Source organism: Micromonospora sp. NPDC048868 (assembly GCF_043198195.1).
Lineage (GTDB): Bacteria > Actinomycetota > Actinomycetes > Mycobacteriales > Micromonosporaceae > Micromonospora > Micromonospora reichwaldensis.
Genome location: NZ_JBICUN010000001.1, coordinates 478,618 through 536,288, shown reverse-complemented (window position 1 = coordinate 536,288; position 57,671 = coordinate 478,618). Strand labels below are relative to the sequence as shown.

Below are 57,671 nucleotides of genomic sequence, written 5' to 3'. Positions count from 1 at the left end.
GGTCAGCCCGACCCGCTCGCCGCGCTCGCGCAGCATCGCGTGCAGCTCCTGCGCGCTGTGGAAGCCCTCCAGCTCGCCGAGCAGCGCGCTCACCGCCGAGCGCTGCCGGGTGTTGCGGACAGTGGAACCCGCCATGATCATGATCCCTCCCCGGCGTGGCTCACCGCGTCGGCCACGATGTGTGCGACGTGCTCGTCGACCAGCGCGTACGCGATCTCGCGACCCCGCCGGGAGCCGCGCACCACGCCGGCGCCCCGCAGCACCCGCAGGTGCTGGGAGACCAGCGGCTGGGCGGCGCCGAGCTTGTCGACCAGCTCGTGCACGCAGCGCTCGCCCTCGGCGAGCTCGCTGACGATGGCCAGCCGGATCGGTGCCGAGAGGGCACGCAACAGCTCGCTCGCGCCCTCGAAGGCGTCGTAGCCTGATCCGTCGGTCACCCTGTAACGGTAACCAATCCCACCGACACGGCGCTGACCAGGATCAGTGGAGCACGACCTCGTGCGGCTCCGGCGCGGGCGCGGCGGCGGGGGTGCGCCGCCGGCGCAGCATCCGCCACGCCGCGCCGAGGACCGCGACCACCCCGAACGAGGCGATCGCCATCAGCACCACCGAGGCGCCGGGGGCGGTGTCGGCGTTTGCGGCCACCCAGACGCCGGAGCCGGCGGCGAAGAGCCCGAGCGCCATCGCCGCCGCCATCGTGCTGCGGAACCCCCTGGTCACCTGCTGCGCGGTGGCCACCGGCACCACCATCAGCGCGCTGATCAGCAGCACCCCGACGGCCCGCATGGCGATCGTCACCGTGACGGCGGTGGCCACGGCGAGCAGCAGGTTGAGCGTGCGCACCGGCAGGCCTGAGACGCGGGCGTACTCCTCGTCGTGGCAGACCGCGAAGAGGGCCGGGCGCAGCGCCAGCATGGTCACTCCGATCGCGACGCCGAGCACCGCGATGGTGGTCAGGTCCTGCGGGGAGATCGTGGTCAGCGACCCGAACAGGTAGGCGTTGAGGTTGGCGCTGGTGCTGTCGGAGAGCCCGACCAGCGTCACGCCGCCGGCGATGCCGCCGTAGAAGAGCAGGGCCAGAGCCAGGTCGCCGGAGGTGCGCCCGCGGGCGCGGACCAGCTCGATGGTGATCGCGCCGGCGGTCGCCACGGCCACCGCGACCAGCACGGGGGAGCGGTTGAGCAGCAGGCCCGCGCCGACGCCGGTGAGCGCCACGTGCCCGACCCCGTCGCCGATCAGGGCGAGCTTCCGCTGCACCAGGTAGATGCCGAGCGCCGGGGCGGCCAGGCCGATGATCAGCGCGCCGATCAGGGCCCGCTGCATGTAGGGGTACTGGAAGAGTTCCATCTCAGCTGCTCCACAGCCCGGCGGGCTCGTCGGGACCGTGCGGGTGCACGTGGTCGTGGTCGGGCTCCGCGTGGTGGCCGGCGGGCTCGGGCACCGCGCCGTCGTGGCAGATCCCACCCTGGTGTACGACGACCGCCCGGCTGATCAGCGGCCGCAGCGGCCCGAGCTCGTGGGCCACCAGCAGCACCGTGCCGCCACCGGCGACGAAGGCGTGCAGCGCGCCGGCGAACGCCTCCTGGCTGGCGGCGTCGACCCCGGCGGTCGGCTCGTCGAGGACGAGCAGCTCCGGCTGGCCGGCCAGCGCCCGGGCGATCAGGGTGCGCTGCTGCTGCCCGCCGGAGAGGGTGGCCACGGGATCGCGGGCCCGGTCGGCCAGCCCGACCGCCTCCAGCGCGGCGGTCACCGCCGCCCGGTCCGCCGCGCCAGCCGGGCGCAGCACCCCGCGTCGGGCGAGCCGGCCGGAGGCCACCACCTCGCGGACGGTGGCCGGTACGCCGCTGCCGGCGCCGAGGCGCTGCGGGACGTACCCGATGCGGTGCCACTGCCGGAAGCGGCGCAACGGGCGGTCGAAGAGGGTGACCGACCCGGAGCTGAGCGGCACCAGGCCGAGCGCGGCGCGGATCAGGGTGGACTTGCCGGAGCCGTTGGCGCCGAGCACCGCGACCACCTCGCCGGCGGTCACGGTCAGCGAGACGTCGCGTAGCACGGGGCGGCCGTCGTAGCCGACCACCCCGTGCGCGACGGTGATGACTGGGGTTGTCACTGGCAGCTCAACGCCGTCCTCAGGGTCGCAAGGTTGGTACGCATCACCGAAAGGTAGTCGCCGCCGCCGGACGACAGCCCCTCCAGGGGGTCCAGCACCGCGGTCTTCGCGCCGACCTCGGCGGCGATGGTCTCGGCCACCTTCGGGCTGACCAGCGTCTCGAAGAAGATCGTGGTGGCCTTGTGCTCCCGGGCCTCCTGGGCGACCTGGGCCAGGCGCTGCGGGGACGGCTCGTTGTCGGGGCTCAGCCCGGTGATGCCGATCTGCTCCAGCTGGTAGCGCCCGGTCAGGTAGCCGAAGGCGGTGTGGCTCACCACGATCTCCCGCCGCTGGCAGGTCTTCAGCCCGGCCGTGAACTCGGCGTCCAGCTTCTCCAGCTCGACGCGCAGCGCCTTGGCGCGGGCCGTGTAGTCGGCGGCGCGGTCCGGGTCGGCCCGGCCGAGCCGCTCGGCGAGCTTGTCGCCGACCGTGGCGAGGCGGGTCGGGTCCAGCCAGAGGTGCGGGTCCTTGGCACCGCCCTCCTCGTGGCCGGGCTCCTCGGCCTTGCCCGACTCCTCGGGGTGGGCGTGCTCGCCGCCCTCGTGGTCGTGGTCGTGGCCGCCCGCGGCGGCGTCCAGCAGCGGCTGCACGGTCGACACGTCGAACGCGCGCTCCTTGGCGTTCTGCTCGACGGCCTCGTCCAGCGCCGGCTGGAAGCCCTTGAGGAGCACGACCAGCTCCGCCTCGGCAACCTGGCCGACCTGGCCCGGGTTCAGCTCCAGGTCGTGCGGCTCCGCCCCGGGCTTGACCAGGTTGCTCACCTTGACCGCGTCGCCGCCGATGCGCTCGGCGAGGAACTGCAGCGGGTAGAAGGCGGCCACCACGTCGACCCGCTGCGGGTCGGCGCCGGTCGTGCCGTCGTCGGAACAGGCCGTGACACCACCCAGGGCGAGCAGGGCGGTGGTGGCGACGGCCAGGGTGCGCGGGGCGGAGCGGAGGTTCATGTCATGAACTCTCCGCGACAACGATAATGATTGTCAAAAACGCATGCTTGCATGTCAGAGCAGCTTCACCAGGCCCGCGGTGACCAGCAGGGTGAGCGCCACCAGCCGGATCACCCGGGTCGGCGCCGTCTGCACCGACCAGGTGGTGACCAGCAGCGCGGCCACGGCCGCGGCGAGCAGCAGGGTCAACAGCCCGCCGACCACGCCGGGGGTGAAGAACGCGACAAGCACCAGCACGAGGGTGACCAGGAACACCGTCGTCGGGTTCGCCCGGGCCAACCGGGCCGGCATCCGGCTCTGCGTACGCTGCATCCCACAGACTCTACGAGGAGGAACCCCGTGCTGGTGACGAACCGGTTCGTGGTGGACGTCGATGTCGCCGACGAGTTCACCGAGCGGGCGCACGCCGCCCTCGCCGCCCTCGCGGCCCGCCCCGGTTACCTGCGCGGCCAACTGGTCCGGGCGCTGGACGACCCCCGGCACTGGTGCCTGGTCACCGAGTGGGAGTCGGTCGGCACCTACCGGCGGGCCCTGGGCGGCTTCGACGTCAAGATCACCGCTGTGCCGCTGCTCGCCGAGTCGCTCGACGAACCGTCGGCGTACGAGGCGCTCGCCACCGCCGCCCCGGGCGGGGACGTCGTCGCGGCCGCCAGCGATCGGGCCGCTGGTCCTTACCGCTGAGCCCGTGGGCACTACATTGCTTGCATGACCGCTCCCGGACCGGCGACCCCGCCGGCGTACCCTCCGTCGCCCGGCCAGCAGGGGGCGCAGCCGCCCGCCGTGCCCGGCCCGCCGGCGGACCCGGGCGTGCCCGCCCCGCCGGCCGGGCCGGGGGTCACCCCGCCGTTCGCGGCGCCTCCCACCGAGGGGCGCAACACCCGGCTCTGGCTCGGGCTGGGCGCCGGGGCGCTCGCCGTGCTGCTCTGCTGCGGCGGTGGCGGCGCGGCCGTGGTGGGTCTGGCCGTGACCGGCGTGCAGGCCGTGCGCGAGCAGGGCCGCACCGTCTCCACCGACTACTACCGCGCGCTCGTCGAGCGGAAGTACGGCGCGGCGTACGACCAGCTCTGCGACGACGCGCAGCGGCGCGAGTCACGCCGCGAGTTCGAGCGCCGGGTGGCCGCCGAGCCGCAGATCGCGACCTTCCGGGTGGGCGACGTGGACGCCGTCTCCCTCACCGTGCCCGTCGACGTCACCTACACGGGCGGCCGACAGGACCGGCAGGAGGTCACCCTCGGGCAGGACCAGCAGACCGGCGGCATGGAGGTGTGCGGGGTGAGCTGACCCGCCCCCGGTATTCTGCTGGGCCCGGGACGGCACGGGTCGTACCGTTGTCCCGAACTGTTCCTTCCGTCCTTACCGCGTCCCCGCCGACCGCCAGTCGGCGTAGGAGGAAACATGCCAGCCGACCGTATCGACGCCGTCGTCAGCCTCGCCAAGCGCCGAGGCTTCGTCTTCCCCTCCAGCGAGATCTACGGAGGCACCCGGTCGGCGTGGGACTACGGTCCGCTCGGCGTGGAGCTGAAGGAGAACGTCCGCCGGCAGTGGTGGAAGACGATGGTCCAGCAGCGAGACGACGTGGTCGGCCTCGACTCCGCCGTGATCCTGGCCCGCGACGTCTGGGCCGCCTCCGGCCACCTGGACGCCTTCGTCGACCCGCTGACCGAGTGCCAGTCGTGCCACAAGCGGTTCCGGGCCGACCACCTCGAGGAGGCGTACGAGGCCAAGCACGGCAAGCCGCCGGCCTCGCTGACCGAGCTGAACTGCCCGAACTGCGGCAACAAGGGCACCTTCACCGAGCCGAAGATGTTCAACGGCCTGATGAAGACCTTCCTCGGCCCGGTCGAGAGCGAGGAGGGCATGCACTACCTGCGGCCCGAGACCGCCCAGGGCATCTTCGTCAACTACAAGAACGTCGAGACGGTCGCCCGCAAGAAGCCGCCGTTCGGCATCGCCCAGACCGGCAAGTCGTTCCGCAACGAGATCACCCCGGGCAACTTCATCTTCCGTACCCGCGAGTTCGAGCAGATGGAGATGGAGTTCTTCGTCGAGCCGGGCTCGGACGAGCAGTGGCACGAGTACTGGCTCTCCGAGCGCTGGAACTGGTACCTCGACCTGGGCCTGTCGGAGAGCAACCTGCGCTTCTACGAGCACCCGAAGGAGAAGCTCTCCCACTACTCGAAGCGCACCGTCGACATCGAGTACCGCTTCCAGTTCGGCGGGACCGAGTTCGCGGAGCTGGAGGGCATCGCCAACCGCACCGACTTCGACCTCACCACGCACAGCAAGCACTCCGGCGTCGACCTGTCCTACTTCGACCAGGCCAGGGGCGAGCGCTGGATGCCGTACGTCATCGAGCCGGCCGCCGGCCTCACCCGCGCGGTGCTCGCGTTCCTGCTGGAGGCGTACGACGAGGACGAGGCGCCGAACACCAAGGGCGGCGTGGACAAGCGCACGGTGATGCGCTTCGACCCGCGGCTGGCCCCGGTCAAGGTGGCCGTGCTGCCGCTGTCGCGCAACGAGGCGCTCTCGCCGAAGGCGAAGGGCCTCGCCGCCGACCTGCGCAAGCGCTGGGTGGTGGAGTTCGACGACTCGCAGGCGATCGGCCGCCGCTACCGCCGCCAGGACGAGATCGGCACCCCGTTCTGCGTGACTGTCGACTTCGACACCCTGGACGACAACGCGGTGACCGTCCGGAACCGGGACACCATGGCCCAGGAGCGCATCGCGCTGGACCAGGTCGAGCGCTACCTGATCGAGCGCCTCCCCGGCTGCTGAGCTGTCCAAGGGGCCCGGGCCAGCGCGGAAACGCGCCGGCCGGGGCCCCTTACACTTGTCCGGTGACTGCTGTGACTGCGCCCGCGCTGCGCCCGTTGTCCATCGGGCGGCACGAGGTGTGGCCGCCGGTGGTGCTCGCGCCGATGGCCGGCATCACCAACGTCGGCTTCCGGCAGCTCTGCCGGGAACAGGGCGGCGGCATCTACGTCTGCGAGATGATCACCACCGTCGCGCTTGTCGAGCGGAACCCGAAGACGCTGCGCATGATCGCGTTCGGCGACGACGAGCGACCCCGCAGCCTCCAGCTCTACGGCACCGACCCCGAGATCACCGCCGCCGCCGTGCGGATCGTGGTGGAGAAGGACCTCGCCGACCACATCGACCTCAACTTCGGCTGCCCGGTCCCCAAGGTCACCCGCAAGGGCGGCGGCTCGGCGCTGCCGTGGCGCCGCCGGCTCTTCGCGCGGCTGGTCAGGGCCGCGGTGGACGCCGCGTCACCCGCCGGGGTGCCGGTCACGGTCAAGATGCGCAAGGGCATCGACGACGACCACCTGACGTACGTCGAAGCGGGCCTCGCCGCCCAGGACGCGGGCGTGGCGTCGGTCGCCCTGCACGGGCGTACGGCCGCGCAGCGCTACTCCGGCACGGCGGACTGGGACGCCATCGCGACGCTCAAGCAGGCCCTCGACGTGCCGGTGCTCGGCAACGGCGACATCTGGGAGGCCGACGACGCGCTGCGGATGGTGGCGCACACGGGCGTCGACGGGGTGGTGATCGGCCGGGGCTGCCTGGGCCGTCCGTGGCTCTTCGCCGACCTGGAGGCCGCGTTCGACGGCCGCCCGGAACGCCGCCTGCCCACCCTCGGCGAGGTGGCGCTGACGATGCGCCGCCACGCCGAACTGCTGGTCGACCAGTTCACCGCCGGCTCCCGTACCCCCGCCCGGGGCGAGCGGGACGGCTGCACCGACTTCCGCAAGCACGTCGCCTGGTACCTCAAGGGCTTCCCGGTCGGCAGCGAGCTGCGCCGCGAGCTGGCCATGATCGAGAGCCTGGCCCAGCTCGACGACCTGCTCGCCAAGCTGGACCCGACCGAGCCCTTCCCCGTGTCCACCTTGGGCCAGCCGCGCGGCCGCACCAACTCGCCCGGGAAGGTCTTCCTGCCGGACGGCTGGCTGGCCAGCCGCGACGACGACACCGTCCCGGAGGGCGCCGAACTGGCAGACTCGGGCGGCTGAGCCCCCGGCCGTCACCCTGGGCCTCGGCTCCCGGCTCGGCTCCCGGCTCCCGGCTCGGCTCCCGGCTCGGCTCCCGGCTCCCGGCTCGGCTCCCGGCTCGGCTCCCGGCTCCCGGCTCGGCTCCCGGCTCCCGCCTCGGCTCCCGGCTCCCGCCCCGGGCCTCGGCTGCGACGCGGTCCGGCCTGCTCTGCTGCGGACGCCGGATGAAGGTGAAGACTCAGCTGCCCCGGGCTCTGGCTGCGGCTCGGCCCCGGCTGCCGCCCTGGGCCTCGGCTTCGGCTCGGCCCCGGCCTACCCGGCTACGGACGCTGGGGTGAAGGTGAGAGACGACGAAAGGGCCGGCCCCTTGTGGGGCCGGCCCTTTCGTTGGGTATCGCTGGGTGGTGCGTGTCGCGGGTGTGTGTCAGGCGGTGTAGCCGCGGGTGGCGATCCAGTCGGCGAGGTTGTCGACGCTCATCCGGTAGGAGGCCTGGTTGGGGTCCGCGGAGTCGGCGATGGTGACGGTGTTGCCGTTGTCGCGGTAGCCGACGACGCTGATGTAGTGCCCGCCTTCGAAGGAGTGGGTGGTGCCGTCGGTGTCGGTGGCGGTGCCGGCGATGTTGGCGACGATGGCGTGGCCTTCGTCGATGGCGGTGACGATGTCGCCGCGTAGCTTGTCGGTCTGCTTGTCGTCGGCCTTGGCGCCGGGGATCTCGACGGACTGGTAGGCGTCCTTGCCGGTTTCCTTGTTGAGGACGGGGGTGATGTCGTTGATGGAGTTGGTGCCGGCTTCGGTGGTGCCCATGCGCTGGGCCATGCCGTCGACGTCGATGTTCTTGCCCTGGACGCTGAGGGCGTTGCGGGCGGCGGCGGGGCCGCAGTAGTAGAAGTTGGGCTGTGCTTCGTAGCGCACGCCGAGTTCGCGCTCGCCGCCCTTGCGGTCCTGGGTGACCGTGGCGGACGCGGGGGTGGTGGGGGCGGCGAGGGCGGTGGTGACGGGGCCGGCGATGGCGCCGCCGGTGAAGGCGAGCCCGGCAGCGGTCAGAGCGGTCTTACGCAGGATGTCGGTACGCATGATGGCAGCACCTTTCGATCGGGGGTACGCGGACGCGCGGGGGAGCGGCGTGCCGCGAGGGGGGAAGTCAGAACGGATCACTCCGGCGGTGGGGGGCCTGCTCGGGCGTCCGGGATGTCTCAACGACCCGGGTCGGCCAGTCATTCCGCCGGCCGCTCGGGCCATCGTGGCGCGGGGGAGCGCCGTGGGTATGCCATGTTCAACGACCCGCACCGGCCCACGATTCCGCCGCCGAGGTGGCGTCGGCCACGGGACGCACCGGACAGCGGCGACATCCAGGCACGGACTCGGACACCGCGAAGCGGACAAAGCTCCCACGGCTCCGCACCCCGCCGCAGCCCGCCGCAGTCCGCCGCCGTCGGTCGTCGGGTGCAGCATGGGGCGGCGGGCGCGCTGTCGAGCTGATGTCGTAGACGACTCACGCTGCCCTGACGGCACGAACCGCGACTTCTTTCCGCGCCAATCCCACGCCTCTCCGGCCTGGGACGGACGGGCACCGCTGAATCGTCTACGACATCAGCTCGACAGCGCCCGAGGAGCGCATCCGTGCCGCCTGTCCGCGTGCCCGCCAGCAATGGGCACCACGGCAACTGGCGGTACGTGCCCTGCGTGACGCGTCAGGTGGAACCGCCCTGTCCCGAGATCGAGAGGCATCCGCGACGGCGATGGCGACGACCCGTGACCGTCCACGGCACCTGTGACCGTCACGGCACCCGTGACCGCCACAGTGACCGCGACCGCGACGGCAGCGGCGACCGCCACCGCCCCGTCCCTGCGCCGAGCACGGTGGGCCACACCCCGGCGGTGCCCACTCTCGCGTCCGTCCGCTGGGCTCCTACCGGAGATCTTGGTGAGAAACCGCCCCTCCAGGGGCCATCTCCTACCAAGATCTCCACCGGTGATCCGGTGATCCGGTGATCCGGTGATCCGGTGATCCGGTGATCCGGTGGACCCGTGAGCCGGGTGACCCAGTAACCGGGTGAGCCAGGTGACCCGGTGACGACCGCGATGGCGGCGGCGACCGCCACCGCGGCGGGGATGGGGGCGTTGGGCGTGGGGCGTCAGGCGGACGGGCCTGGCGCGGGGGCTTCCTCGGGGCCGGTCTGGGTGGGGATGGCCGTTTGCGGCGCGCTGTGAGTCGGGTGGCCGGTTTGAGTGGCGATGGCCGTTTGCGGCGCGCTGGGAGTCGGGTGGCCGGCCTGGGTGGGGATCGTCGCCTGCCGCCTTGTGGGAGCTGGCCGCTCAGCGGGCCAGGGGATCTCCGGCGAGCGGTGGAAGGCCATGCCGGCCGCGGTCCAGCGCGGGCCGTGGCCGGCCAGCCGGTCGCGGAACCCGGCCCAGTCGTGCGTCGCGCGGGGCGACCAGCCCAACTCGGCGATCGCGGGCAGGCGCGGGAAGAGCATGAACTCGACCTCGGCCCGCGAGGTGACCGACTCGGTCCACAGCGGCGCCTCCACGCCCAGCACCGCGTCGGCCGGCACGCCGGCGACGTGGGTGCCGGGATCCCAGTCGTACGCCCGCCGCACGTCGATCAGGCCGGCCCAGTCGTGCCCGATGGGGGTGTCCGGGGCGTACTTCATGTCGAGGTAGGCGTGGTTACCAGGGGAGAGGAGGAGTCGGGCGCCCCGGTGGACGGCGTCCGCCGTGACCGGGTCCTCGCCCTTGGTGCCCCACCACTGGAGCACCCGCCCCTCGGCGTGCGCGACGGGCGCGATCTGGTGCCAGCCCACAACCGTCCTGCCGGTTGCGGCGACGATGCGCTGGGTCCGCTCGACGAAGGCCGCGTACGCGTCGGGACGTACCTTGAACGCCTCGTCGCCCCCGATGTGCAGCCACGGCCCGGGGGTAAGGGCCGCGATCTCGCCCAGCACGTCGGCGACGAACTCGTACGTCCGCTCGTTTGTGGGGTCGACGTAGCTGAAGCCGACCTCGGTGCCGGTGTACGGCGGCGGCGCGGTGCCGTCCGGAGCCAGCTCGCCGTACGCGGTCAGCGCGGCGTTGGTGTGCCCCGGCAGGTCGATTTCCGGCACCACGGTGACGTGCCGCTCGGCGGCGTAGGCGACGATCCGCCGGTAGTCGTCGCGCGTGTAGTGCCCGCCCGGGCCGCCGCCCACCTCGACCGCCCCGCCGACCTCCGCGAGCCGGGGCCAGGAGTCGATCGCGATCCGCCAGCCCTGGTCGTCGGTGAGGTGCAGGTGCAGGTGGTTGAGCTTGTAGCGGGCCAGGTGGTCGATCACCCGCAGCACGTCCGGTACGCCGAAGAAGTGCCGGGCCACGTCGAGCATCGCCCCCCGGTAGGGGAAGCGGGGCCGGTCGGTGATCGAGCCGCCGGGCAGCGCCCAGTGCTCGGCTACCGGCACCGGGCTCTCGATGGCGGCGGGCAGGAGCTGCCGCAGCGTCTGCACGCCGTGGAAGAGCCCAGCCGGGGTGGCGGCCTCGATCCGTACGCCGTCGGGCGTCACGTCGAGCCGGTAGCCCTCCGGGCCGAGGTCGGCGGAGGCGGCCAGCGTCAGGGTGATGCCGCCGGCCGGCTCCGGTCGGGTGGCGTCGGTCACCGGCAGCGGGTAGCCGGTGGCCGGCCGGAGCAGGGCGGCCAGCTGTCCGGCGACGGCGCGGGCGTCGTCGCCGTTCACCCGGATCGCCGCGTCGGGAGTGAGGACGAAGTCCGCGCCCGGGACCGGCGTGACCCGCTCCGGCGCGGGCACGACGTCGCCCAGCCGGACCCGGGCCGGCGTGACGGGCAGGTCGTCGGCGGCCCCCGGTGGCGGGGCGAGCAGGTCGTCGGCGGCCCGGGTCGCCGCCCGGGCCAGCTCGGCGGCGGCCGGTTCGTGGACCGGCAGGGTGTGGTGGCCGGGCTCCCGCTCGTCCACCCCGGCGGCGCGGGACGGGTCGAGCGGCTCCGGGGCGGCGGTGGGGACGGCTGGCACGGCGTCGGCTCCGAGGGGTGTATTTGCGGCGGTTATGGCAAAGGTGAGGTTCACCGAAAAGCGTGCGGCCAAGGATACGAGGCGGAGCCGTAAATGCGTGATCGTGCGCGTGGAAGCGTTCCCAAAAACCGGTACGAACGCGGATAGTCGGGATGGCTGTGCCTATTGTCACCGAACGGTCCCGAGCCCCTCGATGTTCGCTTAGCCTTCGCCCACCGGCCGGCTTGGCACCGGGATTGCCGGTGGCCCGTCCCGGGGTATGAGAGCGACTGAACCTTCGTTAAGTGTCGGACCGGCGCGCGTGGGAGGGCTCTGGTGGCAAAGCAGGAGACGGTGGAACACAAGTACGTGTACGCCTTCGCCGAGGGCAACAAGGATCTCAAGGAACTGCTCGGTGGCAAGGGGGCCAACCTGGCCGAGATGACCAATCTCGGCCTGCCGGTCCCACCGGGCTTCACGATCACCACGGAGGCCTGCAAGGCGTACCTCGTCACCGGGGAGGAGCCGGACGGCCTGGCCGATCAGATCGCCGCGCACCTCGCGTCGCTGGAGCAGGCGATGGGCAAGCGCCTCGGTGACCCGGAGGACCCGCTGCTGGTGTCCGTCCGCTCCGGTGCCAAGTTCTCCATGCCCGGCATGATGGAGACCGTCCTCAACGTCGGCCTCAACGACCGCAGCGTCCAGGGGCTCGCGCGACAGGCCAGCGGCGCGGACGCGCAGACCTCCGGCGGCGCGGACCGGTTCGCCTGGGACTCCTACCGCCGCCTGATCCAGATGTTCGGCAAGACGGTGTGCGAGGTGCCGGGCGAGGAGTTCGAGCACGCGCTCGACGACGCCAAGCGGGCCAAGGGCACCCACGACGACCTCGACCTCGACGCCGACGACCTGCGGGGGCTGGTCGACGCGTACAAGAAGATCTTCTTCAAGCACACCGGCCGGGAGTTTCCGCAGGAGCCGCGCGAGCAGCTCGACCTGGCCATCCGCGCGGTCTTCGAGTCGTGGAACGCCGAGCGCGCGGTGCTCTACCGCCGCCAGGAGCGGATCCCGGCCGACCTGGGCACGGCGGTCAACGTGGTGGCGATGGTCTTCGGCAACCTCGGCCCGGACTCCGGCACCGGCGTCGCGTTCACCCGCGACCCCGCCAGCGGCGCCCAGGGCATCTACGGCGACTACCTGGCCAACGCCCAGGGCGAGGACGTGGTCGCGGGCATCCGCAACACCGTGCCGTTGCAGGAGCTGGAGCGCCTGGACAAGAAGTCCTACGACGAGCTGCTCGGCATCATGGCCCGGCTGGAGGGCCACTACAGGGACCTCTGCGACATCGAGTTCACCATCGAGCGCGGCAAGCTCTGGATGCTCCAGACCCGCGTCGGCAAGCGCACCGCCGCCGCGGCGTTCGTCATCGCCGGGCAGCTCGTCGACGAGGGCCTGATCGACCTCGACGAGGCGCTGCACCGGGTCAACGGCGCGCAGCTCGCCCAGCTGATGTTCCCCCGGTTCCGGCTCGACCACGAGTTCCAGCCGGTGGCGAAGGGCATCGGGGCGTCGCCGGGCGCGGCGTCGGGCAAGGTGGTCTTCACCTCCGCCCGCGCGGTCGAACTGGCCGCCGAGGGGGAGTCGGTGATCCTGGTCCGGCGCGAGACCAACCCCGACGACCTCAACGGCATGATCGCGGCCCAGGGCATCCTCACGTCGCGCGGCGGCAAGACCAGCCACGCCGCGGTGGTGGCGCGGGGCATGGGCAAGACCTGCGTCTCCGGCGCCGACGAGATCGAGGTCAACGTCCCGCAGCGCCGGTTCGTCGTCGGCGGGCAGACCGTCGTCGAGGGCGACGTCGTCTCCATCGACGGCACCACCGGCAAGGTCTACCTCGGCGAGGTGCCGGTCATGCCGTCGGAGGTGGTGCAGTACTTCGAGGGCAGCCTCGACCCCGAGCACGTCGACAATCCGCTGGTCCGGGCCGTACACCGGATCATGTCGCACGCCGACGGCAGGCGGCGGCTGGCCGTCCGCACGAACGCCGACACCGGCGCGGACGCCGCCCGGGCCCGGCGCTTCGGCGCGGAGGGCATCGGTCTCTGCCGCACCGAGCACATGTTCCTCGGCGACCGGCGCGAGCTGGTCGAGCGGCTGATCCTGGCCCGCGACAACACCGAGCGGGAGGCCGCGCTGGCCGCGCTGCTCCCGTTGCAGCGCGCCGACTTCGAGGAGATCTTCCGGGAGATGGACGGAATGCCCGTCACCGTCCGGCTGATCGACCCGCCGCTGCACGAGTTCCTGCCCCCGCTGGAGCAGCTCGCGGTCAACGTGGCGGTCGCCCAGGAGCGCGGCGAGGACGTGGCGCAGGAGGAGGCGCTGCTCGCCGCCGTGCGGCGGATGCACGAGGAGAACCCGATGCTGGGCCTGCGCGGCGTCCGCCTCGGCCTGGTCATCCCCGGTCTGTTCGCCATGCAGGTCCGGGCGATCGCGGAGGCCGCGGTCACCGTAACCCGCAGCGGCGCGGTGGCCCGGCCGGAGATCATGGTCCCCCTGGTCGGCGCGGTGCAGGAGCTGGAGACGGTCCGCGCCGAGGCCGAGAAGATCATCGCCGAGGTGGTCGGGGACAGCGGCGTCGAGGTGCTGATCGGCACGATGATCGAGGTGCCCCGGGCGGCGCTGACCGCCGGCCAGATCGCCGAGGCGGCGCAGTTCTTCTCCTTCGGCACCAACGACCTGACCCAGATGGGCTGGGGGTTCTCCCGCGACGACGTCGAGGGCGCGTTCTTCTGGCGCTACCTGGAGCTGGGCATCTTCGGCATCTCGCCGTTCGAGTCGATCGACCGCGACGGCGTGGGCCGGCTGGTGCGCATCGCCGCGGAGGAGGGCCGGGCGGCCCGGCCGGAGCTGAAGCTCGGCGTCTGCGGCGAGCACGGCGGCGACCCGGAGTCGGTGCACTTCTTCCACGAGGTCGGCCTGGACTACGTGTCCTGCTCGCCCTTCCGGGTGCCCGTCGCCCGGTTGGAGGCCGGCCGCGCGGCGGTGGAGACGGACGGCTCCGACAGCCGCTGACGCGCGAGGACGACAGGCCGGCGGCGGACCCGGGGGAGCGGAATCCGCCGCCGCTGCCGTGCGGGCGGCCCGTGCCGGCGCGACCGCACCGTGGGTCGGGAGCCGGTCGCGCACCGGCTCCCGGGGGTTGCTCAGACCGGCGGGCGGCGCCAGGTGTGGGGGGTGACGCGCCGGGGCAGCCTGCCGCCCGAGGTGCGGGCCGAGAGCCGGGCGTGCGCCTCGGGCACCGTCGCCGCCCCGATCAGGCGGCTGGTGTCCAGCACCGAGCCGGTGCGCCGGGCCACCGCCCGCGCGTCGGCGTGCAGCTCGTCCAGGTCGACGCTGGCGTCGGCGACCAGCGTCAACAGGGCGTTGCGCCCGGCAGGATAGGTGACGACGGCGCCGGTCGAGGTGCGGACCACCGATTCCCGGAACTCGCCGTGCCGCACGGTGTCGGCCACCCGGTGGCCGAGGCCGAAGCTGGCCGCCGCGAGCGCGGCCAGGTGGGTGGCGTCCGTCGTCGGCAGGTCGCTGGAGATCAGCAGGCCGTCGGTGCCGGCCAGCACCGTGCCCGCCACCTCCGGGCGGCGCCGGCGCAACTCCGACAGTTCCGTTCCCATCATCGTGTCCGCGTTCACGGGCGTCTCCCCACCGTCGGGCCCTCAGTCTGGTCACGTTCCGCGCTGGGAACGCTACCGGCGGCCATGCCGGACCGCGATCCCGTAACCGTCGGCGATCGGTCGACAACTCTCGACTGTTCGGAGGTTGCGTAGCCGTCGGGCGCGCGCCGGCGGCGCGCCGTTCGCGGCGCGCGGGCGTAACCTGATCGGCATGAGCAGCGCCTGGGAGAGCCTGACCGTCGACGCCCGGGACCCCGCCCGGCTCGCCCGCTGGTGGGCCGAGGCGCTGGGCTACCAGGTGGTCACCGAGCAGCCGGACGAGGTGGAGATCCGCCGGTCCGCCGACCGGCTGCCGGGCATCGTCTTCGTGCCGGTGACCGACGACAAGACGACCAAGAACCGGCTGCACATCGACCTTCGTCCCGACGACCGGGAGGCCGAGGTCGAGCGGCTGGTCGACATGGGCGCCCGGCACGTCGACGTGGGGCAGGGCGACAGCGGGTGGACCGTGCTGGCCGATCCGGAGGGCAACGAGTTCTGCGTGCTGCGGCAGCGTGAGGACTGAGCCTCCCGGGCCGGACGACCCGGACGTCGCCCGCTGGGTCGACGAGCCGCCGAAGGACACCGGTCACGGGCGGTCGGCGTACGAGCGGGACCGCGCCCGGGTGCTGCACTCGGCGGCGTTCCGGCGGCTGGCCGCGAAGACCCAGGTGCACACGGCCGGCACCGACGACTTCCTGCGTACCCGGCTGACCCACTCGCTGGAGGTCGCGCAGATCGCCCGCGAGATGGGGGCCCGGCTGGGCTGCGACCCGGACGTGGTCGACACCGCGGGGCTCGCCCACGATCTCGGTCACCCGCCGTTCGGCCACAACGGCGAGGATGCGCTGGACGACCTCGCGGCCGGCTGCGGCGGCTTCGAGGGCAACGCGCAGACGCTGCGGGTGTTGACCCGCCTGGAGGCCAAGGTGGTGGCCCCGGACGGGAGGTCCGCCGGCCTCAACCTGACCCGGGCCTCGCTCGACGCGGTCAGCAAGTACCCGTGGCCCCGCCGCCGGGAGCAGCGCAAGTTCGGGGTGTACGACGACGACCTCCCCCTCTTCGCCTGGCTGCGTACGGGCGGCCCGGGTGACGACCGGCGCTGCCTGGAGGCGCAGGTGATGGACTGGGCCGACGACGTCGCGTACTCGGTGCACGACGTCGAGGACGGCATCCACGGCGGGTACGTGACGCTGCGTGCGCTGCTGCGCGACCCCGACGAGCGGGCCGCGCTCTGCGCCGACGTCGCCGCCACCTACTCCGGCGAGTCCCCGGCCGACCTCGGCGACGTGCTGCTGGAACTGCTCGACGACCCGGTGCTCGCCCCGCTGGCCGGTTACGACGGCAGTCACCGCGCGCAGGCGGTGCTGAAGGCCACCACCAGCGTGCTTACCGGCCGCTTCGTCTCGACGGTGGTGGCGGCCACGCAGGAGCGGTACGGCCCGGGCCCGCACCGCCGCTACGCCGCCGACCTGGTGGTGCCCCGGCGGATCGGGGCGCAGTGCGCGCTGCTCAAGGGCATCGCCCTGCGGTACGTGATGCGTCGCCCCGGCGCGGGGGACCGCTACCGGCGGCAGCGGGAGGTGCTGGCGGAGTTGGTGCACGCCCTGGCCGACCGGGCGCCGGACGGGCTGGATCCCGTCTTCGCCCCGCTCTGGTCGGCCGCGCCGGACGACGCGGCCCGGCTCCGGGTGGTGATCGACCAGGTGGCCTCGCTGACCGACCCGGCGGCTGTCGCCTGGCACGCGCGGGTGGTGCGCGGTGGGCGTGGGCATCCGCCGACGGCGGATCGGGGATGGGCAGGCGAGCGGACTTAGGCTAGCCTAACCGGCATGACGGAGCGCCCCATCAAGGTCACCACCGCCCGGGTACTGCGCACCGAGCGGCCCACCCCCCACGTCGTCCGGCTGGTGCTCGGGGGTGAGGAGCTGGCCGGCCTGCCGGTGGGCGAGTTCACCGACCACTACATCAAGATCGTCTTCCCGGCGCCGGGGACGCGGTACCCGATCCCGGCGGATCTCAACGCGCTCCGCCGTGACCTGCCCCGGGAGCAGTGGCCCCGGCTGCGCGCGTACACGGTGCGGGCCTGGGACGCGTCGGCCGGCGAGCTGACCGTCGACATCGTGCACCACGGTGACGTGGGGCTGGGCGGGCCGTGGGCGGCCGCGCTGCGCCCCGGCGACCCGGTGCCCTTCGTAGGCCCCGGCGGGGAGTACGCCCCCAGCCCCGACGCCGACTGGCACCTCCTGGTGGGCGACGAGAGCGCGCTGCCGGCCATCGCCGCCGCCCTGGAGCGGCTGCCCGCCGGCGCCCCGGCCACCGTCTTCGTCGAGGTCGCCGACCCGACCGAGGAGCAGCCGCTGGCCAGCCCGGGCGCGGTGCGCCTGACCTGGCTGCACCGGGGCGACCGCCCGGTCGGGGAGGCCCTGGTCACGGCCGTCCGCGCCCTGGAGTTCCCGCCCGGCGACGTGCAGGCCTTCGTGCACGGCGAGGCCACCTTCGTCAAGGATCTGCGCCGCCTGCTCCGCGTCGAACGCGCCGTTCCCCGCGAGCGGCTCTCCATCTCCGGCTACTGGCGCCGGGGCATGGACGACGAGGGCTGGCGGGCCAGCAAGCCCGACTGGAAGCGGCAGGTGGAGGCCGAGGAGGCCGCCGCCGTCCCTGCCTGACCGACCCCGGCCGGGCAGGTTCGCCCGATATCGCCGTGTGCCGCCCTCCTGCCCAGCAGGATGGGCAGGGGGTGGCGCATGAGCGGGCAGGTACGGGACCAGGCCGTGGGCCGGATCGACCGCACGGTGCTGGCGCTCAGCGTCGGCGGCGTACTGGCCGTGGTGGCGTGGGGTGTGCTGGCCCGAGGCTCCCTGGCGGGCTTCGGCGAGTCCGGGCTGGCCTGGGTCATCGACACCTTCGGCTGGTTCTTCGTGGTGGCCGCCGACGCCTTCCTGGTGCTCTCGGTGATCATCGCGGCGACGAAGTTCGGCCGGATCCGGCTCGGCGCCGACGACGACGAACCGGAGTTCAGCACGCTGGCCTGGGTCGCCATGATGTTCAGCGCCGGCATGGGGATCGGCCTGGTCTTCTTCGCCGTGGCCGAGCCCATCCAGCACTACGCCGCACCTCCGCCGGCCACCGGCGTCGCACCGCAGACCGGCGCGGCCGGCGCGACGGCGATGCAGTACACCCTCTTCCACTGGACGCTGCACCCCTGGGGGATCTACGCGGTCGTGGCGCTCGCGCTGGCGTACTCGACCTTCCGCAGGGGCCGGGAGAACCGGATCTCGGCGGCCTTCCGGCCCGTGCTCGGGGATCGTGCCGACGGCGCGGCCGGACGCGCGATCGACCTGCTGGCCGTCTTCGCCACCGTGTTCGGCTCGGCGACCAGCCTCGGCCTCGGCGCGCTCCAGGTCGCCGCCGGCCTCGACCTGGTGGCGGGGATTCCGGACACGACCGCGGTGGAGCTGGTGGTGATCGGCGCGCTCACCCTGGCCTTCGTCATCTCCGCCTTCTCCGGGCTGCACCGGGGCATCAAGTGGCTCTCCACCACCAACGTGCTGTTGGCGGTGCTGCTGATGCTCTTCGTCTTCGCGGTCGGGCCGACCATCTACACGCTGGAGGTCCTGCCGGCCTCGGTCGGCGACTACCTGAGCAACCTGGTCTTCATGTCCACCCGCACCGGGGCCTTCTCCGATCCGTCCTGGCTCGGCTCCTGGACGATCTTCTACTGGGCGTGGTGGATCTCCTGGGCGCCCTTCGTGGGCACCTTCATCGCCCGCATCTCCCGGGGCCGCACGGTCCGGCAGTTCGTCGTCGGGGTGCTGCTGGTGCCGAGCGGGGCCAGCGCGGTCTGGTTCGCCGTGATGGGCGGGAGCGGGCTGCGGGCGCAGGCCACCGGAGCCCGGGACCTGGTCGCCGACGTCGGGGCGGGCACCGAGCAGGCTCTCTTCGGCCTGCTGGACGCGCTGCCGCTGGCGACGCTGACCAGCGTGCTGGCCATGGTGCTGATCGCGCTGTACTTCGTCACCAGCGCCGACTCGGCGTCCCTGGTGCTCGGCTCGCTGACCTCCCGGGGCGCGCTGCGCCCGCACCGCGTGCTGGTGGTGGTCTGGGGCGTGCTGATCGGCGCGGTCGCCGCCGTACTGCTGCTGGTGGGCGGGCTGGACGCGCTGCAACAGGCGACCATCCTCGTCGCCCTGCCCTTCGTCGTGGTGATGCTCGGCCTGGCCGTCGCGCTGGTCCGGGACATGGCCCGGGACCCGGCGGTCAACCCACCGCCGCGGGTCCGCCGCTCCGGCCTGGCCGCAGCCGTCCGGGCGGCCCGGTCGTACGACGAGGAGGACCCGCCGCCGGTGCGGCGCTACCTGCGGCGCCCGCGCTGACCCGGCGTGACCGCCCGGACGCCGCGCCGGGCGGGGTGGCCGTCGCGGGCGCGAGCGCCGAGGTGACGGCGGTGGGCGCCACACGCGGCGTCCCCCGGCGGCGCGGTGTCGGTGCGGCAGGGCAGGATGTACGCCGAGGGGGTGGCGGACATGGCTGGGCGGATCCGGGACGAGGACATCGCGCTGGTCCGGGAACGCAGCTCGATCGCCGACGTCATCTCCGAGACGGTGACCCTGAGGTCGGCCGGCGGCGGCAACCTCAAGGGGCTGTGCCCGTTCCACGACGAGAAGAGCCCGTCGTTCAACGTCTCGCCCGCCCGCAACGTCTGGTACTGCTTCGGCTGCGGCGCCGGCGGCGACGCGATCAAGTTCCTGATGGACGCCGAGCACCTCAGCTTCGTCGAGTCGGTCGAGCGGCTCGCCGACCGCGCCGGCCTCCAGCTGCGCTACGTCGAGAACGACCCCGCCGCGCCGCGCACGCGCCCGCAGCAGGGGCAGCGGCAGCGCCTCGTCGCCGCGCACGCCGCCGCCGTGGAGTTCTACCGCGGCCAGCTCACCACCGCCGGCGCGCGTCCGGCCCGGGAGTTCCTGGCCCGACGCGGCTTCGACCGGGCCGCCGCCGAGCGCTACGGCTGCGGCTTCGCACCCGACGCCTGGGACCTGCTCACCAAGCACCTGCGTCAGCAGGGCTTCAGCCACGACGAGCTGGTCACCGCCGGGCTGTCCCGCCCGTCGCGCTCGGGCACGCTGATCGACCGGTTCCGCCGCCGGCTGATGTGGCCGATCCGCGACCTCACCGGCGACGTGATCGGCTTCGGCGCCCGCAAGCTCTTCGACGACGACGACGGCCCGAAGTACCTGAACACCCCCGAGACGCCGATCTACAAGAAGTCGCACGTCCTCTATGGGATCGACCAGGCCAAGCGGGAGATCGCCAAGCAGGGCAAGGTGGTGGTGGTCGAGGGCTACACCGACGTGATGGCCTGCCACCTGGCCGGGGTCCCGACGGCCGTGGCGACCTGCGGCACGTCGTTCGGCGGGGACCACATCGGGGTGCTGCGCCGGCTGCTGATGGACACCGACGACGTGGCCGGCGAGATCATCTTCACCTTCGACGGGGACGCTGCCGGCCAGAAGGCCGCCCTGCGCGCCTTCGAGGACGACCAGCGCTTCGTCGGGCGTACCTTCATCGCGGTCAGCCCCGACAACATGGATCCCTGCGACCTGCGCCTGGCCAAGGGCGACCTGGCCGTCCGCGACCTGGTCGCCCGCCGCGAGCCGCTTGTCGACTTCGCGCTGCGGCACGTGATCAACCGCTTCGACCTCGACACCGTCGACGGCCGGGTCGAGGCCATGCGCCGGGCCGCGCCGCTGGTGGCCAAGCTCAAGGACCGGGAGAAGCGCCCGGAGTACGTGCGCAAGCTCGCCGGCGACCTCGGCATGGAGATCGAGCCGGTGCAGCGGGCCGTGCTCGCCGCCGCCTCGGCCGCACCCGGCCGGGACGCCCCGCCCGCGCCCCGGCCCGCCCCGGCGGAGCCGATCGTCGACAACCCGCAGTCGATGGTCGAGCGGGAGGCGCTGAAGCTCGCTCTCCAGGAGCCGGTGCTGGCCGGGCCGATGTTCGACGCGGTCGAGGCGTCGGAGTACCGGCACCCCGTGCACGTGGCGGTGCGGGCGGCCGTCGCGGCGGTCGGCGGGGTCGCCACGGCCACCGGCGGCGCGGTCTGGATCGAGTCGGTCCGCGACGCCTGCGAGGACCTGGCCGCCCGGGCGCTCGTCGGCGAACTGGCGGTGGAGCCGCTGCGCATCGACGGCGAGCCCGACCCGCGCTACGTCTCGATCACCATGGCCCGGTTGCAGTGGGGCTCGGTGACCAGCCGGATCAGGGACCTCAAGTCCCGGATCCAGCGGATCAACCCGGTCAACAACAAGGACGAGTACTTCGCCGCCTTCGGGGAGCTGCTGTCGCTGGAACAGCACGCCCGGGCGTTGCGCGAGCAGGCCGCGGGAGGACTGTAGATGGGACTGTTCCGCCGCAAGCCGAAGCTGCCCGCGGCCCAGCGGCCGCCGCTCGCCGCCGAGGAGCGGGTGCTCGCCTGGGCCGCCGTCGGCGACGGCCAGGGCGACGGGGTCGTCGTGGCCAGCAACCTCGGCCTCTGGCTGCCCGGCCGGGCGGAGAGGCTGGGCTGGCACGACATCCTCAAGGCGGTCTGGTCCGGCCGGCAGCTCACGGTGACCCCGGCCGAGGTGTCCGCCGAGCGCGACGGCTACCTGGTGGTGGCCGACGGCCCGGCCGAGAGCCACCTGCTGCTCGACCCCGGGGAGCTGCCGCACCAGGTGCGGGAGCGGGTCACCCGGTCGGTGGCGTACACGCAGCACCGCCCGGTGCCCGGCGGCGCCGGCCGGGTCGCGGCGCGCCGGGTGCCGGGGGTGGACGGCCTCACGTGGACGGTCCGTCTCGACCCCGGCACCCCGACCGACGACCCCGAGGTGCTCGCCGAGACCGACCGCCTCGTGGCGGAGGCCCGCGCCGCCACCGCCCCGGCGGACGTCTGACCGGCGCGGGTCACCCGCGCTGGTAGAACCGCGCGGCCCCGGGGTGCAGCGGGATCGGGTCGGTGCCCGAGGCGCTCTGCTGGGTGAAGTTGCCGGCCTCGGGGTGCACCTTGACCAGGTCGGCCTGGTAGGCGAAGAGCAGCCGGGTCAGGTCGTACGCCAGCTGCTCGGGCATGTCGGCGCTGACCAGGATGACGTTCGCCACCGTGACCGTGGGCGTGCCGCTCCTCGTCTTGTAGACCTCCTTCGGCAGCTCCGCCGTGGTGTAGACCGAGCCGTGGCGCGCGGTGAGCGGCTCCATCAGGTCGACGATCGGCAGCAGCGCGTACTCGCCGGGCGCGCTGGCCAGCAGGTCGGCGATGCCCGGCGTGGGCAGGCCGCCCGAGAAGAACATCGCGTCGAGCGTGCCGGCCCGCATCCGCTTCACGGTCTCCGGCAGGGAGAGCGTGGCCCGGACGACGTCCCGGTCCGGGTCGAGGCCGGCGGCGGTCAGCAGACGCCCGGCGATGATGTCCGTGCCGGACTTCGGCGAGCCGGTGGAGACCCGCTTCCCGCGCAGGCCCGACAGCTTGGTGACCTTCGCGTCGGCGCGGACGATGACGTGGGTGTAGTTGCTGTAGACCCGGGCCAACGCCCGTACCGGCTGGGGCTGGCCCTCGAAGGCCCCGCGCCCAGCGGCGGCGTCGGCCGCGGTGTCGGCGAGGCTGAAGGCGACCTCCATGTCGCCGCTGGCCAGGCGGTTGATGTTCTCCACCGACGCGCCGGTCGGCTCGGCCCGTGCCTCGTAGCCGGGCAGGTGCCGGCTGATCACGTCCGCGTAGCCGCCGCCGAGCTGGTAGTAGACGCCTGTGGTGTTGCCGGTGGCGAGGAAGATCCGGCCACCGTGCCAGGGCTGCGGCCCGGCCTCGGCCGCGCCGCAACCGGCGGCGAGCACGGTCACCAGCAGGGCCGCCAGCAACCGGGAGGACCGTCCGATCACGCCCGGACCGCCGGCTCCAGGGCCTCCGCCACCCGCTGGACCAGCATGGCGGTCTCGTAGCCGATCTGGCCGAGGTCGCAGCCGGGCGCGGCGAGCACCCCGACGAGCGCGCGCTCGCCGACCGCCATCACCAGCATCACCCCGCCGTCCATGTCGACGATCTGCTGGCGTACGCGGCCGGCCGACATCAGCCGGGCCGCACCGACGGTCAGGCTGGCCAGGCCGCTGATCACGGCGGAGAGCTGGTCCACCTGGTCGGGCGCGAGGTGGGGCGAGGCCGCCAGCCGCAGCCCGTCGCCGGAGACCGCGAGGGCGTGCGACACGTCCGGCACCTGTTCGGCGAAGTTGGTCAGAAGCCAGTCCAGGCCGGCGCTCTCGGGATATGTCATGAAATTCTCCTGGGGGGTGTCGTCTGGGTACGTCGGGTCGCCGCGGCCACTCCCTCGGCGAGCGAGGACAGCCGGGACCGCACGACCTCGGGGTCGAGCAGGTCGCCCGCCGGCCGCGCCGTCGGGGCCTCGTGCAGCGCGGCCGGCAGCTGGCCGCCCCGGGTGCGGCGCGGCAGCCCGGCCCCGGTGAGCGGGGGCGGCGCGGGCGGGGCCGACGCGGGACGGGACGGCGGCACCGCAGCGCCACCCGACCCGGTCGGGCGCGCGCCGAGCACCGGGAGCGTGATCGTCGGCGCGTGGTGGACGCTTGTCAGGTCGGGCAGGGTGGCGGGCCCGCCGGTCCCGGTCCGGGGCCGGAACCAGGCGGTCTGGGCGGGGACGACCGGCGCCTGCGTACGCACGGGCGGCGGCGCCTGCGCGGGCACCGTCCGGACGGGTGGCGCCGGCGCGCGCACCTGCGGGGCGGCCTGCGCGGGGGCGCGTACCTCCGGGGCGGTACGCGGGGCGACGTCCTCGACGCGGGTCAGCGCCGACTCCGGGATCTCCACCTGTGCGACGGTGCCCGCGCCGCTGTTGCGCAGCTGCACCCGCACCCCGTGCCGGGCCGCCAGGTGGGCCACCACGTGCAGGCCCATGCTGCCGGCGGAGGCGCTGGAGAGCATCGCGGGGGCGAGCAGCCGCTCGTTGATCGCGGCGAGGCGGCTGTCGCTGATGCCGATGCCCTGGTCGTGCACGCGCAGCGTGAGGCCGTCGATCGTCCGCCGGCCGTCGACGTACACCGGCGAGTTCGGCGGGGAGTAGACGGTGGCGTTCTCCAGCAGCTCGGCGAGGAGGTGGACCAGGTTGCCCACGGCGGCGCCGTGCACCGCGGCGGTCGGCACGTCGACCTCCACCCGCGGGTAGTCCTCGATCTCGGAGGCGGCCGCCCGCACCACGTCGGCGAGCAGGTGGGCGCCGTCGTGCGTACGGCCGGGCTCCCCTCCGGCGAGGACCAGCAGGTTCTCGCCGTTGCGCCGCATGCGGGCGGCGAGGTGGTCCAGCGCGAAGAGCCGGGCCAGCGCGTCCGGGTCGGTCTCCTCGCGTTCGAACTCGTCGAGCAGCCGCAGCTGCCGGGTGATCAGGGTACGGATGCGCCGGGCCAGGGCCTCGGCCATCCGGGTCACGTCCATCCGCACCTCGGCCTGCTCGCCGGCCAGGCGCAGGGCGGCCCGGTTCACCGTGTCGAAGGCCTGGGCGACCTGGGCGATCTCGTCCCGGCCCTGCCCGATGCCGGCGGTCAGCCGGGTGGCCGCGCCGTCGGTCGGCGCGCCGTCACCGGAGGCGATGGCGGTGATCCGGTCCGGCAGTTCGCGGTGCGCCATGGTGAGCGCCGCGACCCGCAGCCGGCGCAGGCGACGGCTGGTGCGGACGGCGAGCAGCACGGCGGCGGTCAACGACGCCAGCGCGACGGCGGTGGTCGCGCCACCGGTGACCAGGGCCCGCCGCTGGGCGTCGCGGGCCAGCCCGGCGGCCTTGCGGTCGAGTTCCTCGGAGAGTTCCCGGCCGAGCAGGTTGTACCGCCGGATGGCCCCGCTCTGGGCCACGTACCAGGCGTCGCCGTCGGTTTTCAGCCCGGCGGGCTCGGACTCCACGTTGAGCGCGCTGTCGCGCATCCGGCGGGCGGTGGAGACGTCGGTCCCGGCCACCAGCCGGGTGTACGCGTCCGCCGCCGGCCGGCCCGCGATGCGGGAGAACTCGGCCTGACGCTGCTCCTGCGCGCCCCGCAACTGGCCGAGGCGGACCAGTTCCCCGTTCACCAGCGTGCCCCGCACGAAGACGGCGCGGAGCAGGTCGCGTTCCACGGCGGCGAGGTGTTCCTGGGCGGCCACGGCCGCCACCTCCCGGGCCCCGTTGGCCAGCTCCCGGTCGCGCAGCTGGGCCGGCAGCGCGTCGGCGACGGCGAGCAGCGACTCGACGAGCGAGAGGTAGGCCGGGTCGGCGGTGGTGCCGCCCAGCGCGGACCCGCGGGCCGGTTCGAGCTGGCCGAGCTGCGCGTCGGCGCCGTCGAGCACCTGGCGCAGGTCGGGGGCGGCGCGGCGGGCGTCCCGGCTGGCGCCGCGGTAGCGCTCGACGGACGCGTCGACCCGCCGTCGCTGCGCGTCGACGAGGGGCCGTCCGCTGCTGCCGCCCCGCTGGCGCAGGGCCGCCGTCTCGCCGAGTTCCCGTTCCAGCTCGTGCACGAGGCGCACGGTGGCCGTCGCGGTGCCGGCCAGCACCCGGGCGCGGTCCGCGTCGTCGGAGGCGTCCAGGGCGGTGGCGGTCTGGGCCGCCCCCAGCACCACCAGGCCGACCGTGGCCACCAGGATGGGCGCGAGCAGCTGGGTGCGTACCGACCACAGCCGGTCGGTGTGGTCGGCGGGCCGGTGGTGCCGGCGTACGCGGCCGGGGGTGGGGAGCGACACTCGGGCCCTCCGGGGTCAGGGTCGGGGGCGCCGGGCCCGGGCGCGAGGCCCGGACCCGGCGCCGGGGATCAGCGTGCGCCGAGGTCCTGCAACGCCTTGTCCGCGCCGCGGTGCAGCGGTACGGGGTCGGTCTTGCGGGCGTTGTCCAGGTTGATGCCCTTGGCGGCCGGGTTGGCCTGGGCCAGGGCGTCCTTCTTGTCGAACACCGTCCGGGTGATCGCGCAGGCCACGTTCGCGTTGAGGTCCTTGCGGACCAGCAGCACGTTCGGCACCACGATGGTCGGGGTGTCCGCGGCGGTCTTGTAGACGTCCGCGCCGATGGTCCCGGCCTGGTACGCCGGGTTGAGCTCGGTCATCTTGGGCAGCAGCGGGGTGATGTCGATGAACTTCACCTTGTCCCCGGCGGTGGTGAACAGGTCGGTCAGCCCGCCCGTGGGCACGCCGCCCGACCAGAACAGCCCGTCGACGCTGCCGTCCTTGACGCCCTCGACGCTCTTGGTCAGGTCGAGCCGCTGCGCCTGGACGTCCTTGGCCGCGTCGAGGCCGGCGGCCTCCAGCAGCCGGTTGGCGATGACCTCGGTGCCGGACTTCGGGGAGCCGGTGGAGATCTTCTTGCCCTTCATGTCGGCGACCGAGTTGATCCCCGAGTCGGCCCGGACGACGACCTGCGTGTAGTTGTCGTAGATCCGGGCGAGCGCCTCGACCGGCTGCGGGGCCGTGAAGCTGCCCTTGCCCTGCACCGCGTTGACCGCCGTGTCGAACAGCGAGAAGGCGACGTCGTACTGCCCGCCGACGAGCTGTTCGATGTTCTGCACCGAGGCGCCGGTCTCGGCGGCGGTGCCGGTCAGCTTGCCCTCGGTCGCGCCGGAGAGCTGACCGGCCAGCGCGTTGCCGACCACGTAGTAGACCCCGGTGGCGTTGCCGGTGGCGATGCCGACGCGGGTGCTGTCGGTGACCTTGCAGGTGATCTCACTGGCGGCGTCGTCCTTGGTCGCGCCGTCCTGACGGCCTCCGCAGCCGGCGGTGCCCGCGGCGACGAGGGCCAGCGCGCCAACCCCCGCGGCGAGCCGCATGTTGATCCGTCTCACTGTTTTTCCTCCCCATGGTTCACCGTTGGTACTGCTGACGGCCCGCCGTTCCGGCCGGCGGATCCGCGTCTGACGAGCACGCCCGCCACCATGACGGCGGCCAGGGCGGCGCCGATCGCGACGGGCACGGGTTCGAGCCAGAGCAGCGTGAGCCCGGCGAGCGCGCCGACGATCCGCTCCGGCGCGCCGGCCGGGCCGACGCCGGGCAGCCAGCCGCCCGCCGCCACCGCGAGCACGGCGACGCTGAGGGCGGCGACCGTCGCGGCGACGGCTATCCGCTGCGGGCCCCCGATGCCGAGCAGCCCGAGGCCGGTCGGGGTGACCACGAAGGCGAGCGGGATGAGGTAGGCCGGCAGGGCGTACCGCAGGGTCTGCCACATGGTCGGCACCAGCCGGCCGCCGGTCACCGCGGCGGCGGCGACCGCGGCGAGCGCGGTCGGCGGGGACGCCTCGGACAGCACCGCGAAGTAGAAGACGAACATCGCCGCGGCGGGCGCGGTGACGCCCAGGTCCAGCAGGGCCGGGCCGATGATCACCCAGCCGATCACGAACGACGCGGTGACCGGCACGGCCAGGCCGAGCAGGGTGAGGGCGACGGCGGCGAGCAGCGCGGTGAGCGCCAGCACCACGGCCGGCTCGGAGCTGACGGCCTGGGCCCCGCTGACCAGCAGCGCCGCCGCCTGGGGGCCGAGGCCGGTCTTGGTGGTGGTGGCGGTGATGATGCCCGCGGCGGCACAGACCGCGCTGACCGCGAGGACGCCGCGCACGCCGGCGCTGAGCGCGGCGAGCAGCCGGGCCGGGGTGAGCCGGTGCCGACGGTCGAGGAAGGACAGCACGGCGGCCAGGATGGTGGCCAGCACCACGGCCTTCGTCGCGGAGAAGCCGACGGCGAGCAGCCCGACGATCGCGAAGAGCGAGAGGAAGTGGTAGCCGAACCGGGCCAGCAGCCGGCCGGCGGAGGTCGTGTCGATCACCACCGGCCGCACGCCCGAGCGCCGGGCGTCGATCTCGACCGCGAGGAGGATGCCGAGGTAGTAGAGCACCGTCGGGACGGTCGCCCAGCCGAGCACCTGGAGGTACGAGACGCCGAGGTACTCGGCGATGATGAAGGCCGCCGCGCCGAGGGTGGGCGGGGAGAGGATCGCCCCGACGCCGGCCGCGGCGAGCATGCCGCCCGCCCGCTCCGGCGGGTAGCCGGCGCGGCGCAGCACGGGCCAGGTGACCGCGCCGATGCTGACGGTCGTCGCCGCGCCGGAGCCGGAGACGGTGCCGAGCAGGAACCCGGAGGCGACGGCGGTGCGCCCGGCGGCCGTACGCGAGCGCCGGAAGGCGGCGGCGGAGAGTTCCACGAAGAACCGGCCGGCCCCGGAGAGGTCCAGCACCGCGCCGTAGATGGTGAACAGCACGATGTACGTCGCCGCGACGTCGAGCGGGGTGCCGTAGAAGCCGCTGTCGGAGTTGTAGAGGCCGTCGACGATCTGTCCGAAGTCGAGGCCGGCGTGGGCCACCGGCCAGGACTGGGGCAGCAGCCCGCCGTAGTAGCCGTAGCCGAGGAAGACCACGCAGACGGCCGGCAGGATCCAGCCGGTGGTGCGCCGGCACGCCTCCAGCAGCAGGATCAGCAGGACGGTGCCCATCGCCACGTCCATGCCGACGAGCAGGCCCTGCCGGTCGAGGAAGGCGTCGTACCCGCCGCCGCCGTCGCCCAGGTCGACGGGCAGCACCGGGTAGAGGCAGCTGACCAGCGCCGCGCCGGCCAGGATCCAGTCCGGCAGGGTGGGGCCCCGGCGCCTGGGGCGCTCCGCCGGGACCGCGTCGCCCGGCCCGGTCGCGTCCGTGCGGCGCAGCCGCCGGGGCAGGCGCAGATCCGCCGGGTACGCCAGGAAGACCATCGGCAGGATGCCGGCCAGGAAGATGACCAGGTAGAACTTGCTCCCCTGCGGCAGCGGGTAGAACACCTGCCAGAGGGCGAGCAGCGCGATCGCCAACGTCGTTCCGGTGACCAGCACGCCGATCGGCCCGGAGAGTTCCCGCCCGGGCTTTTCGTCCTCGAACTGCGCGGCGAGTTCCCGTGGATCGGGCGCGGCACCGTCTGGATCGGACCGATTGTCCGTCTCGCGCGGCAACGGAACCGGACCGCCATCCGGGGTGGACTCGGGGCCCACGGTGGACGGCTGCGGGGCGGGTTCGCCGGAGGAACGCACTGGTGGCACGAGGGGGCACGATACGCGAATTAGATACCGGGCGGAACATTGCTGATCATGATTGCAGCCAGTAATTAATTGGGACTCGCGATTACACAGAGAGACTGTAATTGGGTCCGGATATGCGGCAGGATGCGCGCCCTGATTGGTAAGAATGCGGCAAGCCGGGAGCGAGTCGCATCCGATGCGTCCACTCTGGTCCGGTAGCAGCGCGTTTCCGGCCCACCCCCGCGCGGCCGCCGCCGCGCCGTCGGCACCGCACCGGGCGATGACGCAGGGTAGTTTTCGTCGCTCTCCGTTGCCGGATGGGCCCTGACCAGGGTGCCTGTACCCCTACCGCCCGGCCCCTATCACCCCGGCGACACACCCCACCGGATCCGGTGGGGGTGTCGGAACGCCCGGTGGGGGGTGTCGGATCCGGAGGTTAGGGTCGGGCGATGACCACGGCTCCACCACTCATCCAGGCGCGGGCGCTGGTGAAGCGGTTCGGCGACTTCACCGCCGTCGACGGCATCGACGTCGAGGTGCGGGCCGGCGAGGCGTTCGGCTTCCTCGGGCCCAATGGCGCCGGCAAGTCCTCCACCATGCGGATGATCGGCTGCACCTCCCCGCCCAGCGGCGGCGAGCTGCGCATCCTCGGCATGGATCCGGTGCGCGACGGGCCGGCGATCCGGGCCCGCCTCGGCGTCTGCCCGCAGCTCGACAACCTGGATCCCGAGCTGACCGTCCAGGAGAACCTCACCACCTACGCGCGCTACTTCGGCATCTCCCGGCGGGTGGCCCGGGCGCGGGCCGCCGAGCTGCTCGACTTCGTCCAGCTCACCGAGCGGGCCGACAGCAGGGTGGAGCCGCTCTCCGGCGGCATGAAGCGGCGGCTGACCATCGCCCGCGCGCTGGTCAACGAGCCCGAGATCGTCCTGCTCGACGAGCCGACGACCGGCCTGGACCCGCAGGCCCGGCACCTGGTGTGGGAGCGGCTGTTCCGGCTCAAGCAGCAGGGCGTCACGTTGGTCCTCACCACGCACTACATGGACGAGGCGGAGCAGCTCTGCGACCGCCTGGTGGTGATGGACGGCGGGCGGATCGTCGCCGAGGGCTCGCCCCGGGCGCTGATCGACCGGCACTCCACCCGGGAGGTCGTCGAGCTGCGGTTCGCCGCCGAGTCCCAGGAGGCGTTCGCCGGCAAGCTCGACGGGCTGGGGGAGCGCGTCGAGGTGCTGCCCGACCGGATCCTGCTCTACGTGCCCGATGGCGACGCGGCCGTCGCCGAGGTCGGCGAGCGGGGGCTGCACCCGGCCAACGTGCTGGTCCGGCGCAGCAGCCTGGAGGACGTCTTCCTCCACCTCACCGGCCGCACCCTGGTCGACTGACAGCGCGTCCGGTCGCTCGTCGTCGATCCGGTGCCGGTCGTCCGGCGCGACCGGGTGGGTGCGGCGGCGTCGGCCGTTACGTAGCATCGGCGGGCCGGCGGCACGTCGACCGCCCGCCGACGCACACGGGGGTGTCATGTCGGAGTTGGAGTTCCAGTCCCGCCGCCAGGCCGGGCTCGCCGCGCTCTATCTGGGCGTCTTCGCGACGATCTGGTTCAGCGTGCCGGCCGCCGAGCAGCCGCTGCGCGCCCTGCTGGTGGTCGCGAGCGGCGCGGCCCTGGTCACGGCGGTGATCGGCGCCGTCGTCGTGGCCCGCAGCCGGGGAGCCGGGGGCGTCGCGCACGACCGCGCCGCCGACCGCCGCTACCTTCTGATCGTCCTGGCCGAGTTCGCCGCCGCCGGGCTCGGCGCCGTCGTGCTCGCCCTCGTCGGCTGGTCGGAGTTCATCCCGGTGCTGGTCGGCGCCGTGGTGGGGCTGCACTTCTTCCCCCTCGTCCCGGTGCTGCGCGACCCGCTGCTGTGGCCGCTCGGGGTGGCGGTGTGTGCCGTCGCCGTGGCCGGGCTGGTCACCGCGCTCGTCTCGGCGGTGCCGGCGGGGCTCGTCGTCGGCACCGGCACCGGGCTGCTGCTGCTCGCCTACGCGGTGCAGGCGCTGCTGCGCGCGGCCCGTAAGCGCTGACGGGGCGACGGAGTCGCCGGCCTGTCGTACCCGCGAGGTAGTAAGGCCGTGGTGGACGCGGAGCGAGACGGGGGTGGTCGCGTGAGCGTGGCGCAGTCGGCGCGGGAACGCGCGCGCCCGAGGTTGCCGCGGGTGCCGGCGCTCGCGGTGCTGGCGCACCATCTCGTCGGCTACCGGCGCACCTGGCGGGCGGGGATCTTCTCGTCGTTCCTGCTGCCGGTGCTGACCGTCCTCGGCTTCGGCGTCGGCGTCGGCTCCTACATCGACCAGGGCATCGACGGGGTGAGCTACCTCGACTGGATCGTGCCCGGCCTGATCGCGTCGACCGCGTTGCAGACGGCCGTCAGCGAGTCGACGTGGCCCGTGTTCGGCAACTTCCAGTGGGTCAGGACCTACTTCGCGCAGAGCGCGGCGCCACTGCGGGTGGGCGACATCCTCGGCGGGCACCTGGCCTTCGTGGTGTTCCGGGTGGTCACCACCGTCGCGGCGTTCCTGCTGGTGACGGCCCTGTTCGGGGCGCTGCGCTCGCCGTGGGCGCTCGCCGCGCTGCCGGTGACGGCGTTGCTCGGGCTGGCGGTCGCCGCGCCGACCTTCGCGTACGCGTCGGTGGTCTCCGTCGACAGTTGGCTCGCGATGCTGCTCCGCTTCGCGGTGATCCCGATGACGCTCTTCGCCGGCGTGTTCTTCCCCGTCGAGTCGCTGCCCCTGGCGCTGCGCTGGCTGGCGTACGCGACCCCGCTCTGGCACGGCGTGGACCTGTGCCGGGCGGCGGCGCTCGGCGTCGCTCCGCAGTGGTCGGTCGCCGGTCACCTGCTCTACCTCGCGGCCTGGGCGGCCGGCGGCTGGCTGCTGGCCCGGCGCGCGTTCCGTCGTAGGCTGGTCGTCTAGGAGGAGTCGCAGTGGTCGCTCTCGTCCTGCCCCGGCTGGCCGCCGCGTCCCGCCGGTCGGTCTCCGTGGCCGAGCGCAACGTCGCGGCCCTGAAGACCGTCTACTGGCTGCTGCTCGTCTCCGGGTTCGTGGAGCCGCTGCTCTACCTGCTCTCCATCGGCGTCGGGGTCGGCACGCTGGTCGGCGACCTCACGCTGCCCGGCGGCGAGGTCGTCACCTACGCGGCGTTCGTCGCGCCGGCCATGCTCGCGTCGTCGGCCATGTCCGGCGCGCTGTCGGAGACGACCTTCAACTTCTTCGGCAAGATGAAGCAGATGAAGCTGTACGACGGGGTGATCGCCACCCCGGTGCAGCCGTTCGAGATCGCGCTGGGGGAGCTGCTCTGGGCGATGCTGCGCGGCAGCGCGTACTCGGCCGCCTTCCTGGTGGTGATGGTGGTGATGGAGCTGACCACCGCGGCGCGGGCGCTGGTCGCCTTCCCGGCGGCCGTGCTGGTCGGCTTCGCCTTCGGCGCACTGGGCATGGCGATCACCACCTTCATGCGCAGCTGGCACGACTTCGACCTGATGTCGGCGGCCCAGTTCACCCTCTTCCTCTTCTCCGGCACGTTCGTCCCCGCCGAGGCCTACCCGGCTGCGCTGCGCTGGGCGGTGGAGGTGACGCCGCTCTACCGCGCGGTGCACCTCATCCGCGGCGTCTCGGTGGGCGCGGCCGGCTGGGAGTGGGTGCTCGACGTGCTCTACCTGCTCGCGGCGATGGTCCTGGGGCTGCTGGTCGCCTCGCGCCGGATGGGCAGGTTGCTCTACGGCTAGGGCCTGTTTCATAAGAACTGGCCGGCCTGCGGCGGGCCCGGACGACGACCGGCGGCGTTGCAGTTTCGTCCGGATACCACACCGGTATCCGGACGAAACCGCGCCTTGCCGGATCGCCGCCCGGACTCCGCCTCGGCTCGACCGCCCTTATGAAACAGGCCCTGGTGGTTAACGGTGGCCGCTGCCTGGGCATGTCGAGGGGGACTGACACCGACCACGAGGAGGGGCGATGGCCTCCGACGAGTCCTCCACCCGCAGCGGACGCGACCGCGACGATTCCGGGGCGGCGGCCGGCCGGGTGGGCGACCGCCGGACGGGCCGCGCCGACCGGGGGTCCGACCCCGTTCGTGCCGAGCGGCACCGCCCGGGTCGCGGCCCGGTCGGGCCCGACGAGGGCCCCGACAGCCCGACCGAGCTGCCGGGCGCCGGTTGGAAGGCCGCGCTGCGCCGCACGGTGCGGGAGTTCCAGGACGACAGCCTGACCGACTGGGCGGCGGCGCTGACGTACTACGGGGTGCTCTCGATCTTCCCCGGCCTGCTGGTGCTGGTCTCGATCCTCGGCCTGCTCGGCCCGCGGGCCACGGAGGGCGTCAAGGAGACGGTCAACGACGTCGTCCCGCAGGACAGCATCCGGCAGATCGTCGAGGGGGCGATCGACCAGGCGCAGCAGAGCGGCGGCTTCGCCGGCTTCGCCGCGATCCTCGGTCTGCTCGCCGCGTTCTGGTCGGCGTCGGGTTACGTCGCCGCGTTCATGCGGGCCTCCAACACCATCTACGACGTGCCGGAGGGGCGGCCGATCTGGAAGACGCTGCCGATCCGCGTCGGGGTGACCGCGGTGATCGGCGTGATGCTGCTGGCCAGCGCGGTGATCGTGGTCTTCACCGGCGGCCTGGCCGAGCAGGTCGGGGAGGCGATCGGGCTGGGCTCCACGGCGGTGACCGTGTGGAACATCGCCAAGTGGCCGGTGCTGCTGCTCCTGGTGAGCCTGATGTTCGCGATCCTCTACTGGGCGTCGCCGAACGCGCGGCACGGCGGCTTCCGCTGGGTCAGCCCCGGAGGCGTGCTGGCGGTGGTCATCTGGTTGGTGATCTCGGGCCTGTTCGCGCTCTACGTCAGCAACTTCGGCTCGTACAACAAGACGTACGGGGCGCTCGCCGGTGTGATCGTCTTCCTGATCTGGCTGTGGCTGAGCAACATCGCGATCCTCCTCGGCGCGGAGTTCGACGCCGAGCTGGAGCGCAGCCGCGCCATCGAGGCGGGCCACTCCCCGGACGAGGAGCCGTACGTCGAGCTGCGCGACGACCGCAAGCTCAAGAAGAAGCGCAACGCCGCCAACCGCCGCTGACCGCGTCGCCCGTCCGCACCCGCCGACGCCCGCCACCCAGCACCGGTGGCGGGGCGTCGGCGCGCTTCCGCCCGCTCCGGGCCCTGCGCTTTTCCTGATCCTCCCGATGCTTTTGCTCGATCGGACAAAAGTTCGCGTCAAATCGGCCGAAGCTCTGGACACGTGACACGGAACACTCCTACTGTGTCGGCACGACACCTCGGCATCACGTCGATGTGAACGAGCCCGCGAAGAGGTGAGTCCGGTGCGGACAGTCGACCCCCTGCACGTACGGCTGCTGCGGCTGCTCCGTGACGAGGGCGCGGTGTCCCGGGCCGAGCTGGGCGACCGGTTGCAGATGCCCCGTCCCCGGCTGCTGGCGGAGCTGGAACGGCTCGTCGCCCTCGGCTACGTCGCCGAGGCGGGGCTGGCCGCCTCCCGGGGCGGTCGCCGTTCCACCCTGGTCGAGCTGAGCCCGCGCCTGCGCTTCGCCGCCGTCGACCTCGGCGCCAGCTCCATCGACGTCGAGGTGGTCAACGGCCGGCTGGAGCCGGTCGCCGCGTACGCCGAGGCGGCCGACATCCGCACCGGCCCGAAGGTGATCCTCCAGCGGGTCAACGAGCTGCTGCACAAGGCCCGGGTGGACGGCGCCTATGAGCGGCTCGACGCCGTCGGCATCGGGGTGCCCGGCCCGGTCAGCTTCCGCGACGGCGTGCCGGTCTCCCCGCCGATCATGCCCGGGTGGGACCGGTTCCCGGTGCGCGAACTGCTCACCCGCGAGCACGGCTGCCCGGCGGTGGTCGACAACGACGTCAACATCATGGCCATCGGGGAACGGCACGGCGGGGTCGCCCACTCCGTGGACGACTTCCTCTTCGTGAAGATCGGCACCGGAATAGGGTGCGGGATCTACCTCAGCGGCGAGGTCTACCGGGGCACCGACGGCTGCGCCGGGGACATCGGCCACATCCAGGTCGACGCGCAGGGCCCGATGTGCTCCTGCGGCAACGTCGGCTGCCTGGAGGCGCTGTTCAGCGGGGCCGCGCTGGCCAAGGACGCGACCGCCGCCGCGCGCAGCGGGGTGTCGCCGGCGCTGGCCGAACGCCTCACCGCACACGGCGCGGTGACCGCGCTGGACGTCGCCGGGGGTGCCGTCGAGGGGGACGTGACGTGCATCCAGCTGATCCGCGACGGGGGTCGGCGGGTGGGTGGGGTCCTGGCCGGGCTGGTCAGCTTCACCAATCCGTCGATGATCGTGATCGGCGGCGGGCTCGCCCAGCTCGGGCACATCCTCCTCGCCGAGATCCGCAGCGTCGTCTACCGCCGGTCGCTGCCGCTGGCCACCGGCAACCTGCCCGTCGTCCTGTCCGAGCTGGGCCCGCGCGCCGGCGTCGCCGGTGCCGCCGTGCTGGCCAGCGACGTGGCCTTCGCGGAGGCATCATGAGTGAGCAACTGGTCGAGTCGCCCGCCGACGCCGTCGCGGGCGAGGTGGTGCTGCGCCTCACCGACGTGGTCAAGACCTTCCCGGGCGTACGGGCCCTGGACGGGGTGCAGCTGGAGGTGCGCGCCGGCGAGGTGCACTGTCTGCTCGGGCAGAACGGCGCCGGCAAGTCCACCCTGATCAAGGTGCTCGCAGGGGTGCACCGGCCCGATTCGGGGCTCGTCGAGTGGCGGGGCGAGCCGACCACCTTCGCCAACCCGCAGGCCGCCATGCGCGCCGGCATCGCCACCATCTACCAGGAACTCGACCTGGTCGAGGACCTCTCGGTCGCGGAGAACGCCTTCCTCGGCCACGAGCCGCGCCGGCTCGGCTTCGTCCGGCGGGGCGCCATGGCCCGGCACACCCGGCAGATCCTCGGCCGGCTCGGCCACGCCGAGATTCCGCCCGGGCGGATGGTGCGCGCGCTGCCCGCCGCCGGCAAGCAGATCGTCAGCATGGCCCGCGCCCTCTCCCACGAGGCCCGGCTGATCATCATGGACGAGCCGAGCGCCGTGCTGGCCCACGACGAGGTGGGCAACCTGTTCCGGATCATCCGGGAGCTGACCGCGCAGGGCATCGCCGTCATCTACATCTCGCACCGGCTGGAGGAGATCCGCGAGATCGGCGACCGGGTCACCGTACTCAAGGACGGCCGGACCACCGCGGCGAACCTGTCGGCCCGCGACACCCCGACCCGCGACCTGGTCAGCCGGATGACCGGCCGCACCATCGAGTACGTCTTCCCGGACCGCCCGGCCGGCGCGGCGGGCGGCGCGGAGCTGCTCACGGTCGAGGGTCTGACCCGGGCCGGCGAGTTCGCCGACGTCTCGCTCGGCGTGCGGGCCGGCGAGATCGTCGGCATCGCCGGGCTGGTCGGCTCGGGCCGTTCCGAGCTGCTGGGGACCATCTACGGCGCGCGCCGTGCCGACGCCGGCTCGGTGCGGATGGCCGGCCGGGCGCTGCGCCCCGGCAGCGTCGGCGCGGCGGTGCGGGCCGGCATGGGGATGGCCCCCGAGGAGCGCAAGAGCCAGGCACTGCTGCTGGGCGAGCCGATCTACCGCAACGTGACCCTGGCGACCTTCGCCCGCTACGCCCGCGCCGGGTTCACCGACGCCGGACGGGAACGGGCCGAGGCGGACCGGATCGCCGAGAGCCTGGAGCTGCGCCCCCGCGACGTACGCCGGCCGGTGCGCACCCTCTCCGGCGGCAACCAGCAGAAGGTGGTGGTCGGCCGCTGGCTGCTCGGCGACACCCGGCTGCTACTGCTCGACGAGCCGACCCGGGGCGTCGACGTCGGCGCCCGGGCGGAGCTCTACCAGGTGATCCGGGGGCTGGCCGCGCGCGGCGTCGGGGTGCTGCTGGTCTCCAGCGAGGTCCCCGAGGTGCTCGGCCTGGCCGACCGGGTGCTGGTGATGCGGGAGGGGCGGGTCGTCCACGAGGCCCCGGCCCGCGAACTCGACGAGAACACCGTGCTCGACCTCGTCATGGCGGGGTCCCTGATGGAAGGCGCACCGGCATGAGCGACGCGACGCCCACCCCCACCACGGCGCCGGAGCGGGCGGCGCAACTGCCGGCGCAGTCGCCGCCGGTGGACCCGGCGCAGACCGGGGCGGCCGTCGACAAGGTGGCGGCACCGGGCCGCATCTCCTGGTGGCGGGGCGAGGGTGGCGAGGGCGCCAAGCGCAACCTCGGCCTGATCGGGGTGCTGGCCGTGCTCGTCGTGATCGGCGCCCTCACCCGCTCCGACCTGTACTCCAACCCCGACTGGGTGTGGGACAACGTCCTGAGCATCCTCAAGCTGGCGGCCGTGGTCGGCGTGGTCACCGTCGGCATGACCTTCGTGATCATCGGCGGCGGCATCGACCTCTCCGTCGGCGCGATCGTCGCGCTGGCCGGCGTCTGGTGCACCACGGTGGCCACCCAGAGCTACGGCGCCGGCGGCATGATCTTCAGCGCGCTCACCGTCGGGCTGGCGGTCGGCCTGGTCAACGGGCTGCTCATCTCGTACGGCCGGCTGGTGCCGTTCATCGCGACCCTCGCCATGCTGGTGGCGGCCCGGGGCCTGGCCGCCGAGATCTCCGACAAGCAGACCCAGGTGTCGGACAACGGCTTCATCAACGGCCTCGCCAGCAACAGCCTGCTGGGCATCCCGCTGCTGGTCTACATCCTCGCCGCCGTGGTGGCCGCCGGCTGGGTGCTGCTCAACCGCACCACCTTCGGCCGGCGTACGGTCGCCGTCGGCGGCAACCCGGAGGCCGCCCGGCTCGCCGGCATCAACGTCCGGCGGCACACCGTGCTGCTCTACGCGCTCTCCGGGCTCTGCTGCGGGATCGCCGCCATCATGCTCACCGCCCAGGCCAACTCGGCGCAGGCGGCGATGGCGAACCTCTACGAGCTGGACGCGATCGCCGCCGCGATCATCGGCGGCACGCTGCTCAGCGGCGGGCGGGGCACCATCATCGGCTCCCTGCTCGGGGTGGTCATCTTCGCCACCATCACCAACCTCTTCGCCATCAACGGCCTCTCCACGGAGGCCCAGAACATGGTCAAGGGCGGCATCATCGTCGCCGCCGTCCTGGTCCAGCAGGTCCAGTTCCGCAGCGTCACCCAGTTCCTGAGCCGCAACCGGCTCACCACCACCTGACCCCCCACCGCACCGACCGCGCGGCATCCGGGCCACCTGAGCGACGGTGGCCGGGCACCGCACGCGCTCTTCCGTCCCGCACCGCGAGATTTCCTCCACCACCGTCAACCCAGGAGGTCGTCATGACCCAGCACAGTCGCGACATGTCGCGCCGCCGGCTGCTCTTCGGCGGGGCCGCCGTCGGCGCCGGCGTGCTGCTCGCCGGCTGCACCAGCAACGAGACCAAGCCGACCGAGGCGCAGACCAAGGCGGCGGCCGCGCCGGGCGGCAACAACGAGCCCGGCAAGCGGGTCGTCATCGGCTTCTCCGCGCCGGCCGCCGACCACGGCTGGATCGCCGCCATCACCAACAACGCCAAGGCGCAGGCCGGGGCGTACTCCGACGTGGAGTTCAAGTCGGTCGAGGCCGGCGCGGACGCGGCGGCCCAGCGGGCGGCGCTGTCCACGCTGATCTCGCAGAAGCCGGACGTGATCGTGCTGCTGCCGCACGACGGCAAGGAGCTCAACGCGTTCGGACTGGAGGCGATGAAGGCCGGCGTTCCGGTGGTCAACCTGGACCGGGCCTTCCCCGACGCGCGGGCCTACCGGCTCCAGATCAAGGGCGACAACTACGGCATGGGCGTGGCCGCCGCCACCTACATGATCGAGCAGTTCAAGGCCAAGGGCGTCAGCAATCCGGTGATCGGCGAGATCGCGGGCATGGACGAGCTGGAGCTGACCCAGGAGCGGTCGAAGGGCTTCGTCGACACCCTGACGGCGAGCGGCTTCAAGGTCGCCAACCGCCGGGCGGCCCGGTTCACGGCCGACTCGGGGCAGCAGGAGGCGGCGCAGCTGCTCCAGGCCCTGCCGAAGATCGACGCGCTCTGGAACCACGACGACGACCAGGGCATCGGCGTGCTGGCGGCGGTCAACCAGAGCGGCCGCAAGGAGTTCTTCATGGTCGGCGGCGCCGGCTCGAAGAAGGCGATGGAGGACATCCAGGCGGACAACACGGTGCTGAAGGCGACGGTGACCTACAGCCCCTCGATGGCCTCCTCGGCCATCTCCCTGGCCCGGCTGATCGGCCAGGGCAGGGGCATGTCCGACCTGGTGGAACTCCAGGTGCCCAAGGAGATCATCCTCGCCTCCGAGACGATCACCAAGGAGAACGCGGGCAGCTACCTCAAGCTCGGGTTCTGATACACGGGGGGAGACCCACCTTGTCCACGACAGACAGAGAACTGCGGGTCGGCATGGTCGGCTACGCGTTCATGGGCGCCGCGCACTCACAGGCGTGGCGCACCGTGAACCGCGTGTTCGACCTGCCGGCGCGGGCCCGGATGTCGCTGATCTGCGGCCGGGACGCCGGGAAGGTGGCCGACGCCGCCGACCGGCTCGGCTGGGACGCGTACACGACCGACTGGCGCGACCTGATCGCCCGGGACGACATCGACGTGGTCGACGTCTGCACGCCCGGGGACAGCCACGCCGAGATCGCCCTCGCCGCGCTGGCCGCCGGCAAGCACGTGCTGTGCGAGAAGCCGTTGGCCAACACGGTCTCCGAGGCCCGGGCGATGGCCGCCGCGGCGGTCACCGCGCAGGCCGCCGGGGTGCGGTCGATGTGCGGGTTCAACTACCGGCGGGTGCCGGCGGTCGCGATGATGCGCCAGCTCGTCGCCGACGGGCGGCTCGGGGTGATCCGGCACGTCCGGGCGACGTACCTGCAGGACTGGATCGTGGACCCGCAGTTCCCCCTGGTGTGGCGGTTGCAGCGGGACAAGGCCGGCTCCGGCGCGCTCGGCGACATCGGCGCGCACATCATCGACCTGACCCAGTACGTCACCGGCCGGCGGATCACCGGGGTCAGCGCGGTCACCGAGACGTTCGTCAAGGAGCGGCCGCTGCCGGCCGGGTCGAGCGGGCTGGCGGCGACGGTGGACGGGGCGACGGCCGACGGCAACGGTGCCGACGGCCACCGCCCGGCCACCGGGGCGGTCACCGTCGACGACGCGGCGGTCTTCGTGGCCCGCCTCGACGGCGGCGTGCTGGCCACGTACGAGGCGAGCCGCTTCGCCACAGGACGCAAGAACGCCCTCCGGGTGGAGATCAACGGCTCGCTGGGCACGGTGGCCTTCGACCTGGAGCGCCTCAACGAGCTGGAGTTCTACGACGCGACGCGACCCGCCGCCGAGCAGGGTTTCAGCCGCATCCTGGTGACCGAGGGGGAGCACCCGTACATGTCCGCGTGGTGGCCGCCCGGCCACCTCATCGGCTACGAGCACTCCTTCACCCACCAGATGCGGGACTTCGTCGAGGCGGTCGCCACCGGCGTCGACCCGGCGCCCTCCTTCGTCGACGGGTTGCAGGTCCAGCTGGTGCTGGACGCGGTGACCCGGTCGGCGGAGCTCGGCTCCTCGTGGACCGAGGTGGAGCCGGCCCTGGCCACGGTCGCCGCCTGAGCCGACTCCGGCGCCGACCGGCGAGGGACCGGCCGCGGTTGCGCCCCGCGGCCGGGACGAGGTCGGAGCCGGAGGACGTGCGGCCGGGCCGGCGTGGCCCGGTGACGCACGAGCAGAACGGTCGTCCGGTGCGGCCGGACCGGGATTCCCCGGTCGCACCGGAGGACCGTCACCACCCGGCGATCCTGCCGGGCCGTGTCACCCCACGACGTCCGGTCGGCGCGCGCCGTCGTCCCGACCGGCGGATGCGGGGGAGGCAGGGACGGGACGCCGACCGGCCCTGCCTGCCAGCCCCGTCCGTCCGTGCCCGCGCCGGGATCCGGGCCGGGGTCGTCGCCGCCGACGTCGACACCGGACCGGTGGGCTCCTCCCGGGGCGGCCGGCGGACGGGGCCCATCCGCATAGATGCGTATCTTTCTGAACAAACTTCTGATATCTATATAACTCAATGCACGGCTGGTTCCTCCTGATCGGGAAGGAGCACCATGCGTACGGGTGTCTGGCTGGTGGGAGCACGCGGCTCGGTCGCGACCACCAGCATCGTGGGGGCGCTCGCCCTGCGGTCCGGGCTCACCGGCCCGACCGGCTGCGTCACCGAGCTGCCCGACCTGCGCGGGCCCGCCCTGCCGGCCTTCACCGACCTGGTCCTCGGCGGGCACGACGTCGTCACCACCCCGCTGGCGAAGCGGGCCGAGACCCTGGCCGCCGCCGGCGTGCTGCCCGGCCGGCTGGTCGCCGCACTCCCCGACGAGCTGGCCGCCGTCGAACGCGAGCTGCGTCCGGCCCCTGCCGGCGGCACCCAGGCGGACCGGGCCGCCGCGACCGTACGCGACCTCACCGACTTCCGCCGCCGGCACGGGCTGGACCGGGTGGTGGTGGTCAACGTCTCGGCCACCGAACCCGCCGCCCGCCCGCACCCGGGCCACGCCGACCCGGTCGCGCTGGCCGCCGCGCTCGCCGGCCCCGACGAGGTGCTGCCGCCCAGCTCCCTCTACGCGTACGCGGCGGTGCGGGCGGGCTGCCCGTACGTCGACTTCACCCCGTCCACCGGGCTGCGGCTCCCGGCCCTGGTGGCGCTGGCCGCCGAGCGCGGGATCCCGTACGCCGGGCACGACGGCAAGACGGGGGAGACGCTTGTCAAGTCCGTGCTCGCGCCGATGTTCGCGATGCGGCACCTGGCGGTGCGCTCCTGGTCCGGGGTCAACCTGCTCGGCGGCGGCGACGGCGCCACCCTCGCCGATCCGGCGGCCAACGCGGCAAAGGTGGAGAGCAAACAGCGGGTGCTCGGCGAGACCCTCGGCCACCTGCCGCAGGGCGGCACCCGGATCGAGTACGTCGAGGCGCTGGGCGACTTCAAGACCGCCTGGGACCTGATCACGTTCGCCGGGTTCCTCGGCACCGGGATGCGGATGGAGTTCACCTGGCACGGCTGCGACTCGGCCCTGGCCGCGCCCCTCGTGCTCGACCTGGCCCGACTCACCGCCGCCGCGCACGCCGCCGGCCACGCCGGCCCCCTGACCGACCTCGCCTTCTTCTTCAAGGACCCGCTCGGCACGCCCACCCACTCGCTGGCCGACCAGTGGACCCGACTGTGCGGCTTCGCCCACCGGCTGCACGCGGGAGGCACCGATGCCGCGCCTCGCTGACCTCGCCGAACTGGTCCGGGCGCCGGCCGCGCTCTCGGTGCCCGGGGACGTCGTCGCCGGCGCGGCCGCCGCCGGCACGCTCGGGCGGCGTACGCCCGCGCTGGCCGCCGCGTCCGTCCTGCTCTACTGGGCGGGGATGGCCGCCAACGACTGGGCCGACCGCCGGCTGGACGCCGTCGAACGCCCCGAGCGGCCCATCCCCAGCGGCCGGGTGGCCCCCGGGGCCGCGCTCGGCCTCGCCGCCGGGCTCACCGCCGCCGGGGTCGCGCTGGCCACCGCCGCCGGTGGCCGGCGCGCCGCGACTGTCGCGGTCCCGCTCGCCGCCGCCGTCTGGGGGTACGACCTGGCGGCGAAGTCGACGGCCGCAGGCCCGGCCGTGATGGCCGCCTGCCGGGGGCTGGACGTCCTCCTTGGCGCGACGGGTGGACGGGCGCTGCGGGCGGTGCCGGCGGCGGTCACCGTGGCCGCGCACACGTGGACGGTCACCGCGCTCTCCCGCCGCGAGGTCACCGGCGCCGACGCCGCGCTGCCGCTGCGTACCCTCGTCGGCACCGCACTGGTCGCCGCGGGCGCCGCCGTCCGGCCCCGCCCCGACCGGGCCGCGCTGCCGGCGCTGCTGGCCGGCTGGTACGCGGCCCGCTACGGCGCGGCCCAGGCCCGGGCGGCGGCCGACCCCCGCGCCGGCCGGGTGCGGGCGGCGGTGGGAGCCGGGATCACCGGGCTGCCCGCGTTGCAGGGCGCCCTCACCGCACGCGCCGGGGCCGGGCTGCTGGGGCTGGCGGTGGCGGCGGCCGCGCCGCTCGGCGGCCGGCTCGCCCGAAGGATCTCCCCGACATGACCGCCCCGACCCGTCCCGCGTCGGGCCCCCGGGGCACGGCGGTGGCCGGCGCGGCCGACGGCGACGGCGGGCTCCGGTTCGGCTACGGCACCAACGGGTTCGCCAACCACCGGCTGACCGACGCGCTCGCCGTCGTCGCCGACCTGGGCTACCAGGGCGTCGCGCTCACCCTGGACCACGACCACCTCGACCCGTTCGCGCCCGCGCTGGCCCGTCGGGTGGCGGCCGTCGCCCGCCGGCTCGCGGCGCTCGACCTGGCCGTGGTCGTCGAGACCGGCGCCCGCTACCTGCTCGACCCGTGGCACAAGCACGCCCCGACGCTGCTGCACGACGACCCGGCGCGGCGCGTCGAGTTCCTGCGCCGGGCCGTGCGGATCGGCGCCGACCTGGGCGCGGAGGCCGTCTCCCTCTGGTCCGGCGTACGCCCCCGGACGGTGCCACCGGAGACCGCCTGGGACCGGCTGGTCGCCGGCTGCGCGACGGTGCTCGACGCCGCCGAGGCGGCCGGCACGACGCTCGGTTTCGAGCCGGAGCCGGGCATGCTGGTCGAGGACATCGCCGGCTGGCGCCGGCTGCGCGGCGCGCTCGGCGATCCGGCCCGCTTCGGCATCACCCTCGACATCGGGCACTGCCGCTGCCTGGAGCCGCGAGGTGTCCCCGAGTGCGTACGCGAGGTCGGCCCGTACCTGGTCAACGTGCAGATCGACGACATGCGCCGGGGCGTTCACGAGCACCTGGAGTTCGGCGCGGGGGAGATCGACTTCCCGCCCGTGCTGCGGGCCCTGGGCGACGCCGGCTACCGGGGCCTGGTCGCCGTGGAACTGCCCCGGCACTCGCACGCCGCCCCCGCCGTCGCGGCCCGCTCGCTCGACTTCCTGCGCGCCGCCGCGCAGGAGGCGGCACGCCCGGGACCGGGTGCCACCGCGAAGGAGGCGGCACGCCAGCACCGGTGACGGGGCCACGTCGGCAGCACGAGGGAGGAGACGGGATGACACCGGATTCACTGCGGGCCGCGCTGCGGGGCGTACCCGAACCCGACTGGCTCGACGAGGCGCTGCGGCGGGTGGCGGCCGAACCGGCGACGATCGACAGGTTCTTCCCGGCCGCCGGGCGGCGCTGTGGCCGGGCACCGCTGCCCGGGGCGCCCGGCTGGAGCACCGACGAGGCGGTCCGGGCCCTGCTGCTGGCCGCGCTGCCGACCGGCCACGCGACCCACGCCGAGACCCGCTACCGGCAGGGCGACGCCGCCGAGAAGCGGGCCGTGCTCAAGGCGCTGCCGCTGCTGCCGGTCGGCGCGGCCGGAACGCCGCTGCTGCACGACGCGGTCCGCACCAACGACACCCGGCTGCTGGCCGCCGCCCTCGGCCCGTACGCCCGGCACCTCGACCCGGCCGCCTGGCGGCAGGCGGTGCTCAAGTGCGTCTTCACCGGCGTGCCGCTGGCCGTGGTGCACGACCTCGACGCCCGCGCCGACGGCGAACTCGCCGCGATGCTCGCGTCGCTGGCCGCCGAGCGGCAGGCCGCCGGGCGCGCCATGCCGGCGGACGCGACCGACCTGCTCACCCGGCTGCGCGAAATCCAGGAGGCCTGATGCGCATCTTCGACCCGCACATCCACATGACCTCGCGGACCACCGACGACTACGAGCGGATGGCCGCCGCGGGCGTCCGGGCGGTGGTGGAGCCGGCGTTCTGGCTCGGCCAGCCCCGCACCAGCCCCGCCTCCTTCGCCGACTACTTCGACTCGCTGGTCGGCTGGGAGCCGTTCCGGGCCGGGCAGTTCGGGATCCGCCACCACGCCACGGTCGCGCTGAACCCGAAGGAGGCCAACGACCCGCGCTGCCGCCCGGTGCTCGACCTGCTGCCGCGCTACCTCGACAAGGACGCCGTGGTGGCGGTCGGCGAGATCGGCTACGACTCGATGACGCCGGAGGAGGACGAGGCGTTCGCCGCCCAGCTCGCCCTGGCCGTGGCCCACGACCTGCCGGCCCTGGTGCACACCCCGCACCGGGACAAGGCGCGGGGCGTCGAACGCAGCCTCGCCGTGGTCGCCGAGTCCGGCGTCGCGCCGGGCCGGGTGGTGCTCGACCACCTCAACGAGGTGACGGTGGGGCTGGTCCGCGACACCGGCTGCTGGCTGGGCTTCTCCATCTATCCCGACACCAAGATGTCGCCGCCGCGCATGGTGGAGCTGCTGCGGGCGTACGGGACCGAGCGGGTGCTGGTCAACTCGGCGGCCGACTGGGGGCGCTCGGACCCGCTGCTCACCCGGGCCACCGGGGAGGCGATGCTGCTGGCCGGCTTCACCGACGACGACGTGGACCGGGTGCTGTGGCGCAACCCGGTCGAGTTCTACGGCCAGTCCGGTCGGCTCGACCTGACGGACCTGGAGCACGCCGCCGCCGACCCGCCGATCGGCACCTGGGCGGGCAACTCGATCCTGCGCGGCGGCAGCTGATGCGGCTGCGGCACGCCGGCGGCGACACCGTCCACCTCGGCTACTGCACAAACGTGCACCCCGCCGAGGACCTCGCCGGCATCCTGCGCCAACTGGACACCCACGCCGTACCCGTACGCGAGGCGCTCGGCGCCGACCTGCTCGGCCTCGGGCTGTGGCTGGCCGCCCCGGTCGCCGCCGAGCTGGCCGCCGACCCGGCCGCCCGCCGCCGGCTGCTGGCCGCGCTGACCGCCCGGGGGCTGGAGGTGGTCACGCTCAACGGCTTCCCGTACGCGGCCTTCCAGGCCCCCGTGGTCAAGGGCGACGTCTACCACCCGGACTGGACCACGCCCGCGCGGCTCGCGTACACCCTGGACCTGGCCCGGGTGCTCGCCGACCTGCTGCCCGACGACGCGGCCCGAGGCTCGGTCTCCACCCTGCCGCTGGCCTGGCGGCGGCCCTGGGACGCCGTCCACGCGGACGCCGCCCGTTACCGGCTCGACGAGCTGTCGGCGGGTCTCGCGGCCGTCGAGCGGGAGACCGGCCGACCGGTCCGGGTCGGGTTCGAGCCGGAGCCGGGCTGCGTGGTGGAGAGCACCGGGCAGGCGGTCGCGGCCCTGGCCGGGGTGGACACCGAACGGCTCGGCGTCTGCCTGGACCTCGCCCACCTCGCCTGCGCCTGGGAGGCGCCGGCCGAGGCGCTGGGCCGGCTGCGCGCGGCCGGGCTGCCGGTGGTGAAGGTGCAGGTCTCGGCCGCCATCGAGGCGCCCGCCGGGGCGACGGCGACGCTGCGCCGCTGGGTGGAGCCGCGCTTCCTGCACCAGACCCGCGCCGCCGGCTGTGCGGGCGCGGCGGACCCGGCCGACGCCGCCCACGCCGCCGACGACCTGGACGCCGCCCTGGAGGCGCGGCTGCCCGGGCCGTGGCGGGTGCACTACCACGTGCCGCTGCACGCCCCGCCCGAGCCGCCGCTCGGCTCGACCCTGCCGGTGCTGCGCGCCGCGCTGGCCGCGCTCTACGCCGGGCCGGAGGCGGGCTGCGACCACCTCGACGTCGAGACGTACACCTGGGGGGTGCTGCCGGCCGCGCGGCGCCCGCGCACCGACGCGGAGCTGGCCGCCGGCATCGCCGCGGAGCTGGCCTTCGCCCGCGCCGAGTTGCTCGCCCTGGGCCTGGCGCCCGCACAGGGCAGCGAGGTGACGACATGAGCCGGCGGCTGGTGGTGCTGGACGTGGTGGGGCTGACCCCGCGCCTGCTGGCGCACATGCCCCGGCTGCGCGCGGTCGCCGACGCCGGCTTCCGCGCGGAGCTGGGCACCGTGCTGCCCGCGCTGACCTGCCCGGTGCAGTCGACGTTCCTCACCGGGGAGCTCCCGGCCGGGCACGGGATCGTCGGCAACGGCTGGTACTTCCGGGACCTCGGCGAGGTGCTGCTCTGGCGGCAGCACCACGCCCTGGTCGGTGGCGAGAAGCTGTGGCAGGCGGCCCGCCGGGTCGAGCCGGGCTTCACTGTGGCCAACGTCTGCTGGTGGTACGCCATGGGCGCCGACGTGGACTGGACGGTCACCCCGCGCCCCGTCTACCGCGCGGACGGGCGCAAGGAGCCGGACTGCTACACCGACCCGCCGGAGCTGCACGACGCCCTCACCGACCGGCTCGGCACCTTCCCGCTGTTCAGCTACTGGGGGCCGGGCGCGGGGCTGGCGTCGTCGGCGTGGATCTGCCGGGCCGCCGAGCGGATCCTCGCCGACCACGCGCCGGACCTGACCCTGGTCTACGTCCCGCACCTCGACTACGACCTGCAACGTCACGGCCCCTCGTCGCCCCGGGCCGCTGCGGCGGCGGCCGAGCTGGACGGGGTGCTCGGGCCGCTGCTGGACGCCGCCCGCGCCCGCGACGCGACAGTGGTGGTGCTCTCCGAGTACGGCATCACCGACGTGTCCCGGCCGGTCGACGTCAACCGGCTGCTGCGCGCCGAGGGGCTGCTGCGGGTGCACACCCAGGCCGGCATGGAGTACCTCGACCCGTGGACCTCGCGGGCCTTCGCGGTGGCCGACCACCAGGTGGCGCACGTCTATGTCCGCGACCCGGCCGACGTGCCGGCGGTGGCGGCGCTCTGCGCGGGGCTGCCCGGGGTGGCCGAGGTGCTCGACGCCGACGGCCGGGCGGCGCACGGGCTGGACCACCCGCGCGCCGGCGAACTGGTGCTCGTCGCCGAGCCGGACGCCTGGTTCACCTACTACTACTGGCTCGACGACGCCCGCGCGCCCGACTTCGCCCGGCTGGTGGAGATCCACCGGAAGCCGGGTTACGACCCCGCCGAACTGTTCTTCGACCCGGCCGCGCCGGGCGCGGCGAAGCGGCGGGCCGCCGTGGCGCTGGCCCGCAAGAAGCTCGGGATGCGCTACCTGATGAGCGCGGTGGGGCTGGACGCCGGCGCCCGGGCGGTGCGCGGGTCGCACGGCCGGCTCCCGGCCGACCCGGCCGACGGGCCGGTGCTGCTCTGTTCCGATCCGTCCGCCGCCCGGGACCGGGTCGCCGCGACCGAGGTCAAGGCACTCCTGCTGGAGCTGGCGGGGCTGGCGCCGCAGGCGAACCCCGGCACGGTCCCGCCGCCGGCTGGGCCGCCCACCCCGGCGTCAGCCGGGTCGTCCGGGGAGGAGGCGTGACCGCCGTCGTCGCCCCGACCGACACGAGCGGGCTGCGGGCCCGGTTCGACGCCGCGCTCGCCGCCTTCCTCGACCGGCAGGGCCGGGACTGGCCGGACGGCGCGCCCCGGGGTGTCTTCACCGCGCTGCACCGGTTCGTGCTGGCCGGCGGTAAGCGGCTGCGCCCGCTCTTCTGCTACTGGGGATGGCGGGGCGCGGGCGGCCCCGACGGCGCCCCGATCGTGACGGCCGCCGCCGCGTTGGAGCTGTTCCACGCGTTCGCGCTGATCCACGACGACATCCTGGACGGCAGCGACCGCCGCCGGGGCGGGCCGTCGGTGCACCGGCTCTTCGCCGACCTGCACGCCCGCTCGTCCTGGCGTGGCGACCCCGAGGCGTACGGGCGTAACACCGCGCTGCTCTGCGGCGACCTCTGCGCCGCCTGGTCCGACCAGATGTTCCACGAGTGCGGCCTGGACGCCGGGCGGGTGCACCGGGGGTACGCGGTCTACGCGCTGATGCGCACCGAGGTGATCGCGGGGGAGTACCTGGACCTGGTCTCCGGGGTGGGCGACGGGTCGGTGGCGAGCGCGCTGACCGTGGTCCGGATGAAGGCGGCCCGCTACACGGTCACCCGGCCGTTGCAGATCGGGGCGACGCTGGCCGGGGCCGGGCCGGAGCTGCTCGCCGCGCTGGCCGAGTTCGGCGACCCGCTGGGCGACGCGTTCCAACTGCGCGACGACGTGCTGGGGGTCTTCGGCGACCCGACGGTCACCGGCAAGTCGGTCCTGGACGACCTGCGGGAGGGCAAGCCGACGGTGATGATGGCGCTGGCCCGGGGTGCCGCCGACCGGGCGCAGGCCGCGCGGCTGCGGGAGCTGTTCGGCAACCCGGCGCTCGACGGCGACGGCGCCGCCGAGCTGCGGAAGATCATCGAGGGGACCGGGGCCCGTGAGCGGATCGAGGAGATGATCCGGGTACGCGCGGAGGCCGCCCTGGCGGCCCTGGGGTCCACCCCGGTGCCCGCCGGGGCCCGTGCCGCCCTGACCGCCCTCGCCGCCCAGGCCGTCGACCGTCCCCATTGAGTCGCGCTCCGGCAGGCGGCGACTTTTGACGGGATCGACGAAAGTTGGTGCCGAATCGGCGGAAGGTATGGACACATCGATGCTCGCCATTTAATGTCGGGCCATCACGAATCTGTTTCGTCGAGGTGAACCGGCGGCGCGGGAACCCATCGACTGGTGACCTCCGATCGATGGGGTCCACTCCATCCCTCGCAGGTCGCGGCCAGCCGGGCACGGCACCCCGGCGGGCCGACCGCATCCCCCGCTACGGCATCCGGCGCGACGGCGCGCGCCCGCACTGGCAGTCACTAGTCAGGAAGGGACGGCACACCCATGTCCACCCAGGACGCCAACACCCCACGGCTCCGACGACGGTTCTCCGCCGCCTCGGCGCTGCTGCTGGTCGCCACCGCCGGCACGGTCGCCCTCGGCGCCGGCCCGGCCACGCTGGGCGGCCCCGGCCCGGCCCAGGCCCACCCCATCGTCGGCACCGACTTCCAGCAGGTCACCCTCGCCAAGGGCGTCGCCGAGGTGGGCGAGCCCATGACGATCGCGGTGCTGCCGGACCGGTCGGTCCTGCACACCGCCCGCAACGGCACCGTCCGGCGTACGGACTCCGCCGGCACCACCTCCGTGATCGGCACGCTGCCGGTCTACACCCACGACGAGGAGGGGTTGCAGGGCGTCGGGGCCGACCCGAACTTCGCCAGCAACCGGCACATCTACCTCTACTACGCGCCGCCGCTGTCCACCCCGGCCGGGGACGCGCCGGCGACCGGCAGCGACTTCTCGGCCTGGCAGGGCGTCAACCGGCTCTCCCGGTTCACCCTCAACGCCGACTTCACGATCAACACCGGCAGCAAGGTCGACATCCTCGACGTGCCCGCCGACCGGGGCATGTGCTGCCACGTCGGCGGCGACATCGACTTCGACGCCGCCGGCAACCTCTACCTCTCCACCGGCGACGACACCAACCCGTTCGACTCGGCTGGTTACGCGCCCATCGACGAACGCACCAACCGCAACCCCGCGTACGACGCGCAGCGCAGCGCGGCCAACACCAACGACCTGCGCGGCAAGATCCTGCGGATCAAGGTGAACGCCAACGGCACGTACTCGATCCCGGCGGGCAACATGTTCGTCGACTCGGACGCGCGGACCCGCCCCGAGATCTACGCGATGGGCTTCCGCAACCCGTTCCGGATGAGCGTGGACCGGGCCACCGGCATCGTCTACGTGGGCGACTACGGCCCGGACGCCGGCACCACCAGCGCCCGGGGGCCGAGCGGCCAGGTGGAGTTCAACCGGGTCACCGGGCCCGGCAACTACGGCTGGCCGTACTGCACCGGCACCAACACGGCCACCGAGACGTACGCCGAGTGGGACTTCGCCGCCGGGACCGCCGGGGCGAAGTACAACTGCTCCGGCGGGCCGACAAACAACTCCTTCCGCAACACCGGCCTGCCCACCCTGCCCGGCGCGAAGCCGGCCTGGATCCGGTACGCCGGCGACGCCGGCACCCCGCCCGAGTTCGGCGGCGGCTCCGAGTCGCCGATGGGCGGCCCCGTCTACCGCTACGACGCCGCGCTGAACTCGACCACCAAGTTCCCGCAGTCCTTCGACGGGCAGTTCTTCGCCGGCGAACTCGGCCGAGGCTGGGTCAAGCCGATCCACCTCAACGCCGACGGCAGCCCGGGCGGCATCGACACGTTCCCGTGGAACGGCAAGCAGATCATGGACATGGCGTTCGGGCCCGAGGGTGCGCTCTACATCCTCGACTACGGCACCGGCTACTTCAACGGCGACGCCAACTCGGCGCTCTACCGCTACGACTACATCGCCGGCGGCAACCGGGCACCGACCGCCGTCGCCGCGGCCGACAAGACCTCCGGCGCGGCCCCGCTGACCGTGAACTTCTCCTCGGCCGGGTCCAGCGACCCCGAGGGCGGGGCGCTCACGTACTCCTGGGCGTTCGGCGACGGCACCAGCTCGACGGCGGCCAACCCCAGCAAGACGTACACCGCCAACGGCACCTACCAGGTCACCCTGACCGTACGCGACCCCCAGGGCGCGACCGGCACGGCGAACGTGCAGATTGGCGTCGGCAACACCGCGCCCACGGTCACCATCAACAGCCCGGCCAACGGCAAGCTGTTCAGCTACGGCGACACCGTGCCGTTCAGCATCACGGTGACCGACCCCGAGGACGCCGCCATCGACTGCACCAAGGTCAAGATGACGTACGTGCTGGGCCACGACAACCACGGCCACCAGATCACCTCGAAGAACGGCTGCTCCGGCTCGATCACCATCCCCGTCGACGGTGAACACGACGACGCGGCGAACATCTTCGCCGTCTTCGACGCCGAGTACACCGACGCGGGCGGGCTGACCACGCACAAACAGCACACCCTCCAGCCCCGCAAGCGCCAGGCGGAGCACTTCAAGACCTCCTCCGGCGTCGGCACCTTCGACAAGGGCACCGCCGAGGGCGGCAGGACCGTCGGCGACATCAACAACGGCGACTGGATCGCGTTCGAGCCGTACCGGATCGACAACGCGACCTCGTTCAGCGCCCGGGTCTCCTCGGCCGGCGCCGGCGGCACCCTCCAGGTGCGGCTCGGCTCGCCCACGGGCACCGTGCTCGGCTCCGCGACCGTGCCGGTCACCGGTGCCTGGGACGCGTTCACCACGGTCAGCGGCAGCATCTCCGGGGCGCCGGCCAGCACCGGCACGCTCTACCTCACGTTCGCCGGCACGGGCACCGGCGCGCTCTACGACGTGGACACGTTCGCCTTCACCACCGGCTCGGCGGGGGTCCGCACCGGCCCGGTCGTCGGGCTCGGCGGCAAGTGCCTGGACGTACGCAACGCGGCCACCGCCGACGGCACCCAGATCCAGATCTACGGCTGCAACGGCACCGCCGCGCAGACGTGGACGGTGACGCCGAACTCGACGGTGAAGGCGCTGGGCAAGTGCCTGGACATCTCCGGCGGCGGGTCCGCCGACGGCACGAAGATCCAGCTGTACGGCTGCAACGGCACCGGCGCGCAGAACTGGTCGGCCCAGGCGGACGGCACGCTGAAGAACCCGCAGACCGGCAAGTGCCTGGACGTCTCGGGCAACACCCCGACCGACGGGCAGCCCGTGCACCTGTGGACCTGCCACACCGGCGCCAACCAGAAGTGGACCCTGCCCTGACCTGAGGCGGGGAGGGGCACGACGGCCCCTCCCCGCCCCGGCAGGCCCTTGACAGCCCCGGCATTGGAGAGCGACATGCGCAGACTCCTCCGACCCCTCCTCGGCGCGGCCACCGCCGTCCTCGCCGTCCTCGCCTGCACCACCCCGGCCACGCCGGCCAGCGCCGCCGACGCCCCGTACGACGTGCTGGTCTTCTCCAAGACCGCCGGCTTCCGGCACGACTCCATCGCGGTCGGCACCCAGGCGATCCGCGACCTCGGCGCGGCCAACAACTTCACCGTCACCGCCACCGAGGACGCCGCCCAGTTCACGACGGCCAACCTGTCCCGCTTCGAGGCGGTGGTCTTCCTCAACACCACCGGCGACGTGCTCGACGGCACGCAGCAGAGCGCCTTCGAGTCGTACATCGGCGCCGGCGGCGGGTACGTCGGCGTGCACGCCGCCGCCGACACCGAGTACGGCTGGTCGTTCTACGGCAACCTGGTCGGGGCGTACTTCGCCTCGCATCCGGCCATCCAGCCGGCCAACGTGAAGGCGGAGAACCGGGCGCACGCGGCCACCGCGCACCTGCCGCAGACCTGGAACCGCACCGACGAGTGGTACAACTACCAGACCAACGCCCGCTCTACGGCCCGGGTGCTGGCCACCCTCGACGAGTCCTCCTACACGGGCGGCTCGATGGGCGCCGACCACCCGCACTCGTGGTGCAAGACCTACAGCGGCGGCCGGTCCTTCTACACCGGCGGCGGGCACACCCAGGCGTCGTACGCCGAGCCGGCCTTCCGCGCCCACCTGCTCGGCGGCATCCGGTACGCGGCCGGCCGGGCCAAGGCCGACTGCCGGCCCGAGACCGGCTACACGCCGCTCTACAACGGCTCCACCACCGGCTGGTCCCAGGCCGGGCCGGGCAGCTTCAGCAACGCCGACGCCACCCTCACCTCGGTCGGCGGGATGGGCCTGTACTGGTACAGCGCGAAGCAGTTCACCAACTACTCGCTCAAGCTGGACTGGCGACTCGCCGGCGACGACAACTCCGGCGTCTTCATCGGCTTCCCACCGTCGAGCGACCCCTGGTCGGCGGTCAACAACGGCTACGAGGTGCAGATCGACGCCACGGACGCGGCCGACCGCACGACCGGCGCCGTCTACACCTTCAAGTCCGCCGACATCGCCGCCCGGGACGCGGCGCTGAACCCGCCGGGGGAGTGGAACACCTACGAGCTGCTCGTCGAGGGCGAGCGCCTCCAGGTCTTCCTCAACGGCGTGAAGATCAACGACTTCACGAACACCGACCCGGTCCGCTCGCTCGCCGGCCACATCGGGCTGCAGAACCACGGTACCGGCGACGACGCCTCGTTCCGCAACATCCGGATCAAGGAACTCGGCGTCAACCCGCCGGTCGGGAACACCGTCCAGGCCGAGGCGTTCAGCTCGGCCTCCGGGGTCTCGCCGTTCACCAAGGCCGGCGCGAACGGTGGGCAGACCCTCGGCCACATCGACCCGGGGGACTGGGCCGCGTACGCCGGGCTCGACCTGACCGGCACGACGTCGCTGCGGGCGCGGGTGGTCTCCGGCGGGCCGGGCGGCACCATCCAGGTGCGTACGGGCTCCGCGACCGGCACCGTCCTCGGCTCGGTGGCGGTGCCCAACACCGGCGGCTGGAACACCTTCGCCGACGTCACGGCCGCCCTCTCCGGTGTGCCGTCCGGCACCGGCACGCTCTACCTGACCTTCACCGGCTCGGGCACGGGGCTCTTCGACGTGGACGACTTCACGCTTGTCAAGGGGGGCGGCAGCGGCGGCGTCGGGCCGATCCGGGGCCTGGGCGGCAAGTGCCTGGACGTACGCAACGGCGCCACGGCCGACGGCACCCAGATCCAGATCTACGGCTGCAACGGGTCCACGGCGCAGACGTGGACGGTGACGCCGAACTCGACGGTGAAGGCGCTGGGCAAGTGCCTGGACATCTCCGGCGGCGCGTCGGCCGACGGCACGAAGATCCAGCTGTACGGCTGCAACGGCACGGGCGCGCAGAACTGGTCGGCCCAGGCGGACGGGACGCTGAAGAACCCGCAGACCGGCAAGTGCCTGGACGTCTCGGGCAACAACCCGGCCGACGGGCAGGCCGTGCACCTGTGGACCTGCCACACCGGCGCCAACCAGAAGTGGACCCTGCCCTGATCCGCTGACCCTCCCGTTCCTCCCCGCGATCCCGCGGTCCGCGCCCGGCACGGTGTGCGCACCGGGGACGGACAGCCGCAGGATCGCGGGGAGGGGCGGGGGCTTTCGTGGGCGGCCCGGCGGTCCTAGAGTGGGGGCGGCGACCGTGGCGGTTGCCGGTGACCGGCGGGAGGCGCAACCCGGCGGGTCCAGGTGCACACCCGCACCCACCGGTGTCCCGCCGTGGCCCGCCGCCGCACCGGCCCGGCCGGTCGCCCTCGCCCCGGTCACGCACCCACGGAATCCCCCATCAACACAGGGGAGTAGCACCATGGCGCGACCCATCACGCTCTTCACCGGCCAGTGGGCCGATCTTCCGTTCGACGAGGTCTGCCGCCTCGCCTCCGAGTGGGGCTACGACGGGCTGGAGATCGCCTGCTGGGGCGACCACTTCGAGGTCGACAGGGCACTCGCGGACGACTCGTACGTCGAGCGGAAGCGCGAGACCCTGGCGAAGCACAACCTGAAGGTCTTCGCGATCTCCAACCACCTGGTCGGCCAGGCCGTCTGCGACCACCCGATCGACGAGCGGCACCAGGGCATCCTGCCCGCCCGGATCTGGGGCGACGGCGAGCCCGAGGGCGTACGCCGCCGCGCCGCCGAGGAGATCAAGGACACCGCCCGGGCGGCGGCGAAGCTCGGGGTGGACACCGTCGTCGGCTTCACCGGCTCGTCGATCTGGCACACGCTGGCGATGTTCCCGCCGGTGCCGCCGTCGATGATCGAGCGCGGCTACCAGGACTTCGCCGACCGGTGGAACCCGATCCTGGACGTCTTCGACGAGGTGGGCGTGCGCTTCGCCCACGAGGTGCACCCGAGCGAGATCGCGTACGACTACTGGACGACGAAGCGGGCGCTGGAGGCGGTCGGGCACCGGCCCGCGTTCGGGCTGAACTGGGACCCGTCGCACTTCGTGTGGCAGGAGCTGGACCCGGTGAACTTCATCTTCGACTTCGCCGACCGGATCTACCACGTCGACTGCAAGGACGCGAAGGTGCGCACCGGGGACGGGCGGCGGGGCCGGCTCGCCTCGCACCTGCCGTGGGCGGACATGCGGCGCGGCTGGGACTTCGTCTCCACCGGCCACGGCGACGTGCCCTGGGAGGACTGCTTCCGGGCCCTGAACGCGATCGGCTACGCCGGCCCGATCTCGATCGAGTGGGAGGACGCCGGGATGGACCGCCTCGTCGGCGCCCCGGAGGCGTTGCAGTTCGTCCGCCGGCTCGCCTTCGACGCCCCGGCCGCGGCCTTCGACGCCGCGTTCACCAGCAAGGACTGACCGCCCCGGGTGGCGCCCGAGCGGGCCGTCGTCGGGGGCCCGTACACGAACGGGCCGGTCGCCCTGAGGCGACCGGCCCGCGCGAAGGTGCGATCAGAGGGTGCTGCCGTTGGTGCCCGAGCTGGACGGCTTGCTACGGGGCGTGGCGGTGGTCGACCCGGAGGTCGAGGCCGTGCTCGACGACCCGGTGGAGCTCTTCGCGCCGACCGTGGCCGGCGTGCCGGCGAACGCGTCGTCGGCGGCGGTCAGCTCCTGCTTGTGGCCGTTGCTGCTGAGCTTCTCGCCCAGCTTCGACTGGCCGAGCTTGTCCTTGCCCTCGCTGTAGAGGCGGGTCGCCTGGGCCTGCGCGACACCGGCCGCCTCCTGGACGGTCGGGTGGTCGAGCACCTTGCGGCCCCGGATCACCAGCTCCTCGTACTTCTCCCGACCGGCACGGGCGCCCAGGACGAATCCCGCAGCCAGCCCGCCAAGGAACATCATCTTTCCGCGCATGGCGGCTCCTTCCGTACCTGACGCGCCGTCGACCGACGGTTACCCCGCCGGAGGCGACCAAATCGCGCCTGCCTTCTCTGTCTGCAGCTAACTACCCATCCTGCTCTCCGCTCATACCTCCTTGTGCCGGGATGACGATTTGTCCGGGTTTATTGTCGTGTGCGCGGGCGCCGATCGAAGCGGTAACCCCCTGGACCAACACCCCCCGGAATCCTGTACTCTTGTGCCGTCGCACGGCGCAGCGAGATCGGCGCCGGACGACACAACGGTCCCCCGTAGCTCAATTGGCAGAGCAGCCGGCTGTTAACCGGCAGGTTTTTGGTTCGAGTCCAAACGGGGGAGCTTCCACACCAGACGCCCGTCGGCCACGCCGGCGGGCGTTCGCCGTTCCCCACGCCGCGCCCATCGCTCCAGCCTCCCTCTGCCGCCGCTCCCGCCCCGTGTCTGCCGGCCGCCCCCCGCCGCCGTGGCCCGCGCCCGTCGTGGCGGGGATCGCGCCCGCCAGGTGTGCGGGACGACCTGTTTCGCCCACTTCCGGGCCGCGCGCCCGGCAGGATGGTCGCTGTCGACTTGGACTCCCGCTGCGTCGATTGGTGCGTCGATTCGTGGGTAGGTGAGTGGCCGGGCCGGCTGTCCCGGACCGACGGAGAGCGGGAGGTGCGCGATGCTCGCCGAGACCGATGTCGTCGTGGTCGGCGGCGGCCTGGCCGGGCTCGCCGCGGCCCGGCGGCTGCACCGCGCGGGTGTGCCGTGGCGGCTGCTGGAGGCCGGCGGCCGGCTCGGCGGCCGGGTCGCCACCGACGCGGTCGACGGCTACCTGCTGGACCGGGGCTTCCAGGTGCTCAACACCGCGTACCCCCGGATCGGCGCACTGCTCGACGTCGACCGGCTGCGCCTCGGACACTTCACCTCCGGCGTGCTGGTGCGCAGGGGCGACCGGCTGGCCCGCCTGGTGAACCCGCTGCGCGAACCCACCGGCGCGCCCGGCACCGCGCTGGCCGGCGTGGGCTCCCTGCTCGACCGGCTACGCTTCGCCGCGCTCGCCACGGGCTGCGCCACCCTGCCGAAGGAACGGCTGCTCAACGCCCAGGAGACCACCACCGAGGCCGCGCTGCGCCGCGCCGGCCTCTCCGACGCGATCGTCGAGGAACTGCTGCGGCCGTTCCTGTCGGGGGTCCTCATCGACCGCGAGCTGGAGACCTCCAGCCACGTGCTCGCGATGGTGCTGCGCTCCTTCGCCCGGGGCCGGATCGGCCTACCCGCCGAGGGGATGGCCGCGCTGCCCCGCGCCGTCGCCGACCCGCTCCCGGCGGAGCTGATCGACCTGGACACCCCGGTCGCCGAGGTCGCGCCCGGCCGGGTCCGCACCCAGGCCGGCGACCTCCGCTGCCGCGCCGTCGTGGTCGCCGTG

At 73.6% G+C, this 57,671-nt stretch carries 47 protein-coding genes, 1 tRNA gene and 1 pseudogene (2 of these 49 only partly in view); 34 read left to right on the top strand and 15 right to left on the bottom strand.

Annotated features, from left to right (window positions below):
- The 6 genes in view from ACGFNF_RS02505 to ACGFNF_RS02480 are tightly spaced (at most 54 nt apart) and all read right to left on the bottom strand, a layout consistent with a single transcriptional unit that may run on beyond the window.
- Positions 1 to 135, bottom strand: the start of a protein-coding gene (locus ACGFNF_RS02505) for a transcriptional repressor (protein WP_192581556.1). Its footprint begins 258 nt before the window's first position; only the first 135 of its 393 coding nucleotides appear in the window; its start codon is at positions 133 to 135; its stop codon lies off the left edge, out of view.
- Between the two features lie 2 nt (positions 136 to 137).
- A complete protein-coding gene (locus ACGFNF_RS02500; protein WP_088998913.1) occupies positions 138 to 437 on the bottom strand; it encodes a metalloregulator ArsR/SmtB family transcription factor in 300 nt (99 codons plus the stop codon).
- A gap of 43 nt (positions 438 to 480) precedes the next feature.
- Entirely contained in the window at positions 481 to 1,347 is an 867-nt protein-coding gene (locus tag ACGFNF_RS02495; RefSeq protein ID WP_357577587.1) for a metal ABC transporter permease, read from the bottom strand.
- Position 1,348: 1 nt separating this feature from the next.
- A complete protein-coding gene (locus ACGFNF_RS02490) occupies positions 1,349 to 2,110 on the bottom strand; it encodes a metal ABC transporter ATP-binding protein (RefSeq protein ID WP_357577586.1) in 762 nt (253 codons plus the stop codon).
- Entirely contained in the window at positions 2,107 to 3,093 is a 987-nt protein-coding gene (locus ACGFNF_RS02485; RefSeq protein ID WP_393165239.1) for a metal ABC transporter substrate-binding protein, read from the bottom strand. The genes ACGFNF_RS02490 and ACGFNF_RS02485 overlap by 4 nt, the downstream gene beginning before the upstream one ends.
- A 54-nt stretch (positions 3,094 to 3,147) precedes the next feature.
- Complete coding sequence (locus ACGFNF_RS02480; RefSeq protein ID WP_151456937.1) at positions 3,148 to 3,405, bottom strand: hypothetical protein; 258 nt, start codon at positions 3,403 to 3,405, stop codon at positions 3,148 to 3,150.
- A 27-nt stretch (positions 3,406 to 3,432) separates the two neighbouring features.
- Between ACGFNF_RS02480 and ACGFNF_RS02475 the strand changes: the two genes are divergently transcribed.
- The 4 genes from ACGFNF_RS02475 to dusB all read left to right on the top strand — a co-directional run bounded on the left by ACGFNF_RS02475 (position 3,433) and on the right by dusB (position 7,103).
- Positions 3,433 to 3,774, top strand: a complete 342-nt coding sequence (locus tag ACGFNF_RS02475; RefSeq protein WP_151456936.1) for an antibiotic biosynthesis monooxygenase — start codon at positions 3,433 to 3,435, stop codon at positions 3,772 to 3,774.
- 126 nt (positions 3,775 to 3,900) lie between these two features.
- Complete coding sequence (locus ACGFNF_RS02470; RefSeq protein WP_132240457.1) at positions 3,901 to 4,374, top strand: hypothetical protein; 474 nt, start codon at positions 3,901 to 3,903, stop codon at positions 4,372 to 4,374.
- Positions 4,375 to 4,488: 114 nt separating this feature from the next.
- Positions 4,489 to 5,868, top strand: coding sequence for a glycine--tRNA ligase (locus ACGFNF_RS02465; RefSeq protein WP_357577584.1), 1,380 nt, complete (start codon positions 4,489 to 4,491; stop codon positions 5,866 to 5,868).
- Between the two features lie 71 nt (positions 5,869 to 5,939).
- On the top strand, positions 5,940 to 7,103 hold the full coding sequence (gene dusB, locus ACGFNF_RS02460) for a tRNA dihydrouridine synthase DusB (protein ID WP_357577647.1): 1,164 nt from the start codon (positions 5,940 to 5,942) through the stop codon (positions 7,101 to 7,103).
- A gap of 403 nt (positions 7,104 to 7,506) precedes the next feature.
- Here the strand turns inward: dusB and ACGFNF_RS02455 are convergent, their stop codons facing one another.
- Together ACGFNF_RS02455 and ACGFNF_RS02450 are read right to left on the bottom strand one after the other, a co-directional pair.
- A complete protein-coding gene (locus ACGFNF_RS02455) occupies positions 7,507 to 8,157 on the bottom strand; it encodes a C39 family peptidase (RefSeq protein WP_393165236.1) in 651 nt (216 codons plus the stop codon).
- 1,166 nt (positions 8,158 to 9,323) lie between these two features.
- A pseudogene (locus tag ACGFNF_RS02450) lies at positions 9,324 to 11,084 on the bottom strand (beta-N-acetylhexosaminidase); the annotation flags it as partial.
- A 315-nt stretch (positions 11,085 to 11,399) separates the two neighbouring features.
- Between ACGFNF_RS02450 and ppdK the strand changes: the two are divergent.
- Complete coding sequence (ppdK, locus tag ACGFNF_RS02445; RefSeq protein WP_393165234.1) at positions 11,400 to 14,132, top strand: pyruvate, phosphate dikinase; 2,733 nt, start codon at positions 11,400 to 11,402, stop codon at positions 14,130 to 14,132.
- A 131-nt stretch (positions 14,133 to 14,263) separates the two neighbouring features.
- Here ppdK and ACGFNF_RS02440 read toward each other — a convergent pair whose 3' ends face one another.
- On the bottom strand, positions 14,264 to 14,749 hold the full coding sequence (locus ACGFNF_RS02440; protein ID WP_357580310.1) for a roadblock/LC7 domain-containing protein: 486 nt from the start codon (positions 14,747 to 14,749) through the stop codon (positions 14,264 to 14,266).
- Positions 14,750 to 14,942: 193 nt separating this feature from the next.
- Between ACGFNF_RS02440 and ACGFNF_RS02435 the strand changes: the two genes are divergently transcribed.
- The 6 genes from ACGFNF_RS02435 (at position 14,943) to ACGFNF_RS02410 (ending at position 21,702) form a co-directional block, all read left to right on the top strand.
- The gene (locus tag ACGFNF_RS02435; RefSeq protein WP_132236934.1) at positions 14,943 to 15,296 is read left to right on the top strand and encodes a VOC family protein; all 354 of its coding nucleotides are present in this window, start codon (positions 14,943 to 14,945) and stop codon (positions 15,294 to 15,296) included.
- Positions 15,286 to 16,587, top strand: coding sequence for a deoxyguanosinetriphosphate triphosphohydrolase (locus ACGFNF_RS02430; RefSeq protein WP_357580309.1), 1,302 nt, complete (start codon positions 15,286 to 15,288; stop codon positions 16,585 to 16,587). Before ACGFNF_RS02435 ends, ACGFNF_RS02430 begins: the two co-directional genes overlap by 11 nt.
- 15 nt (positions 16,588 to 16,602) lie before the next feature.
- The gene (locus ACGFNF_RS02425) at positions 16,603 to 17,439 is read left to right on the top strand and encodes a siderophore-interacting protein (RefSeq protein WP_357580308.1); all 837 of its coding nucleotides are present in this window, start codon (positions 16,603 to 16,605) and stop codon (positions 17,437 to 17,439) included.
- A gap of 78 nt (positions 17,440 to 17,517) precedes the next feature.
- Complete coding sequence (locus ACGFNF_RS02420) at positions 17,518 to 19,146, top strand: BCCT family transporter (RefSeq protein WP_357580307.1); 1,629 nt, start codon at positions 17,518 to 17,520, stop codon at positions 19,144 to 19,146.
- 126 nt (positions 19,147 to 19,272) lie between these two features.
- A complete protein-coding gene (gene dnaG / locus ACGFNF_RS02415; protein WP_357580306.1) occupies positions 19,273 to 21,165 on the top strand; it encodes a DNA primase in 1,893 nt (630 codons plus the stop codon).
- Complete coding sequence (locus tag ACGFNF_RS02410) at positions 21,166 to 21,702, top strand: hypothetical protein (protein WP_357580305.1); 537 nt, start codon at positions 21,166 to 21,168, stop codon at positions 21,700 to 21,702.
- 10 nt (positions 21,703 to 21,712) lie between these two features.
- Here ACGFNF_RS02410 and ACGFNF_RS02405 read toward each other — a convergent pair whose 3' ends face one another.
- The 5 genes from ACGFNF_RS02405 to ACGFNF_RS02385 form a co-directional block, all read right to left on the bottom strand.
- Positions 21,713 to 22,681, bottom strand: a complete 969-nt coding sequence (locus ACGFNF_RS02405; RefSeq protein WP_357580304.1) for a TAXI family TRAP transporter solute-binding subunit — start codon at positions 22,679 to 22,681, stop codon at positions 21,713 to 21,715.
- A complete protein-coding gene (locus tag ACGFNF_RS02400; RefSeq protein ID WP_357580303.1) occupies positions 22,678 to 23,070 on the bottom strand; it encodes a roadblock/LC7 domain-containing protein in 393 nt (130 codons plus the stop codon). The genes ACGFNF_RS02405 and ACGFNF_RS02400 overlap by 4 nt, the downstream gene beginning before the upstream one ends.
- A complete protein-coding gene (locus tag ACGFNF_RS02395) occupies positions 23,067 to 25,511 on the bottom strand; it encodes a nitrate- and nitrite sensing domain-containing protein (RefSeq protein ID WP_393165231.1) in 2,445 nt (814 codons plus the stop codon). The genes ACGFNF_RS02400 and ACGFNF_RS02395 overlap by 4 nt, the downstream gene beginning before the upstream one ends.
- 68 nt (positions 25,512 to 25,579) lie before the next feature.
- Positions 25,580 to 26,599: a TAXI family TRAP transporter solute-binding subunit gene (locus ACGFNF_RS02390; RefSeq protein WP_393165229.1), complete on the bottom strand. Its 1,020-nt coding sequence runs from the start codon at positions 26,597 to 26,599 to the stop codon at positions 25,580 to 25,582.
- Positions 26,596 to 28,812 (bottom strand): TRAP transporter permease, encoded by a 2,217-nt coding sequence (locus ACGFNF_RS02385; protein ID WP_393165227.1) that lies wholly within the window; start codon positions 28,810 to 28,812, stop codon positions 26,596 to 26,598. The genes ACGFNF_RS02390 and ACGFNF_RS02385 overlap by 4 nt, the downstream gene beginning before the upstream one ends.
- Positions 28,813 to 29,240: 428 nt before the next feature.
- On the opposite strand from ACGFNF_RS02385, the gene ACGFNF_RS02380 reads away from it, so the two are divergent.
- The 21 genes from ACGFNF_RS02380 to ACGFNF_RS02280 all read left to right on the top strand — a co-directional run bounded on the left by ACGFNF_RS02380 (position 29,241) and on the right by ACGFNF_RS02280 (position 55,768).
- Complete coding sequence (locus ACGFNF_RS02380; protein WP_132236952.1) at positions 29,241 to 30,173, top strand: ABC transporter ATP-binding protein; 933 nt, start codon at positions 29,241 to 29,243, stop codon at positions 30,171 to 30,173.
- 136 nt (positions 30,174 to 30,309) lie between these two features.
- Complete coding sequence (locus tag ACGFNF_RS02375) at positions 30,310 to 30,852, top strand: hypothetical protein (RefSeq protein WP_311411836.1); 543 nt, start codon at positions 30,310 to 30,312, stop codon at positions 30,850 to 30,852.
- 87 nt (positions 30,853 to 30,939) lie between these two features.
- Positions 30,940 to 31,740, top strand: coding sequence for an ABC transporter permease (locus tag ACGFNF_RS02370; protein WP_393165338.1), 801 nt, complete (start codon positions 30,940 to 30,942; stop codon positions 31,738 to 31,740).
- An 11-nt stretch (positions 31,741 to 31,751) separates the two neighbouring features.
- On the top strand, positions 31,752 to 32,552 hold the full coding sequence (locus tag ACGFNF_RS02365; RefSeq protein WP_357580301.1) for an ABC transporter permease: 801 nt from the start codon (positions 31,752 to 31,754) through the stop codon (positions 32,550 to 32,552).
- 229 nt (positions 32,553 to 32,781) lie between these two features.
- Complete coding sequence (locus ACGFNF_RS02360) at positions 32,782 to 33,897, top strand: YihY/virulence factor BrkB family protein (protein WP_357578132.1); 1,116 nt, start codon at positions 32,782 to 32,784, stop codon at positions 33,895 to 33,897.
- Between the two features lie 244 nt (positions 33,898 to 34,141).
- Complete coding sequence (locus ACGFNF_RS02355; protein ID WP_357578133.1) at positions 34,142 to 35,320, top strand: ROK family protein; 1,179 nt, start codon at positions 34,142 to 34,144, stop codon at positions 35,318 to 35,320.
- Entirely contained in the window at positions 35,317 to 36,876 is a 1,560-nt protein-coding gene (locus ACGFNF_RS02350; protein WP_357578134.1) for a sugar ABC transporter ATP-binding protein, read from the top strand. The genes ACGFNF_RS02355 and ACGFNF_RS02350 overlap by 4 nt, the downstream gene beginning before the upstream one ends.
- Positions 36,873 to 38,000 carry an ABC transporter permease gene (locus tag ACGFNF_RS02345; RefSeq protein WP_357578135.1) on the top strand — a complete coding sequence of 376 codons (1,128 nt, stop codon included), beginning with the start codon at positions 36,873 to 36,875 and terminating at the stop codon, positions 37,998 to 38,000. Before ACGFNF_RS02350 ends, ACGFNF_RS02345 begins: the two co-directional genes overlap by 4 nt.
- Positions 38,001 to 38,122: 122 nt before the next feature.
- The gene (locus tag ACGFNF_RS02340; RefSeq protein ID WP_132236966.1) at positions 38,123 to 39,178 is read left to right on the top strand and encodes a substrate-binding domain-containing protein; all 1,056 of its coding nucleotides are present in this window, start codon (positions 38,123 to 38,125) and stop codon (positions 39,176 to 39,178) included.
- A 53-nt stretch (positions 39,179 to 39,231) separates the two neighbouring features.
- Positions 39,232 to 40,437: a Gfo/Idh/MocA family protein gene (locus ACGFNF_RS02335; RefSeq protein WP_393165336.1), complete on the top strand. Its 1,206-nt coding sequence runs from the start codon at positions 39,232 to 39,234 to the stop codon at positions 40,435 to 40,437.
- A 485-nt stretch (positions 40,438 to 40,922) separates the two neighbouring features.
- Positions 40,923 to 42,083 (top strand): inositol-3-phosphate synthase, encoded by a 1,161-nt coding sequence (locus ACGFNF_RS02330; protein WP_393165223.1) that lies wholly within the window; start codon positions 40,923 to 40,925, stop codon positions 42,081 to 42,083.
- On the top strand, positions 42,067 to 42,921 hold the full coding sequence (locus tag ACGFNF_RS02325; RefSeq protein WP_393165221.1) for an SCO3242 family prenyltransferase: 855 nt from the start codon (positions 42,067 to 42,069) through the stop codon (positions 42,919 to 42,921). Before ACGFNF_RS02330 ends, ACGFNF_RS02325 begins: the two co-directional genes overlap by 17 nt.
- Positions 42,918 to 43,874, top strand: a complete 957-nt coding sequence (locus ACGFNF_RS02320; RefSeq protein WP_393165219.1) for a sugar phosphate isomerase/epimerase family protein — start codon at positions 42,918 to 42,920, stop codon at positions 43,872 to 43,874. The genes ACGFNF_RS02325 and ACGFNF_RS02320 overlap by 4 nt, the downstream gene beginning before the upstream one ends.
- Positions 43,875 to 43,909: 35 nt before the next feature.
- Positions 43,910 to 44,512 carry an EboA domain-containing protein gene (locus ACGFNF_RS02315; protein ID WP_393165217.1) on the top strand — a complete coding sequence of 201 codons (603 nt, stop codon included), beginning with the start codon at positions 43,910 to 43,912 and terminating at the stop codon, positions 44,510 to 44,512.
- A complete protein-coding gene (locus tag ACGFNF_RS02310; RefSeq protein WP_393165215.1) occupies positions 44,512 to 45,378 on the top strand; it encodes a TatD family hydrolase in 867 nt (288 codons plus the stop codon). The genes ACGFNF_RS02315 and ACGFNF_RS02310 overlap by 1 nt, the downstream gene beginning before the upstream one ends.
- Positions 45,378 to 46,565: a metabolite traffic protein EboE gene (eboE, locus tag ACGFNF_RS02305; RefSeq protein WP_393165213.1), complete on the top strand. Its 1,188-nt coding sequence runs from the start codon at positions 45,378 to 45,380 to the stop codon at positions 46,563 to 46,565. Before ACGFNF_RS02310 ends, eboE begins: the two co-directional genes overlap by 1 nt.
- Positions 46,562 to 48,025 carry an alkaline phosphatase family protein gene (locus ACGFNF_RS02300; protein WP_393165211.1) on the top strand — a complete coding sequence of 488 codons (1,464 nt, stop codon included), beginning with the start codon at positions 46,562 to 46,564 and terminating at the stop codon, positions 48,023 to 48,025. Before eboE ends, ACGFNF_RS02300 begins: the two co-directional genes overlap by 4 nt.
- Positions 48,022 to 49,089, top strand: coding sequence for a polyprenyl synthetase family protein (locus ACGFNF_RS02295; protein WP_393165209.1), 1,068 nt, complete (start codon positions 48,022 to 48,024; stop codon positions 49,087 to 49,089). The genes ACGFNF_RS02300 and ACGFNF_RS02295 overlap by 4 nt, the downstream gene beginning before the upstream one ends.
- A 312-nt stretch (positions 49,090 to 49,401) precedes the next feature.
- A complete protein-coding gene (locus ACGFNF_RS02290) occupies positions 49,402 to 52,269 on the top strand; it encodes a PQQ-dependent sugar dehydrogenase (RefSeq protein ID WP_393165207.1) in 2,868 nt (955 codons plus the stop codon).
- Between the two features lie 75 nt (positions 52,270 to 52,344).
- Positions 52,345 to 54,450: a ThuA domain-containing protein gene (locus ACGFNF_RS02285; RefSeq protein WP_393165205.1), complete on the top strand. Its 2,106-nt coding sequence runs from the start codon at positions 52,345 to 52,347 to the stop codon at positions 54,448 to 54,450.
- A 310-nt stretch (positions 54,451 to 54,760) separates the two neighbouring features.
- Positions 54,761 to 55,768, top strand: coding sequence for a sugar phosphate isomerase/epimerase (locus ACGFNF_RS02280; protein WP_151455397.1), 1,008 nt, complete (start codon positions 54,761 to 54,763; stop codon positions 55,766 to 55,768).
- Between the two features lie 93 nt (positions 55,769 to 55,861).
- Here ACGFNF_RS02280 and ACGFNF_RS02275 read toward each other — a convergent pair whose 3' ends face one another.
- The gene (locus tag ACGFNF_RS02275; protein WP_357578147.1) at positions 55,862 to 56,260 is read right to left on the bottom strand and encodes a hypothetical protein; all 399 of its coding nucleotides are present in this window, start codon (positions 56,258 to 56,260) and stop codon (positions 55,862 to 55,864) included.
- A gap of 269 nt (positions 56,261 to 56,529) precedes the next feature.
- On the opposite strand from ACGFNF_RS02275, the gene ACGFNF_RS02270 reads away from it, so the two are divergent.
- Together ACGFNF_RS02270 and ACGFNF_RS02265 are read left to right on the top strand one after the other, a co-directional pair.
- Positions 56,530 to 56,602, top strand: a tRNA-Asn gene (locus ACGFNF_RS02270).
- Between the two features lie 322 nt (positions 56,603 to 56,924).
- Positions 56,925 to 57,671, top strand: the 5' portion of a protein-coding gene (locus tag ACGFNF_RS02265) for an NAD(P)/FAD-dependent oxidoreductase (RefSeq protein ID WP_357578148.1). 492 nt of this gene lie beyond the right edge of the window; 747 of the gene's 1,239 nt are visible here — the first part of the coding sequence; it begins with the start codon at positions 56,925 to 56,927; its stop codon lies off the right edge, out of view.

Coding starts and splice junctions, on each gene's coding strand:
- ACGFNF_RS02495 (WP_357577587.1), bottom strand. CDS start 1,347: ATGGAACTCTTCCAGTACCCCTACATGCAGCGGGCCCTGATCGGCGCG.
- ACGFNF_RS02485 (WP_393165239.1), bottom strand. CDS start 3,093: ATGAACCTCCGCTCCGCCCCGCGCACCCTGGCCGTCGCCACCACCGCC.
- ACGFNF_RS02480 (WP_151456937.1), bottom strand. CDS start 3,405: ATGCAGCGTACGCAGAGCCGGATGCCGGCCCGGTTGGCCCGGGCGAAC.
- ACGFNF_RS02465 (WP_357577584.1), top strand. CDS start 4,489: ATGCCAGCCGACCGTATCGACGCCGTCGTCAGCCTCGCCAAGCGCCGA.
- ACGFNF_RS02455 (WP_393165236.1), bottom strand. CDS start 8,157: ATGCGTACCGACATCCTGCGTAAGACCGCTCTGACCGCTGCCGGGCTC.
- ACGFNF_RS02435 (WP_132236934.1), top strand. CDS start 14,943: ATGAGCAGCGCCTGGGAGAGCCTGACCGTCGACGCCCGGGACCCCGCC.
- ACGFNF_RS02425 (WP_357580308.1), top strand. CDS start 16,603: ATGACGGAGCGCCCCATCAAGGTCACCACCGCCCGGGTACTGCGCACC.
- ACGFNF_RS02420 (WP_357580307.1), top strand. CDS start 17,518: ATGAGCGGGCAGGTACGGGACCAGGCCGTGGGCCGGATCGACCGCACG.
- dnaG (WP_357580306.1), top strand. CDS start 19,273: ATGTACGCCGAGGGGGTGGCGGACATGGCTGGGCGGATCCGGGACGAG.
- ACGFNF_RS02410 (WP_357580305.1), top strand. CDS start 21,166: ATGGGACTGTTCCGCCGCAAGCCGAAGCTGCCCGCGGCCCAGCGGCCG.
- ACGFNF_RS02400 (WP_357580303.1), bottom strand. CDS start 23,070: ATGACATATCCCGAGAGCGCCGGCCTGGACTGGCTTCTGACCAACTTC.
- ACGFNF_RS02380 (WP_132236952.1), top strand. CDS start 29,241: ATGACCACGGCTCCACCACTCATCCAGGCGCGGGCGCTGGTGAAGCGG.
- ACGFNF_RS02375 (WP_311411836.1), top strand. CDS start 30,310: ATGTCGGAGTTGGAGTTCCAGTCCCGCCGCCAGGCCGGGCTCGCCGCG.
- ACGFNF_RS02360 (WP_357578132.1), top strand. CDS start 32,782: ATGGCCTCCGACGAGTCCTCCACCCGCAGCGGACGCGACCGCGACGAT.
- ACGFNF_RS02350 (WP_357578134.1), top strand. CDS start 35,317: ATGAGTGAGCAACTGGTCGAGTCGCCCGCCGACGCCGTCGCGGGCGAG.
- ACGFNF_RS02345 (WP_357578135.1), top strand. CDS start 36,873: ATGAGCGACGCGACGCCCACCCCCACCACGGCGCCGGAGCGGGCGGCG.
- ACGFNF_RS02340 (WP_132236966.1), top strand. CDS start 38,123: ATGACCCAGCACAGTCGCGACATGTCGCGCCGCCGGCTGCTCTTCGGC.
- ACGFNF_RS02335 (WP_393165336.1), top strand. CDS start 39,232: ATGGTCGGCTACGCGTTCATGGGCGCCGCGCACTCACAGGCGTGGCGC.
- ACGFNF_RS02330 (WP_393165223.1), top strand. CDS start 40,923: ATGCGTACGGGTGTCTGGCTGGTGGGAGCACGCGGCTCGGTCGCGACC.
- ACGFNF_RS02325 (WP_393165221.1), top strand. CDS start 42,067: ATGCCGCGCCTCGCTGACCTCGCCGAACTGGTCCGGGCGCCGGCCGCG.
- ACGFNF_RS02320 (WP_393165219.1), top strand. CDS start 42,918: ATGACCGCCCCGACCCGTCCCGCGTCGGGCCCCCGGGGCACGGCGGTG.
- ACGFNF_RS02315 (WP_393165217.1), top strand. CDS start 43,910: ATGACACCGGATTCACTGCGGGCCGCGCTGCGGGGCGTACCCGAACCC.
- ACGFNF_RS02310 (WP_393165215.1), top strand. CDS start 44,512: ATGCGCATCTTCGACCCGCACATCCACATGACCTCGCGGACCACCGAC.
- eboE (WP_393165213.1), top strand. CDS start 45,378: ATGCGGCTGCGGCACGCCGGCGGCGACACCGTCCACCTCGGCTACTGC.
- ACGFNF_RS02300 (WP_393165211.1), top strand. CDS start 46,562: ATGAGCCGGCGGCTGGTGGTGCTGGACGTGGTGGGGCTGACCCCGCGC.
- ACGFNF_RS02290 (WP_393165207.1), top strand. CDS start 49,402: ATGTCCACCCAGGACGCCAACACCCCACGGCTCCGACGACGGTTCTCC.
- ACGFNF_RS02285 (WP_393165205.1), top strand. CDS start 52,345: ATGCGCAGACTCCTCCGACCCCTCCTCGGCGCGGCCACCGCCGTCCTC.
- ACGFNF_RS02280 (WP_151455397.1), top strand. CDS start 54,761: ATGGCGCGACCCATCACGCTCTTCACCGGCCAGTGGGCCGATCTTCCG.
- ACGFNF_RS02275 (WP_357578147.1), bottom strand. CDS start 56,260: ATGCGCGGAAAGATGATGTTCCTTGGCGGGCTGGCTGCGGGATTCGTC.